The organism is Vogesella alkaliphila, from assembly GCF_014652475.1.
Classification (GTDB): Bacteria; Pseudomonadota; Gammaproteobacteria; order Burkholderiales; family Chromobacteriaceae; genus Vogesella; species Vogesella alkaliphila.
The window spans coordinates 57227-114661 of the sequence record NZ_BMYW01000006.1 but is presented as its reverse complement, the minus strand read 5'-3'; the positions used below and the strand labels follow the sequence as shown (position 1 = coordinate 114661).

The 57435-nt window shown below is 63.9% G+C and carries 52 protein-coding genes (2 of these 52 only partly in view); 27 read left to right on the top strand and 25 right to left on the bottom strand.

Annotated features, from left to right (window positions below; genetic code table 11):
• Nucleotides 1-63, bottom strand: the start of a protein-coding gene (locus tag IE100_RS10470; protein WP_189374029.1) for a class I SAM-dependent methyltransferase. Its footprint begins 549 nt before the window's first position; the window shows 63 of its 612 coding nt (coding positions 1-63); its start codon is at nt 61-63; its stop codon lies beyond the left edge, outside the window.
• Between the two features lie 121 nt (nt 64-184).
• On the opposite strand from IE100_RS10470, the gene pepP reads away from it, so the two are divergent.
• From pepP to IE100_RS10425, 9 genes are all read left to right on the top strand, one after another.
• On the top strand, nt 185-1480 hold the full coding sequence (gene pepP, locus IE100_RS10465; RefSeq protein WP_189374028.1) for a Xaa-Pro aminopeptidase: 1296 nt from the start codon (nt 185-187) through the stop codon (nt 1478-1480).
• 35 nt (nt 1481-1515) lie between these two features.
• The gene (locus tag IE100_RS10460) at nt 1516-2682 is read left to right on the top strand and encodes an FAD-dependent oxidoreductase (protein ID WP_189374027.1); all 1167 of its coding nucleotides are present in this window, start codon (nt 1516-1518) and stop codon (nt 2680-2682) included.
• Between the two features lie 54 nt (nt 2683-2736).
• Nucleotides 2737-3891 carry a UbiH/UbiF family hydroxylase gene (locus IE100_RS10455; RefSeq protein ID WP_189374026.1) on the top strand — a complete coding sequence of 385 codons (1155 nt, stop codon included), beginning with the start codon at nt 2737-2739 and terminating at the stop codon, nt 3889-3891.
• An 18-nt stretch (nt 3892-3909) separates the two neighbouring features.
• The gene (locus IE100_RS10450; RefSeq protein WP_189374025.1) at nt 3910-4662 is read left to right on the top strand and encodes a DsbC family protein; all 753 of its coding nucleotides are present in this window, start codon (nt 3910-3912) and stop codon (nt 4660-4662) included.
• 518 nt (nt 4663-5180) lie between these two features.
• Complete coding sequence (locus IE100_RS10445) at nt 5181-5579, top strand: type IV pilin protein (RefSeq protein WP_189374024.1); 399 nt, start codon at nt 5181-5183, stop codon at nt 5577-5579.
• A 1-nt stretch (nt 5580) separates the two neighbouring features.
• Entirely contained in the window at nt 5581-6141 is a 561-nt protein-coding gene (locus IE100_RS10440; RefSeq protein ID WP_189374229.1) for a GspH/FimT family pseudopilin, read from the top strand.
• A complete protein-coding gene (locus IE100_RS10435; RefSeq protein ID WP_189374023.1) occupies nt 6135-6725 on the top strand; it encodes a PilW family protein in 591 nt (196 codons plus the stop codon). The genes IE100_RS10440 and IE100_RS10435 overlap by 7 nt, the downstream gene beginning before the upstream one ends.
• A gap of 55 nt (nt 6726-6780) precedes the next feature.
• Nucleotides 6781-7836, top strand: a complete 1056-nt coding sequence (locus tag IE100_RS10430) for a hypothetical protein (protein ID WP_189374022.1) — start codon at nt 6781-6783, stop codon at nt 7834-7836.
• Nucleotides 7821-8267, top strand: a complete 447-nt coding sequence (locus IE100_RS10425) for a type IV pilus modification PilV family protein (RefSeq protein WP_189374021.1) — start codon at nt 7821-7823, stop codon at nt 8265-8267. The genes IE100_RS10430 and IE100_RS10425 overlap by 16 nt, the downstream gene beginning before the upstream one ends.
• Nucleotides 8268-8456: 189 nt before the next feature.
• Here IE100_RS10425 and IE100_RS10420 read toward each other — a convergent pair whose 3' ends face one another.
• Nucleotides 8457-9761: a nucleotide sugar dehydrogenase gene (locus IE100_RS10420; protein ID WP_189374020.1), complete on the bottom strand. Its 1305-nt coding sequence runs from the start codon at nt 9759-9761 to the stop codon at nt 8457-8459.
• 298 nt (nt 9762-10059) lie between these two features.
• Nucleotides 10060-10317, bottom strand: coding sequence for an acyl-CoA-binding protein (locus tag IE100_RS10415; RefSeq protein ID WP_189374019.1), 258 nt, complete (start codon nt 10315-10317; stop codon nt 10060-10062).
• 393 nt (nt 10318-10710) lie between these two features.
• Between IE100_RS10415 and IE100_RS10410 the strand changes: the two genes are divergently transcribed.
• A complete protein-coding gene (locus IE100_RS10410; protein ID WP_189374018.1) occupies nt 10711-11649 on the top strand; it encodes a diguanylate cyclase in 939 nt (312 codons plus the stop codon).
• 90 nt (nt 11650-11739) lie between these two features.
• On the opposite strand, the gene IE100_RS10405 is transcribed toward IE100_RS10410, so the two are convergent.
• From IE100_RS10405 to IE100_RS10350, 12 genes are all read right to left on the bottom strand, one after another.
• Nucleotides 11740-12477, bottom strand: a complete 738-nt coding sequence (locus IE100_RS10405) for a peptidylprolyl isomerase (RefSeq protein ID WP_189374017.1) — start codon at nt 12475-12477, stop codon at nt 11740-11742.
• 310 nt (nt 12478-12787) lie between these two features.
• On the bottom strand, nt 12788-13687 hold the full coding sequence (locus tag IE100_RS10400) for a histone deacetylase family protein (protein WP_189374016.1): 900 nt from the start codon (nt 13685-13687) through the stop codon (nt 12788-12790).
• Complete coding sequence (locus tag IE100_RS10395) at nt 13687-13908, bottom strand: DUF1653 domain-containing protein (RefSeq protein ID WP_189374015.1); 222 nt, start codon at nt 13906-13908, stop codon at nt 13687-13689. The genes IE100_RS10400 and IE100_RS10395 overlap by 1 nt, the downstream gene beginning before the upstream one ends.
• 67 nt (nt 13909-13975) lie before the next feature.
• The gene (locus IE100_RS10390) at nt 13976-14296 is read right to left on the bottom strand and encodes a hypothetical protein (protein WP_189374014.1); all 321 of its coding nucleotides are present in this window, start codon (nt 14294-14296) and stop codon (nt 13976-13978) included.
• Nucleotides 14297-14348: 52 nt separating this feature from the next.
• On the bottom strand, nt 14349-17798 hold the full coding sequence (gene dnaE / locus IE100_RS10385; protein WP_189374013.1) for a DNA polymerase III subunit alpha: 3450 nt from the start codon (nt 17796-17798) through the stop codon (nt 14349-14351).
• Nucleotides 17799-17896: 98 nt separating this feature from the next.
• Nucleotides 17897-18187, bottom strand: coding sequence for a hypothetical protein (locus IE100_RS10380; RefSeq protein ID WP_189374012.1), 291 nt, complete (start codon nt 18185-18187; stop codon nt 17897-17899).
• 100 nt (nt 18188-18287) lie between these two features.
• A complete protein-coding gene (locus IE100_RS10375) occupies nt 18288-19376 on the bottom strand; it encodes a TRAP transporter substrate-binding protein (protein ID WP_189374011.1) in 1089 nt (362 codons plus the stop codon).
• 128 nt (nt 19377-19504) lie between these two features.
• The gene (locus IE100_RS10370) at nt 19505-20995 is read right to left on the bottom strand and encodes a TRAP transporter large permease (RefSeq protein WP_189374010.1); all 1491 of its coding nucleotides are present in this window, start codon (nt 20993-20995) and stop codon (nt 19505-19507) included.
• Nucleotides 20992-21456 (bottom strand): TRAP transporter small permease subunit, encoded by a 465-nt coding sequence (locus IE100_RS10365; RefSeq protein WP_268245225.1) that lies wholly within the window; start codon nt 21454-21456, stop codon nt 20992-20994. The genes IE100_RS10370 and IE100_RS10365 overlap by 4 nt, the downstream gene beginning before the upstream one ends.
• Before the next feature lie 220 nt (nt 21457-21676).
• Nucleotides 21677-22249 (bottom strand): hypothetical protein, encoded by a 573-nt coding sequence (locus IE100_RS10360; RefSeq protein WP_189374008.1) that lies wholly within the window; start codon nt 22247-22249, stop codon nt 21677-21679.
• 5 nt (nt 22250-22254) lie between these two features.
• Nucleotides 22255-22764, bottom strand: coding sequence for a C40 family peptidase (locus IE100_RS10355; protein ID WP_189374007.1), 510 nt, complete (start codon nt 22762-22764; stop codon nt 22255-22257).
• Nucleotides 22761-24677, bottom strand: a complete 1917-nt coding sequence (locus IE100_RS10350; RefSeq protein WP_189374006.1) for an ATP-binding cassette domain-containing protein — start codon at nt 24675-24677, stop codon at nt 22761-22763. The genes IE100_RS10355 and IE100_RS10350 overlap by 4 nt, the downstream gene beginning before the upstream one ends.
• A gap of 144 nt (nt 24678-24821) precedes the next feature.
• On the opposite strand from IE100_RS10350, the gene IE100_RS10345 reads away from it, so the two are divergent.
• From IE100_RS10345 to IE100_RS10280, 14 genes are all read left to right on the top strand, one after another.
• Nucleotides 24822-25184 carry a hypothetical protein gene (locus tag IE100_RS10345; protein WP_189374005.1) on the top strand — a complete coding sequence of 121 codons (363 nt, stop codon included), beginning with the start codon at nt 24822-24824 and terminating at the stop codon, nt 25182-25184.
• A gap of 11 nt (nt 25185-25195) precedes the next feature.
• The gene (locus tag IE100_RS10340) at nt 25196-25645 is read left to right on the top strand and encodes a protein YgfX (protein ID WP_189374004.1); all 450 of its coding nucleotides are present in this window, start codon (nt 25196-25198) and stop codon (nt 25643-25645) included.
• 6 nt (nt 25646-25651) lie between these two features.
• Nucleotides 25652-26920 (top strand): bifunctional tetrahydrofolate synthase/dihydrofolate synthase, encoded by a 1269-nt coding sequence (folC, locus tag IE100_RS10335; RefSeq protein WP_189374003.1) that lies wholly within the window; start codon nt 25652-25654, stop codon nt 26918-26920.
• 9 nt (nt 26921-26929) lie between these two features.
• On the top strand, nt 26930-27697 hold the full coding sequence (locus IE100_RS10330) for an SPOR domain-containing protein (protein WP_189374002.1): 768 nt from the start codon (nt 26930-26932) through the stop codon (nt 27695-27697).
• Nucleotides 27694-28185: a CvpA family protein gene (locus tag IE100_RS10325; protein WP_229800328.1), complete on the top strand. Its 492-nt coding sequence runs from the start codon at nt 27694-27696 to the stop codon at nt 28183-28185. Before IE100_RS10330 ends, IE100_RS10325 begins: the two co-directional genes overlap by 4 nt.
• A gap of 72 nt (nt 28186-28257) precedes the next feature.
• A complete protein-coding gene (purF, locus tag IE100_RS10320; protein WP_189374001.1) occupies nt 28258-29802 on the top strand; it encodes an amidophosphoribosyltransferase in 1545 nt (514 codons plus the stop codon).
• Between the two features lie 89 nt (nt 29803-29891).
• Nucleotides 29892-31073, top strand: a complete 1182-nt coding sequence (locus IE100_RS10315) for an O-succinylhomoserine sulfhydrylase (RefSeq protein WP_189374000.1) — start codon at nt 29892-29894, stop codon at nt 31071-31073.
• A 192-nt stretch (nt 31074-31265) separates the two neighbouring features.
• Nucleotides 31266-31901, top strand: a complete 636-nt coding sequence (locus IE100_RS10310) for a TetR/AcrR family transcriptional regulator (protein WP_189352475.1) — start codon at nt 31266-31268, stop codon at nt 31899-31901.
• Between the two features lie 112 nt (nt 31902-32013).
• Nucleotides 32014-34389: an acyl-CoA dehydrogenase gene (locus IE100_RS10305; RefSeq protein ID WP_229800327.1), complete on the top strand. Its 2376-nt coding sequence runs from the start codon at nt 32014-32016 to the stop codon at nt 34387-34389.
• Between the two features lie 84 nt (nt 34390-34473).
• On the top strand, nt 34474-34863 hold the full coding sequence (locus IE100_RS10300; protein ID WP_189373998.1) for an acyl-CoA thioesterase: 390 nt from the start codon (nt 34474-34476) through the stop codon (nt 34861-34863).
• A 155-nt stretch (nt 34864-35018) separates the two neighbouring features.
• A complete protein-coding gene (locus IE100_RS10295) occupies nt 35019-36434 on the top strand; it encodes an OmpP1/FadL family transporter (protein WP_189373997.1) in 1416 nt (471 codons plus the stop codon).
• 198 nt (nt 36435-36632) lie between these two features.
• Nucleotides 36633-39008, top strand: coding sequence for a 3-hydroxyacyl-CoA dehydrogenase/enoyl-CoA hydratase family protein (locus tag IE100_RS10290; RefSeq protein ID WP_189373996.1), 2376 nt, complete (start codon nt 36633-36635; stop codon nt 39006-39008).
• A 67-nt stretch (nt 39009-39075) separates the two neighbouring features.
• Complete coding sequence (locus tag IE100_RS10285; protein WP_189352385.1) at nt 39076-40278, top strand: acetyl-CoA C-acyltransferase; 1203 nt, start codon at nt 39076-39078, stop codon at nt 40276-40278.
• Between the two features lie 194 nt (nt 40279-40472).
• Nucleotides 40473-43295, top strand: a complete 2823-nt coding sequence (locus IE100_RS10280; RefSeq protein ID WP_189373995.1) for a valine--tRNA ligase — start codon at nt 40473-40475, stop codon at nt 43293-43295.
• Between the two features lie 58 nt (nt 43296-43353).
• On the opposite strand, the gene IE100_RS10275 is transcribed toward IE100_RS10280, so the two are convergent.
• The 6 genes from IE100_RS10275 to IE100_RS10255 form a co-directional block, all read right to left on the bottom strand.
• Complete coding sequence (locus IE100_RS10275; protein WP_189373994.1) at nt 43354-44823, bottom strand: ATP-dependent nuclease; 1470 nt, start codon at nt 44821-44823, stop codon at nt 43354-43356.
• A gap of 660 nt (nt 44824-45483) precedes the next feature.
• Nucleotides 45484-45711 carry a hypothetical protein gene (locus IE100_RS10270; protein WP_189373993.1) on the bottom strand — a complete coding sequence of 76 codons (228 nt, stop codon included), beginning with the start codon at nt 45709-45711 and terminating at the stop codon, nt 45484-45486.
• 151 nt (nt 45712-45862) lie between these two features.
• Nucleotides 45863-46615, bottom strand: coding sequence for a slipin family protein (locus IE100_RS10265; protein WP_189373992.1), 753 nt, complete (start codon nt 46613-46615; stop codon nt 45863-45865).
• A complete protein-coding gene (locus IE100_RS10260) occupies nt 46612-47970 on the bottom strand; it encodes an NfeD family protein (protein WP_189373991.1) in 1359 nt (452 codons plus the stop codon). Before IE100_RS10260 ends, IE100_RS10265 begins: the two co-directional genes overlap by 4 nt.
• Before the next feature lie 256 nt (nt 47971-48226).
• Nucleotides 48227-48355 carry a hypothetical protein gene (locus IE100_RS16530; RefSeq protein ID WP_268245224.1) on the bottom strand — a complete coding sequence of 43 codons (129 nt, stop codon included), beginning with the start codon at nt 48353-48355 and terminating at the stop codon, nt 48227-48229.
• A 298-nt stretch (nt 48356-48653) separates the two neighbouring features.
• On the bottom strand, nt 48654-48863 hold the full coding sequence (locus IE100_RS10255) for a YMGG-like glycine zipper-containing protein (RefSeq protein ID WP_189373990.1): 210 nt from the start codon (nt 48861-48863) through the stop codon (nt 48654-48656).
• Between the two features lie 227 nt (nt 48864-49090).
• Between IE100_RS10255 and IE100_RS10250 the strand changes: the two genes are divergently transcribed.
• Nucleotides 49091-50122, top strand: a complete 1032-nt coding sequence (locus tag IE100_RS10250) for an META domain-containing protein (protein ID WP_189373989.1) — start codon at nt 49091-49093, stop codon at nt 50120-50122.
• A gap of 159 nt (nt 50123-50281) precedes the next feature.
• Here the strand turns inward: IE100_RS10250 and IE100_RS10245 are convergent, their stop codons facing one another.
• The 3 genes from IE100_RS10245 to corA all read right to left on the bottom strand — a co-directional run bounded on the left by IE100_RS10245 (nt 50282) and on the right by corA (nt 54121).
• Nucleotides 50282-50710, bottom strand: coding sequence for a ComEA family DNA-binding protein (locus IE100_RS10245; RefSeq protein ID WP_189373988.1), 429 nt, complete (start codon nt 50708-50710; stop codon nt 50282-50284).
• A gap of 134 nt (nt 50711-50844) precedes the next feature.
• Entirely contained in the window at nt 50845-53016 is a 2172-nt protein-coding gene (locus IE100_RS10240; RefSeq protein ID WP_189373987.1) for a malate synthase G, read from the bottom strand.
• A 133-nt stretch (nt 53017-53149) separates the two neighbouring features.
• Nucleotides 53150-54121 carry a magnesium/cobalt transporter CorA gene (gene corA, locus IE100_RS10235; RefSeq protein WP_189373986.1) on the bottom strand — a complete coding sequence of 324 codons (972 nt, stop codon included), beginning with the start codon at nt 54119-54121 and terminating at the stop codon, nt 53150-53152.
• Nucleotides 54122-54258: 137 nt separating this feature from the next.
• On the opposite strand from corA, the gene IE100_RS10230 reads away from it, so the two are divergent.
• On the top strand, nt 54259-56022 hold the full coding sequence (locus IE100_RS10230; RefSeq protein WP_189373985.1) for an ABC transporter transmembrane domain-containing protein: 1764 nt from the start codon (nt 54259-54261) through the stop codon (nt 56020-56022).
• 74 nt (nt 56023-56096) lie between these two features.
• Entirely contained in the window at nt 56097-57104 is a 1008-nt protein-coding gene (locus IE100_RS10225; protein ID WP_189373984.1) for a nucleoid-associated protein, read from the top strand.
• 57 nt (nt 57105-57161) lie between these two features.
• Here the strand turns inward: IE100_RS10225 and IE100_RS10220 are convergent, their stop codons facing one another.
• Nucleotides 57162-57435: the 3' portion of a helix-turn-helix transcriptional regulator gene (locus IE100_RS10220; protein WP_189373983.1), read on the bottom strand. The gene runs 359 nt beyond the window's last position; only the last 274 of its 633 coding nucleotides appear in the window; the start codon falls outside the window, past its right edge; its stop codon occupies nt 57162-57164.

Below are 57435 nucleotides of genomic sequence, written 5' to 3'. Positions count from 1 at the left end.
GTCGTCGGCGTGGTGCTGGTAGTACGCCAGCGTGCGCTGGCTGGTGCGGGGATCGGTAGGCATGGCGGGCTAACGGGGCGGAGGTGATGACCGATTGTAAGCGCTGCCGCGGCGGCGGTGGGCAGGCGTGGCGCGCCTGTTCTGCTAAACTAGCGCGATTTCCACCTTGCCGGACGTGATCGTCATGCATGTCAGCTTTCAACACCGCCGCCAGCGCCTGCTGGCGCAACTGGGCGACGCCATCGCCATCCTGCCCACCGCGCCGGAAGTGATCCGCAACGCCGATGCCCATTATCCCTACCGTGGCGACAGCCACTTCCTGTATCTGACCGGCTTTGCCGAGCCGGAAGCGGTGCTGGTGCTGGACGGCAAGGCGGGCAAGGCGCTGCTGTTCTGTCGCGACAAGAATCCGGACAGCGAGATCTGGGACGGCTTCCGCTACGGGCCTGCCGCGGCGGCGGAGGCGTTCGGCTTTGACGAGGCGTACAGCATCAGCGAGCTGGACCAGCGCCTGCCGCCGCTGCTGGCCGAGCACGCGGCGCTGTACTGGGCGGTGGGACGCGACAATGGCTGGGATGCGCGCATCGCCGGCTATCTGCAGCAGGCACGGCAGCAGGCGCGCGTCGGCAAGGACGCGCCGCAGCAGTACGGTGACCTGCTGGCGATGATCGACGAGATGCGCCTGATCAAAGACGAGCGCGAAATCGCCGTGTTACAACAGGCCGGCCGCATTTCTGCCGAGGGCCATGTCCGCGCGATGCAGGCCTGCCGCCCCGGCATGATGGAGTACCAGATCGAGGCCGAGCTGCTGTACCACTTCGTGCGCCACGGCGCGCGGCAGCCGGCGTACGAGAGCATCGTCGCCGGCGGTGCCAACGCCTGCACATTGCACTACGCGGCCAACAATGCCCGCCTCAACGACGGCGAGCTGCTGTTGATCGATGCCGGCTGCGAGTTCAACGGCTACGCTGGAGACATCACCCGCACCTTCCCGGTCAACGGCCGTTTCAGCGGCGCGCAGCGCGACGTGTACGAGGTGGTGCTGGCGGCGCAGCTGGCGGCGATTGCCGCGGTGCAGCCCGGCGCGCGGCTGGATGCTCCGGCCGACGCCGCGCTGCGGGTGCTGGTGCAGGGCATGCTGGACCTGAAACTGCTGGCCGGCAGCGTGGACGGGGCGATCGAATCCGGTGACTACCGCCGCTTCTACATGCACGGCATCGGCCACTTCATCGGCCTGGACGTGCACGATGTCGGCGCCCGCCGCCCGGGCGGGCAGTGGCGCAGTTTCCAGAGCGGCATGTGCACCACCATCGAGCCGGGGCTGTACATCCGCCCGGACGACCGCGTGCCGGTGGCGTTCCACAACATCGGCATCCGCATCGAAGACAACGTGCTGGTGACCGACGACGGCCACCAGGTGTATACCGACGACGTACCGAAGCGCATCGACGACATCGAAGCGCTGATGAAACAACATTGACTCCGAACGAGGCCGCCGCGACCGGCGGAACGAGCATGCAAGGCGTACCCGAACATAGTGAGATTGTCATCGTCGGCGGCGGACCGGTCGGCGCGCTGGCGGCATTGCGGCTGGCACAGGCCGGCCGTGACGTGACGCTGATCGAGGCGCGGGCCAAGGATGCGCCGCTGCGCGATGCGCGCGCGCTGGCGCTGTCGTGGTACAGCCGCCAGCAGCTGGCCGCCGCCGGCGCCTGGCCGGACGCGCTGCCGGCGACGGTGATCGACAGCGTGCACGTGTCGCAGCAGGGCGGTTTCGGCCGCACCGTGCTGACGCAGCAGGATCTGGGTCTGCCGCATCTGGGCGCGGTGGTGGACTACCCGGCGCTGACCGCGGCGCTGGCGACGGCGCTGGAGCAGGCCGGCGTGCGCGTGTTGTGGCAGGCGCGGGTGAGCAAGGTCGCGTCGCTGGCGCGCTACGCCAGCGTGACGCTGACGCTGAACGAACAACAGCATCTGCTGACCTGCCGGCTGCTGGTGCTGGCCGAGGGCGGCGCGCTGGCGGAATCGCTGCCCGGCATCCAGCGCCATGTGCACGATTATCAGCAAAGCGCGGTACTGGCGATGGTCGAGGCCAGCCAGCCGCACCGCAATGTCGCGTACGAGCGCTTCTCGGCGCAGGGGCCGTTCGCGCTGCTGCCGCACGGCGAGCAGATGATGCTGGTGTGGACGCGCAGCCATGAGGAAGCGGCACGACTGCACGCCGCCGACGGCAGCGTGCTGCTGGCCGAGCTGCAGCAGGCCTTCGGCGAGCGGCTGGGCCGCTTCGTCAGCGTCGGCGAACGCGCGGTGTTCCCGCTGGCGCTGCGCCAGCTCAACAGCGTGCACAGCGGCCGCGTGGTGATGATAGGCAACGCGGCGCAGACCATGCACCCGGTGGCGGCGCAGGGTTTCAACCTCGGCCTGCGCGACGCGGTGGGGCTGGCGGACGTGCTGCAAGGCGCGGCCGACCCGGGCGATGCCGCGCTGCTGCGCCGCTACGGCGCCGCGCGCCGCGTCGACAGCCACGCGGTGGTGGGGTTCACCCACGGCCTGGTGCGGCTGTTTGACGGCCAGGGCATCGCGGTGAAGGCGCTGCGCGGGCTGGGCATGAGCGCCATCGACGCGCTGCCACCGCTGCGCAAGGCATTCGCCGGTCATCTGGTATTCGGTGTCGGCGTCTGATGCGGCCAACGTTGGCCGCAAGCATCGGCCGCCGGACACAACTGAAAGAGAAACATGTCGGACAAGTTTGACGTAATCGTGGTCGGGGGCGGGCTGGTCGGTGCCGCGCTGGCGCTGGCGCTGGATAAACAGGGCAAGCGGGTGGCGCTGGTCGAAGGCCAGGCCGAACGCTTTGACGCGCTGGAAGAGGGCTGGGACGCGCGCATCTACGCGGTCAGCCCCGCCAACCGCGCCTTCCTGCAGCAGCTGGGCGCGTGGCCGGACGCCTCGCGCCTGGGCGTGATCGGCAGCATGGATGTCCGCGGCGACCAGGGCGGCCAGATCGCCTTTTCCGCCGCCGATGCCGGCGCCGAGGCGCTGGCGTGGATCGCGGAAAACCGCTGGCTGCTGGCTGCGATCTGGCAGCGGCTGCAGCAGGCCAGCGGCGTCGAATTGCTGAGCGGGGTGCGGCCGCAGGCCTTGCGCCACAGCGCGCGCGCGGCGGCCATCGTGCTCGACGACGGCCGCGAGCTGCAGGCACAGCTGATTGTCGGCGCCGACGGCGCCAACTCGTGGGTGCGGCAGCAGAGCGGCATCGCCGCCAGCATCAAGCCCTATGGTCACAGCGGCGTGGTGGCCAACTTCGCCTGCGAGCGGCCACACGGCAATATCGCGCGGCAGTGGTTCCTCGGCGACGGCATCCTCGCCTGGCTGCCGATGCCGGGCAACCGTATCTCGATGGTGTGGTCGACCAGCCAGCCGGAGCCGCTGCTGGCGCTGGATGGCGCACGGCTGGCGGCGGCGGTGGCCGCGGCCGGGGACCATGCGCTGGGCGAGCTGACGCTGCTATCGCCGGCGGCGGCCTTCCCGCTGCGCCTGATCACGCCGGACAACGTGATCGCGGAACGGGTGGCGCTGGTCGGCGATGCCGCCCATACCGTGCACCCGCTGGCCGGGCAGGGCGTCAACCTCGGCTTCCAGGACGCGGCAAGGTTGGCCGCAGTGCTGGCCGGCGCCCGCGATTGCGGCGAATGGCTGACGCTGCGCCGCTACGAACGAACGCGCAAGGAAGCGGTCAGAACCATGCAGCTGACCTGCGACGCGCTGTTCCAGCTGTTCCACGCCAAGCAGGCGCCCGGTCTTGCCTGGCTGCGCAACGCCGGCCTCAACCTGACCAACCGCCTGCCCCTGATCAAAAAACAACTGGCCCGCCACGCGGTGGGTTTTTAACCAGAAGAAAGCACAACCATGATTCTGCCTATGCGCCGTCTTGCCCTCGCCGCCCTGATGATGCCCTTGCTGGCCTGCTCCGCCTCCGCCGAGACGCCGGATCAGGTGCGCGCCGCCTTCAAGAGCAAGTTTCCGCAGCACGAGGTCAGCAGCGTGCAGCCGGCGCCGGTGGCGGGGCTGTTCGAGGTGGTGGTGAAGATGAAGCAGCAGGGGCGCGCGCAGTACAGCGTGGTGTATACCGACGCCAAGGTGGACCACCTGATCACCGGCGACCTGATCGACACCAAGACCCGCACCAGCGTGACCGAAGAACGGCTGGCAGAGCTGAACAAGGTGACCGTCGAGTGGGCCAAGCTGCCGCTGGACAAGGCGGTCAAGGAAGTGCGTGGCAAGGGTGAACGCAAGCTGGTGGTGTTCTCCGATCCGGACTGCCCGTTCTGCAAGAAACTGGAGCGCGAATCGCTGAGCCAGCTGGACAACGTGACGGTGTACACCTTCCTCTACCCGCTGGCACAGCTGCACCCGGATGCGCCGCGCAAATCGCGCCAGATCTGGTGCAGCGGTGACCGCACCGCAAGCTGGCTGGGCTTCATGCGCCAGGGCAAGGCGCTGAGCGGCAGCGACAAGTGCGCGACACCGCTGGCCGAAATCGCGGCGCTGGGCGAGCGCCTCGGCATCAGCGGCACCCCGGCGCTGGTATTCCCGAACGGCGAGCTGGTGGCCGGCGCCATTCCGCTGGCGGAGATCGAGCGTCATCTGGCGGCAAAGTAAAGCACGCCGCTAGAACGAAGACGGGAAAGCGTTTGCCGGCACGGTAATCGGCCGTGCGGCAAGGGCTTTCCCGTTTTGCTTGCGTGCCATTTATTTCAAGTGCATCAATCGTTGGGTGGCCGATTAATTCATCCCAGTTTATGCATATTAATTATCCGGATTGGTTTGTGGTTATTTGTAGCGCCAGCACCGCTGGTTTTAAATCATCGTTGACAATGGTGGCGGGACAACTAGGCTGAAAACAGCGGCGACAAGGGGCGAGGGTGCCCTTCGGGGCCACAGGCCCGTGAACGCGCTGCGGGAGAAGTGGTGCAGCGCAGGCCGGTTTTCGGTGGTAGCCGCGCATTTTTGCTGCTGTTTTGCGCTCAAGCTGGCAAAATTCATTACACTGCTGCCGTGAGCGCATTGTTTTTAAAGCTGTTTTATAGAATTTTCAATTGCTGCCATGGCCTCCCGTGGCGTGACGCTTGGCATTCAACCGGAATTGAACGCAATTTATGACGTTGATAAAAAAATCGATGGCGACAAGCAAAGGTTTTACCCTGATTGAATTGCTGCTGGTGGTGGCGGTCGTCGGCATCCTGGCGGCGATTGCGATGCCGGCCTATTCCGGCTACATCCAGAAAAGCCGGCGTACCGACGCCACGGTGGCGATTCGCGCGGTCCAGTTTGCGCAGGAGAAGTATCGCGGCAACAACACCAGCTACGGCACACTGGCCCAAATCGGCATGCCGGCGACGACCGAGAGCGGCTATTACACCATCGCCGTCAGCAGCGCCACCGCCACCGGTTATCTGGTGACGGCCACGGCGGTTTCCGGCAAATCGCAGGCCTCGGATACCGGCTGCACCGCGATCCAGCTGCAGCAGGCGGCCGGCAGCATCACCACCACGCCAAGCGCGTGCTGGAGCAAGTGACATGAAGCGTCCGGCTTGTACGGCTGCAGGTGTTGGCCGGGGCTTTACCCTGATCGAGCTGGTGGTGGCGCTGGCGATCACCGGCATCCTGCTGGTGATGGCGGTGCCGGTGCTGAATGAACAGATCGACAAGCGGCGCCTGGTGGCGGTGGCCGATGCCATCTATGGCGACATGCAATATGCGCGCTCGGAAGCCATCCGCAACAACCAGAACGTGCAGATCAGCTTCAGCGGTGGTGCCAGCTGGTGCTACGGCATGATTCTGGGCACGACGGCCTGCGACTGTTCGGTGGTGGCCAGTTCCAGCACCGGTTATTGCGCGCTGAAACGGGTGGATTACCTGGACTTCCAGAAGGTGTCGATCCCGGCGTCGGCGGGGATCAGTTTCAGCGGCAACAAGACCGGCTTCGACCCGGTGCGCGGTGTGGCGCTGGGCACCGGCCACGTGATCATGGAGTCGGCACTGGGCAAGCAGGCGCAGGTGAACCTGGCGCTGCTTGGCCGCATCAGCGTGTGCGCGCCGGCGGGCGTCGGGCTAACGGGGACCTATCCGGCATGTTGAAACCTGTTCGGCAGCACGGCTTTACCCTGATCGAGCTGATGGTGGCGCTGGTAATCGGCCTGGTGCTGATGCTGGGGCTGACCACCTTCCTGATCAACAATATCCGCAGCAATAGCGACACGCTGAAGGCGATCCGCCTGAACCAGGAAATGCGTGCCACCATGATGCTGATGAGTCGCGAGCTGCGGCGCGCCGGCTACTGGGCCAGCACCGCGTCCGCTACCAACCCGTTCCAGACCATGACCACCTCTACCGCCGGCTGCGTGCTGTACAGTTACGACCGCAACGCCACGGCATCGACCACGGTGCCCAGCGATGTGAAGTACGGCTTTTTGCGGGCCAGTGGCGCGGTCTACATGCGCAGCAGCGGCTCGAGCTACAGCTGCACCCCGGGGGCAAACAACGTCTGGGAGGCGGTGACCGATGACAACGTCACCAATATCAGCGCCTTGAGCTTTGTGCCCAGCAGCGCCTCCGGCACCATCGCCATCACCCTGGTGGGCGAGCTGAAGAATGCCAGCGAGGTGAAGCAGACGCTGACGGAAACGGTCAAGCTGGAAAATGGCCCGCTTACCTTCAACTGAGGGTTGCACGATGTGTAACACAATGATGACTCCTGCATCACCGCGGCAGCAAGGCATGGCCACGCTGACCATGTCCCTGGTGGTGCTGTTCCTTGCCAGCCTGATGGTGTTTTATACCAGTTCGGGCATGCTGTTCGAGATCAAGACCGGCAACAACCAGCTGTACCAGTCGAAGGCGATGGAAGCGGCCCGTGGTGGTGTGGAGCACTCGATGGCGTGGCTGGTGAACGGCAGCAATACCAGCAGTCTGGCGTGGACGACGGATGCCACAGGGCCTAGCGGCACCAACCAGAAAGCGACGGCGGCATCGTTCCCGTCCTCGGTGAGCAGCCAGACCATCGGCGCTTACACGGTGGCGGTATCGCTGTGGCGCAACTCCGCGACGCCGACGATACTGGAGGTGAGTGCGGCGGCGAGCGGTGATGCCAATGCCACCATCCGCCAGCGCATCCGCCTTGGCACCACTACGGTGACAACGAGCACGCCGAATACGCTGAATATTGCCAGTGTCGCGCCGATCGTGATCAGGGGACAATTGTTGGAAGTTACCGGTAATCCCGATGTTTATCCGAGTACGATTGGCGGTGTTGCCATTGCGACATCATCTACCAATTCCAGTGATATCCAGATTGGCCACTTGGATTTGAATGGTGGCACCATTAGTTATGGTGCGTTTACTGGAGATGCATGGGATTTTGTGTTTCCGAATACCACCAAGGCACAAATGAAGGCGGCGGCTGATTATCAAAAAATTTATTTTTATGATGGTACTGTCGCACCTCCTGATCCATGGCACCAGAGCTTGGGTACGGCAAGTGATCCGGTTATTTTGATTTTTGATACGGGTGCTGGCTGCCCTAAAATCAATGGGCAAGTAGTAATCTATGGGCTTGTTTATTTTGCCAATGCCTGTGTTGATAATGGCTGGGGTGGCGTCGAAATACATGGCAGCATGGTTGCGGATGGTACGATCAGAAAGTTAAATGCAAATGCGGAGTTTACCGGTTGGTCAGTTAGTAGTGGCTCGGGTGTGATTACCCTGCCGCCAACCACGACGACCAGTACTGCCCAAACCTTCGCCAAGTTGGCCGCATCATGGAGAGACTTCTGATGGCCTGTGTCGGTCAGCGGTGGCAGCCGAAGCAGGCAGGTTTCAGCCTGCTGGAGATGCTGATCACCATCATCGTGCTGGCCAGTGGCCTGCTGGCGATCGGCAGCATGTACGGCGCGATACTGAACGCCAATACCCTGTCCAAGCAGCGCAGCGAGGCGGTGGTGCTGGCGGAGAAAAAGCTGGAAGAATTAAGGGGGCAGAGTTACGCCAGCCTGGTGTCGGCAACGGATACGGTCACGGCTACCAGCTCCAGCGGCAGTAGTGCCAATTACCAGCGCAGCTGGTCGGTTACCGTCGCCAGCGGCGGGCTGGCCTATAAGGATGTCGGCGTGACGGTCACGTGGACGGACAGCAAGAACCAGTCGCAGAATATCGTGCTGTCGACCCGGATCAGCAATGTCAGTGCCACTCCGGTGACGATTCCCTAAACCGGAGACGATTCCCTGGAGTGGATATTGGTTTCTGTTTGTCGGGGAATGCGGCTTGCCGCGGGATATCCGGGATTATTGGTCATCATGAAAACAGGGCGTAACTTTGAGTTACGCCCTGTTTTTATTGCCAGCATCTTGCCGTGCTAATGCCCGGAGAAAATGCGGGCGGCGATCGGCTTGGTCGGCTTACGCCTTGACCACGTTGGCCGCAGGTTGCAGATACTTGCCGCGACTGTCCACGATCAGGTCGGCATGCTGGCTGATTAGCTGGTAGTCGAAGCGGTCGTGATCGGTGGCCAGCAGGATGCAGTCGTATGCGGCCAACGTTTCGGCGCTCAGCGGTACGCTGGACAGCTCGAAGTGGTGCTCGCGCATCTTCGGGAACACCGGTACGTGCGGGTCGCTGTAGCTGATCTCGGCGCCCAGGTCGCGCAGTTTTTCCATCAGGAATACCGACGGGCTTTCGCGCATGTCGTCGACGTTCTTCTTGTAGGCGATGCCCAGTACCAGGATCTTGCTGCCGTTGATCGCTTTCTTGCGCTGGTTCAGTGCCGCAGCGATCTTGCTGATCACGTAGTCCGGCATCGACGAGTTCACTTCGCCGGCCAGCTCGATGAAGCGGGTGTGCACGCCGTACTCGCGGGCCTTCCAGGTCAGGTAGAACGGATCGATCGGGATGCAGTGGCCGCCCAGGCCCGGGCCGGGGTAGTAGGGCACGAAGCCGAACGGCTTGGTGGCGGCGGCGCGGATCACTTCGTGGATGTCGATGCCCATCTTGTCGGCGACGATCTTCATCTCGTTGACCAGGCCGATGTTCACCGCGCGGTGGATGTTTTCCAGCAGCTTGGTCATTTCGGCGGCGCGGGTGGACGACACCGGCACCACCTTGTCGATCACCGCGCTGTACAGGGCGACACCGACTTCCTGGCAGGCCTCGGTCACGCCGCCGCACACCTTGGGAATGGTGCGGGTGGTGAAGTCGGGATTGCCCGGATCTTCACGCTCCGGCGAGAACACCAGGAAGGCATTCTCGCCAATCTTGAAACCGCGTGATTCGATGCGTGGCAGCAGTTCTTCGTCGGTGGTGCCCGGATAGGTGGTCGATTCCAGCGATACCAGATGGCCTTCGCGCAGGTAAGGCACCAGGCTGTCGATGGTGTTGAGGACGAAGGACAGGTCCGGCTCGCGGTACTTGTTCAGCGGGGTCGGCACGCACAGGATCAGCGCGTCGGCTTCCGGCGCGCGGCTGAAATCGGTGGTGGCCTCGAAACCGCGCTCGCGCGCCAGCCGGATGCTGTCGGCGCTGATGTGTTCGATGTAGCTTTTCCCTTGCTGCAGGCTGTCGACCTTGTTGTTGTCGATGTCAAAGCCGAGGACCTTGTAGCCGACTTCGGCAAAGCGCAGCATGAGCGGCAAGCCGACATAACCCAGTCCGACGATGCCGATTACGGCAGATTTGTCCTGAATGCGGGAGAGGAAGTTCTGTTTCACCAAGAGTCCAATACACAAAGCAGTACCCGTCACGGGCACTGTCTAAAGGCGGAAAAAGTTAGTGCCGAATTGTGCTACCAGCCCCTGAAAAGAACAAGCTTGGCAACGCTTTCGACGCGTATTTTCTGCGGCAGGGCGGGGTGTGGGGACGGCTTGTCCGGATTTGGCAGGTAAAACGGATTTGGACATCGGCATCATGCTGAAAAACAGGCAAGGCCGGTCACGTGTAGTCGTGACCGGCCTTGTCGGTGTTGGCCTGCTGCGGCCGCAATGCGTGGTGCGGCTCGCGCGGCGTCGATCAGGCCATCAGCGATTTAACGAGATTGATGTAGTTCTGCATCGCTTCCTCGGCGCTTTGGCCCTTCAGCTTTTCCCACGAGTCGTACTTGGCGCGGTTGATGAAATCCATCATGCCCGGGCGTTCGCCGGTGACATCACCGGCGGTGGCCTGCTTGAACAGGGAGTACAGCTGCAGCATGGTTTGGTTGTCCGGGCGTTCGGCCAGGGTGGTGACGTCTTTTTGTGCTTGTTCAAACTGGGTTTGCAGATCGGACATGTTGACTCCTTGCGAAAGTGAGCGGCATTCAGGATAGCCGGCTTGTTGATGTGTTGTTTGCCCTGCGCGGCAGCGACGTTGGGCGGCCAGGCGGCTGATAATTTACCATGAAACGATTGTTTTAAAATGGGCTGATTGCGGGTGTCGGCCTTGTTTTTCTTGCGGCCAAACAGAGTGCGAAGCAGTTTCATTCTTGTGTGGACGGGCAGGGCGTCTTTTTTTGTCGAATCTTTCCATTCATATGTAATTTTTTGTCTCAAAGTAAACAATTTGTGCTGCTTACCGGCTCAATCTCGGATTACTGTAAGTAAACGGCGCTATCGTAGCGTGGCATGATCATTGCCCGTTGCGGGGCGATCAAACACTCGTACTGTTTCTGCTAAGGGAAGATGAATGACGGATGGCTTAACGCCCCCCGCCGACCAGGTACAGCAGCTGCAAGCGCAACTGGCTGCGGCACTGGCTGAAGTTGCCCACCTCAAGGAAAAGCTGGATGCCGCGTTGGACGGCACCGGCATCTGTATCTGGCAGGGACACCCGCAAACGGGTGACCTGACCGTATTCAACTACCAGAATTTCGAGGTCGGCGACATGGCGCCGCACTTCAGTCTCTGGCTGGCCAAGCTGCATCCGCACGACAAGCAGGCGGTGCTGGACAACTACTACGCGCACCTGGCCGGCAAGACGCCGTGCTACGAGGCGGTGTACCGCACCTTTACCCCGGACGGCGGCGTGTGCTGGCTGTGGGACCGTGGCCGGGTGGTGGAGCGGGATGAGGCCGGCCGGCCACTGCGCATTCTGGGCGCCCACCGCGACATTACCCAGGAGAAGGAACACGAGGCGCAGTTGGCGATGCAGGCGCGGCTGGACCCGCTGACCGGACTGGCGAACCGTCGCGGCCTGCTCGATTTCCTGAAGAGCATTGATCGTCGCGGTGGCAGCTACGCGCTGGCGATGGTGGATGTCGATCACTTCAAGCAGTTCAACGATCTGCACGGCCACGATATCGGTGACCGGGTGCTGATCGCCATCGCGCGCAGCCTGGCGGCCCCCTTGTCCGACTACGACCTGTGCGGGCGCTGGGGCGGGGAGGAGTTCCTGCTGGTGCTCGGCAATGCCGACATGGCGGCGGCCAACGACGTCGTGGTGCAGTTGCACCAGGCAGTGCAACGCCTGACGGTCAATTCCGGCGAGCAGACGCTGTCGACCACGGTCAGCATCGGCCTGACCGTGCACCAGCCGGGTGAAAGCTTCGACGAGGTGTTGCTGCGGGCCGACCGGGCCTTGCTGAGCGCCAAGCGCAAGGGCCGCAATATGGTCTGCCGCCGCTAGCGGTGCGTGCCGGACTGGCGGCGATGAAACGGAAAACGCCCCGGTTGCGGTGACACCGTAACCGGGGCGTTGATGGCTGGATGACGCGGCTTAGTTCAGGCCTGGCATGGTGTAGCCTTCGATCTTGGCGGCGCTGACCAGCTTGGTCAGGTAATCGTGCATCGCTTGACGGCCGGCCATTTCGTTCAGGTATTGGCCCAGACGGTCCTTGATGTCTTCGAAGGCGATCTGGCCGCCTTCGTTGCGCGCGTTGACCTGGATGATGTGGTAGCCGAACTGGGTTTCCACCAGGTGCGGGGTGATCTGGCCGGCGTCGGTGCCGAATACCGCCTGTTCGAATTCCGGCACCATCTGGCCGCGGCCGAACTGGCCGAGATCGCCGCCCTGCTTGCCCGACGGGCAGGTGGAGTGCTCGCGTGCCAGATCGGCAAAGCGCGACGGGTTGGCCTGGACTTCGGCCAGCACGCCTTCCGCCTTGGCGCGGGCCAGGGTGGCGGACAGCTCGTCGCCGCTACCCAGCGGGAACAGGATGTGGCTGGCCTTGGCGCTGTCGCCTTGCTTGAACTGTTGCTGGTTGGCTTCGTAGTAGGCGATGCAGGCGGCTTCGTCGGCCGGAACGAATTGCAGTTCCTTGTCGAGCAGGGCGCCGATGGCCTGGCCTTCGTTGGCGGTGTCGAAACCGCTTTCCCGGGCCTGTTGCAGCAGCAGCTGGTGCAGTACCAGTTGCTGGATCGCGGCGTCGCGCGGGCTCGGGGTGTCGGCGTGATTTTCCAGCTCGGCTTGTACCATTGCGTCGGTAATTTCAACGCCGTTAACGATGATGGCCATGAGGTGTCCTGTCTGATGGTGGCACCGTGGTGCCGGTTTTGAAATGAGTGCAATGCAGGTGGGGCTGACGGGCGGAATCTCAATCCCGCCATGCCGATTTCCCTGCCTCCGCTTGCGGCCAACCTTGGGCCGGGTGCGTGGTGCCGGACGGCGGCCCCGTAAAAACTGCGCGCTATCTTAGCACGGCGGTGTTGTCTTGCCGTGATGCTCGCCGCGCAGGGCACGGTTTAACGCAGAGCACCTGGGCCAAGGCGCGCAGACAGTACACGTAGTATGGCAAGGAGGCGCAACACAGGATCAGGGGGGGCTCTTAGCGGTGGCCATGGCGACAGGCCAGTACCGCGCGCACGGTCTGGAGGTGGATGGCGACGGTGTCGCTGATCGGCACCGCGTAGCCGCCGGCCATCACCACCGCCAGCGGCCACTGCCGTGCCTCGCACAGGGCCAGCACCTGCGCGTCGCGTGCCTGTAGCCCGTCCATGCTGAGGCATAGCCGGCCGAGGCGGTCGCCCCGGTACGGGTCGGCGCCGGCAAGGTAGAACACGATGTCCGGCGCAAAGTTGGCCGCAAGCGCTGCCAGTGCCGGCGTCAGGGCCGCGAGATAGGCGTCGTCGCCGCAGTCGTCGGCCAGCTCGACGTCCAGCGTCGACGCACTGCGGCGGAACGGGAAGTTTTTGGCGCCGTGCAGCGACAGCGTGAACACCGAGGCGTCGCCGGCGAAGATGGCGGCGGTGCCGTTGCCCTGATGCACGTCGAGATCGATCACCGCCGCACGGCGGATGCGGCCTTCCTGTTGCAGCACGCGGATGGCGACCGCGACATCGTTGAACACGCAGAAGCCGCTGCCCTGCTGGCGGTTGGCGTGATGGGTGCCGCCGGCCAGATTGATGCCGTGGCCGTGCAGCAGCGCCGAGCGCGCCGCGGCGATGGTGGCACCGGTGGAGCGGGCGCTGCGTTCGACCAGTGCCGTGCTCCACGGCAGGCCGATCTCGCGCATGATCGCCGGGGCGACGCTGCCGTCGAACATGGCGTGGATGTAGCCGGCATCGTGGGCCAGCGCCAGCTCGGCCGGCGTCGCCGCCGGCGCGGTGGCCATGTGTCCGGCGGCGACGGCCTCGACCGCACGGGCCAGTAGCGCGTACTTCTCGGCCGGAAAGCGGTGGCCGGCGGGCAGCGGCAGCGGGAACTGGTCGGTGCGGTAGATCTGCATCAGTCGGCCTGCAGCAGGGCGAAGCGCGGCACGCTGCGGCCATCGACGGTGACCGTTTCGCAGAACATCACCAGTGGTCGTACCCACAGCCCGCCTGCGCCGTACAGCGGGCGGTACACCACCAGTTGCTCGCCGCTTTCGGAGTGGGTGGCGACGCCGATGACCTGGTACAGCTTGTCCTTGTAGTGGCGGTAGGTGCCGGGTACGACGGTGGTGGGCATGGTGGCTCCGGTGGCAAGTGGGTGACAAAGGGGGGCAAGGTTGGCCGCAAGGACTGTCGTTGCCACTTTAGTCCGGCAGGTGGCAGCTGCGCCCCTGCTCCAGGTGTTTGACCGCGCTGACGACCAGGTAGTCCCGGCCCTGGCGCGCATCGTACCTGGCAAACAGCGCGAGATAGGTCGGTCGCTGCGGGGCGAGTCCGGCGCCAAGCAAGGTGGGGATCACCGGCTGGCGGTTGTCTGCCGCATCGACCAGCAGGTAGCGGGTCTTGGCAGCGTCGCAGCGGGTGAGCACCAGTTGCGTGCCGTGGCGGGTGACGGTGCCGATGAACAGCTCGTTGCCCAGTGCCGGCAGGCTGCACAGCAGCAACAGGGTGGCAATACGCAGCATGGCATGCTCCTTGGTGACGGCGTGCGGCCAACGTTGGCCGCACGCGCCGTGCTTACCAGAGGACCTTGACGGTCTGTTCGCCCAGCCAGTCCTGCAGCGTCAGCAGCAGGCCGTCGTCGAGGCGCACGCCCCACTCCGGCGGCAGCATCAGGTCGCCGCGCGCCTGGCCGTTGTTGTAACTGATGCGTACCGGGCAGCCGGCGTCCTCGCTGCGGTACGGCGTCAGGATGTTGCGCAGGGTGGTGACGTCGTGGCGCTGGTCCATCTGCACCGCCAGGCTGCGCGCGTAGCGGCTGCGCGCCTCGCCCAGCTCGTACACGTTGTCGGCGATGATGCGCAGGCCGCCGGAGAACTTGTCCTCGCTGACCTTGCCCTCCACCACCAGCACCACGTCGTCCTTCAGCCGGGTGCGGTTGGCGTCCACCGCCTCGGCAAACAGGCTGACCTCGATCTTGGCGGTGCCGTCGTCCAGCTGCACGAAGGCCATCTTGCCGCGGTTGCCGACCTTGGTGCGGATGCCGGTGACGAAGCCGGCCAAGAGCTGTGGTTCGCGCTTGGGGCTGAGACGGTTCAGCGGCGTCTTGATGAAGCCGCGCACCTCTTTTTCGTAGGCGGTGAACGGGTGACCGGACAGGTAGTAGCCGATGGCGATCTTTTCTTCCGCCAGCTGCACCGCCGGCGTCCACGGCTTGCAGTCCACCATCTCCACCGGCGGGGCGATGTCGTCGTCGAACATGTCGAACAGCCCGCCCTGGTTGACGTTGGCCGCAGCCTGGTCGGCGGCGGTCATCGCCAGGCCGACGTTGGCGAACAGCCTGGCGCGGTTGGGGTCGATGCTATCGAAGGCGCCGGCGCGGATCAGCGACTCGATCACCCGCTTGTTGACCAGTTTCTTGTCGGTGCGCTGGCAGAAGTCGAACAGGCTGGTAAACGGCCCGCTGGCGTTGCGCACCGCGACGATGTGATCGACCGCCGATTCGCCGGTGCCCTTGACCGCGCCCAGCGCGTAGCGGATGTGCTTGCGGTCGACCGGTACGAAGCGGTAGAAGCTGTGGTTGACGTCGGGCGGCAGGAATTTGAGCCCGTTCTTGCCGTCGATACTGTCGTCGTAAAAGATCTTCAGCTGGTCGGTGTTGTCCAGTTCCGACGACATGGTGGCGGCCATGAAGGCGGCGGTGTGGTGCGCCTTCAGCCACGCGGTCTGGTACGACACCACCGCGTAGGCGGCGGTGTGCGACTTGTTGAAGCCGTACTCGGCGAACTTGGCCATCAGGTCGAACAGCATTTCCGCGAGCTTCGGATCGTAGCCCTTGAGCTTGGCACCCTCGGCGATCTTGCCGCGGTGTTCCGCCATCTCTTCCGGCTTCTTCTTGCCCATCGCGCGGCGCAGCATGTCGGCGCCACCCAGGGTGTAGCCGCCGATGATCTGCGAGATCTGCATCACCTGTTCCTGGTACACGATCACGCCGTAGGTCGGATCGAGACAGGCCTGCAGGTCGGGGTGGTAGTAGTCGACCTCCTGCTTGCCGGCCTTGCGCAGGATGAAGTCGTCCACCATGCCGGAGCCGAGCGGGCCGGGGCGGTACAGCGCCAGCACCGCAATGATGTCTTCGAAACGGTCGGGCTTCAGCTTTTCCAGCAGCCGCTTCATGCCGTCCGATTCCAGCTGGAACACGCCGGTGGTGTTGGCCTGTTGCAGCACCTTGTAGGCGGCCGGGTCGGTGAACTCCAGCAGGTTGATGTCGGTGGTGAAGCTCGGGTCCAGTGCCTTGATGTAGCGCACCGCCAGGTCGATGATCGTCAGGTTGCGCAGGCCGAGGAAGTCGAACTTCACCAGCCCGATCTGCTCCACGTCGTCCTTGTCGTACATCGACACCGGTACGGTGTCGTCGCCGGCCGCCTGGTACAGCGGGCAGAAGTCGGTCAGCTTGCCCGGCGCGATCAATACGCCGCCGGCGTGCATGCCGATGTTGCGGGTCATGCCTTCCAGCTTCTTCGCCAGTTCCCACAGCTCGCGCAGTTCTTCCTCGTTCTCCAGCCGCTGCTTCAGCACTGGCTCCATCTCCACCGCGTCGTCCAGCGAATACTGCTTGCCCGGCGCCGCCGGGATCAGCTTGGACACGCCGTCGCAGAACATGTAGGGCAGGTCCAGCACGCGGCCAACGTCGCGCACCACCGCCTTGGCCGCCATGGTGCCGAAGGTGGCGATCTGCGACACGGCCTCGGCGCCGTAGGCCTGGCGCACGTACTCGATCACGCGGTAGCGGTTGTCCTGGCAGAAGTCGATGTCGAAGTCGGGCATCGACACCCGTTCCGGGTTCAGGAAGCGCTCGAACAGCAGGGCGTAGGCCAGCGGGTCGATGTCGGTGATGCCGAGGCTGTAGGCGACCAGCGAGCCGGCACCGGAGCCGCGGCCCGGTCCCACCGGGCAGCCGTTGTTCTTGGCCCAGATGATGAAGTCGGCCACGATCAGGAAGTAGCCGGGGAAGCCCATGTCGATGATGGTCTTGCACTCGATTTCCAGGCGGGCGTCGTACTCCGGGCGCCGGGCGGCGCGGACTTCCGGATCGGGGAACAGTTTTTCCAGCCGTTTTTCCAGCCCTTCGCGCGACAGGTGTACCAGATAGTCGTCCAGCGTCATGCCTTCCGGCGTCGGGAAGTCCGGCAGGTAGTTCTTGCCCAGCTGTACGTTGATGTTGCAGCGGCGGGCGATCTCGACGCTGTTCGCCAGCGCCTCCGGAATGTCGGCAAAGCGTGCCAGCATCTCGTCGGTGGACAGGAAGTACTGGCACTCGGCAAAGCTCTTCGGCCGCCGCTTGTCGGACAGGGTGTAACCCTCGGCGATGCACACCCGCGCCTCGTGCGCCTTGAAGTCGTCCGGGTCCATGAACTGGATCGGATGGGTGGCGACCACCGGTAACCCGGTCTCGCCGGCCAGCCACAGCGTGGACTGCACGATGTTCTCGACCTGCTGGTTGTCCAGGCGCTGCAATTCAAGGTAGAAGCCGCCGGGGAACAGGCGCGCCCAGTACTCGGCGCGGGCGCGGGCCTCGTCGGGGTTGCCGTTGCTGAACGACACGCCGATGTCGCCCAGATGGGCGCCGGACAGGCACAGCAGGTTGCTGTTGTCGCCTTGCTCCAGCCATTCGCGCTTGATCTCGGCGCGACCGCGGTACTGGTTGCCGGTGTAGGCGGCGGCCAGCAGCTCGGACAGGCGGCCGTAGCCGGCGCGGTTTTTCACCATCAGCATCAAGCGGAACGGCTTGTCTCGATCGTCCTCGTTTTCCAGCCAGATGTCGCAGGATACGATGGGCTTGATGCCCTTGTTGCGGCAGGTCTTGTAAAACTTGACCATGCCGAAGATGTTCATCAGGTCCGACATGCCCAGTGCCGGCATGCCATCCTTGACGGCGCGTTTGACCGCGTCATCAAGGCGCACGATGCCGTCGCTGATGGAGAATTCGGAATGGAGGCGGAGGTGGACGAAGCGCGGTGAGTTCATCGCGCCATTGTAGCGGGGCAGGGCACGGGCGTCATGCCCTGATGCCGGCGCGTGGCGCACCGTTTTGCGTCATCCGGTACGGTGCGCCGAGTGGCGGTTCACGGCCGCAGCTGCGGCGGATCGTCGGGGTAGGCGTCGGGGTCCACCCGAGGTGGCTGGAAGCCGTTGATCTGGCGGGCGGATTTTTCCAGCAGCAGCACGATGCTGGTGTTGAGCGCACCAAAACCCCAGGCGATCAGGAAAAAGACCGAGTAGGCCGACAGCTTGTCGGCGAACAGCTGCGCGCCGTGCAGCGTCAGCTCCTGCGGGTCGAAGATAGAGAAGAACAGGGCGGTGGCGAGCGCGGCGATGATGAAGGACGGCCAGAACAGCAGGATGGCTTGACGCATGATGGTGTGACCCCGGTGGTTGCCTCATTTCAGCCTAGCGGCCGCCACCGCAAAAAGCAAAAACCGCGCATGACGCGCGGTTTTTGCGGTAGCTGGCGCCTTACTTGACGCGGTTGGCGTACATGAAGTTTTCCATCTTGCTTTCGGCAAGGTTGGACCAGCCGTGCTGCAGGGTGCGGAATTTCTTCCACTCGGTGTAGATCTTGCGGAAGTCCGGGTTCTTGGCGGCCTCCTGCTCGTACAGTTCGAAGGCGGCCTTTTGGGCGGCCTTCATCACGTCGGCCGGATACTGGTGCAGCTTGGTGCCTTTCTGCAGCAGGCTGACCAGTGCCACCGGGTTCTTGGCGTCATACTCGGCCTGCATGCTGAGGTTGGCTTCGGCCGCGGCTGCTTCGAAGGCGGCCTTGTACTCGGCCGGCAGCTTGTCCCATTCTTTCTTGGAAACGTAGAAGGAGATGTTGGGACCCGGTTCCCAGAAGCCCGGGTAGTAGTAGTGCTGGGCCACCTTGTAGAAGCCGAGCTTCTCGTCGTCGTAGGGGCCGACCCACTCGGTCGCGTCGATGGTGCCTTTTTCCAGCGCCGGGTAGATGTCGCCACCGGCCAGGGTCTGCGGTACCGCGCCCAGCTTGGCCATGATCTCGCCGCCGAAGCCCGGGATGCGCATCTTCAGGCCCTTGAGGTCGGCCAGCGACTTCACTTCCTTGCGGAACCAGCCGCCCATCTGGGTGCCGGTGTTGCCGCCCGGGAAGTTGACGATGTTGTACTTGGCGTAGAATTCGCGCAGCAACTTCAGGCCGCCGCCGTAGTACAGCCAGGCGTTCTGCTGGCGCGAGGTCAGGCCGAACGGCATGGTGGTGTCGAAGGCGAAGGTCTTGTTCTTGCCGACATAGTAGTAGCCGCAGGTGTGGCCGCATTCGACGGTGCCGTTCTGCACCGCATCCAGCACCTGGGTGCCGGGCACGATCTCGCCGCCCGGGAAGGCGCGGATCTGGAACTTGCCGCCGGTCAGCTCGGCCACGCGCTTGGACAGCTGCTCGGCGCCGCCGTAGATGGTATCCAGGCTTTTCGGGAAGCTGGATGCCAGGCGCCAGCGAATGGTCGGGCCTTCGGCGGCCAGTACCGGTGCCGATACGCCGGCGCCTACCAGGCCGGCCGCGCCGGCTTTCTTCAGAAACGAACGTCTTTCCACCGTGATCTCCTTTGTGTTGTGCTTGCTGTGTGTCCCGGGCGATACATGCCGCCAGAGGATGTTGTGTAGTGCGCTTACGGTTTGGCGAGCGAGACATATTGCCATCGGCATGATGCCTCGCTTGCCGCTTATTGGCCAGTCAGTTCCTTGAGCAGCGCATCCGATTGCTGGCTGTCGCCGTCGGCGGCGGAGGCGTCGCCGGCCGGGATCTCGATGCCCTGCGGCAGGTCGCTGCTCGGTGCTGCCTCCATCTGTTGCATGATCGACGCCGCATCGTCGGCGTTGGTCTTCACCTCGGCGTGCAGCGAGCCGGTGACCAGCCCCGGGAAGGCGATCAGGGTGCCGACCATGATCAGCTGCATCACCACGTAGGGCACCGCGCCCCAGTAGATCTGCGTGCTCTTCACTTCCTTCGGTGCCACGCTGCGCAGGTAGAACAGCGCGAAGCCAAACGGCGGGTGCATGAACGAGGTCTGCATGTTCACCGCCAGGATGACGCCAAACCACACCAGGTTGATGTCCAGGCTCTGAGCCACCGGCGCCAGCAACGGCACCAGGATGAAGGCGATCTCGAAGAAGTCGAGGAAGAAGGCCAGGAAGAACACCATGATGTTGACGGCAATCAGGAAGCCGGTGGCGCCGCCGGGCAGGCTGGTGAGCAGGTGCTCGACCCACTTGTCGCCGTCAACGCCGAGGAAGGCGATGCGGAACACGCGGGCGCCGATCAGGATGAACACCACGAAGGTGGACAGCTTGACGGTGGAGTCCATCGCCTGCTTCAGCAGCGACATGTCCAGACGGCGGTTCATCATCGCCAGGATGATGGCGCCGACCGCGCCCATGGCGCCGCCCTCGGTCGGGGTGGCAATGCCGAGGAAGATGGTGCCCAGCACCAGGAAAATCAGCAGCAGCGGCGGAATCATCACCAGCACCACGCGCTTGCCCAGTGCCGCGCCACGCAGGGTGCGGGCCTCCGGTGGCAGCGCCGGTACCCACTGCGGTTTCACCATCGACACCATGAAGATGAACACGGCGTAGAACGCGCACAGCAGCAGGCCGGGCAGCATGGCGCCGGCGTACATGTCGCCGACCGAGGTGCCCAGCTGGTCGGCCAGCACGATCAGCACCAGCGACGGCGGGATGATCTGCGCCAGCGTGCCGGAGGCGGCGATGACGCCGGTGGCGATGCGGGTGTCGTAGCCGTAGCGCAGCATGATCGGCAGCGAGATCAGCCCCATCGATATCACCGAGGCGGCCACCACGCCGGTGGTGGCGGCTAGTAGTGCGCCGACGAAGATCACCGCGTAGGCGATGCCGCCGCGCATGGTGCCGAACAGCTGGCCGATGGTGTCCAGCATGTCCTCCGCCAGGCCGGAGCGCTCTAGGATCAGCCCCATGAAGGTGAAGAACGGGATCGCCAGCAGCGTGTCGTTGCGCATGATGTCGTAGACCTGATTGGGCAGAGCCTGCAACAGCTCGGGGCGCAACAGATCGAAGTGGATGCCGATCCAGCTGAACAGCAGACCGACGGCGGACAGGGCAAAGGCAACCGGGTAGCCGATCAGCAGGAAGAAGATCAGCGATACGAACATGATCGGGGCCATCAGATCGAGACTCATACCGGCTCCTTGTGCGGATCGTTGGACTTGATGGCCGGATTCGGAATCAGGCCCTGCAGGAAGGCAACGCGCTTGATCAGCTCGGACAGACCCTGCGCCATCAGCAGCGCAAAACCGGTCGGGATCAGCAGGAAGACCGGCCAGCGCACCAGGCCGCCGGCGTCGGACGACATCTCGCCGCTATGCCAGGCGTCGAGGAACATCGGCCAGCCGAAGCTGATCAGCAGGTAGCAGACCGGCATCAGGAACAGCAGGGTGCCGACAATGTCGACGATGGCCTGTCCGCGCGCGGACAGCTTGCCGACCAGCAGGTCGATGCGGATGTGTTCGTTCTTTTGCAGGGTGTAGGCGGCTGCCAGCAGGAAGATGGCAGAAAACAGGTACCACTGGATTTCCAGCAAGCCGTTCGAACTGATGTTGAACAGTTTGCGCACCACAGCGTTACCCGCGCTGATAAGCACGACCACCAGGACAAGCCAAGACGCAGCCTGACCGATGCGTGCGTTGATCGCGTCGATAAGACGTGACAAGGCAAGCAGCAATTGCACTGTTATCTCCTAATGTGTTGTGAGGCTCTATGGCCTTGTTTTTTGCGACGCTCTCCAACGCCGCCACCGTCTAGCGGTGTGTGCCTATAAGAGCATAGTCATTTGCCCTTGCAAAGCGGCATGACATAGGGGATTACCCTTGCTTGTGCCAGCCCAGGGTCAGGCGCAGGTGGCCGGGCGGGGTGGTGATGGACTTCAGTTGCAGGTGGCGGGCGAGGGATTTGCCGGGGAATGACTGTTCCTGCCAGCGGGCAAACGGTGGCAGTTGGTCGAGATGGACAACGATGTGTTGCGGCTGGATGTCGAGGAAAGCCAGCTCTGCGGCCAACCTTTGCAGCAGAGGGCTGCCGAGGCCGGCGTCCAGCGCCGTCAGCAGCAGGGTGCCGAGCGCGCGCCGGATCAGGCCGCTGTCGTGCGGCGTGCCCTGCAGCCGGTAGTGGATCAGCAGGGTACGCTTGGGCCAGTCGAGCTCGCCGAAGTGGAAGAATAATTGCAGGCGGGCGCGCAGCGGCTGTTGTATATCCAGTTCCAGCACGCTTTCCTCCGGCTGCAACTGCAGGGCGACTACCCGCAGTTGTGGGCCGTCGAGCTGCCGTTGCAGGCTGCTCAACAGCAGTGCCGCCGGCAGCGAGGCGCCGTCGCGGTGCAGTTTCGGGCGCAGCGACTGCCACTGCTGCCAGCGTTGCCGCCAGGGCGCGGTGCTCATGAGGTTCAGCCGAACAGGGTGCGCGCACCCTCGAAGCGGCTGGCGAAGTAGCGGTTGTCCAGCCGGTCGACGCGGATCACGCTGTTGCTGCGCGGCGCGTGCACGAACTTGCCGTCGCCGATATAGAGCCCCATGTGCGAGAACGGCCGGTTCATGGTGTTGAAGAACACCAGGTCGCCGACCTGCAGCTGGTGGTTGGCGATCGGCCGCGCCAGCGCCGCGATCTGCGCCGCATTGTGCGGCAGCCTGATGCCGGCGGCGTGCTGGTAGATGTAGGCCACCATGCCGCTGCAGTCGAGGCCGGCCTCCGGGTTGCTGCCGCCGAACTGGTAGTCGATGTCGAGCAGGCTCAGGGTGTAGAGCAGGATTTCGCGACTGACGCCGTCGGCCTTGAGCGCCGACAGGTTGGCCGCTGCCGGCGGGCGCGGTTTGGGCTTGACCGCGGTTTTCGAGGGAGCGCTGGCGCAGCCCGCCAGCAGGACGAGTAGCAAGAGGGCGGGCCAGCGGCGGGTCATGACTGTTTGCTCTCCAGGGTTTCCCAGCGTTCGAGTTTTTCCAGCAGCAGCAGTTCGATCTCCTCAATGCGCGCCTGCCACTGGCGCGCGTCCTGCGGCGCGTCACGGTACACGTTCGGGTCCAGCAGCTTCTGGTTCAGCTCGGCCTGTTCGCCTTCCAGCGTCGCGATTTCCGCCGGCAGCCGTTCCAGCTCGCGCTTTTCATTAAAGCTCAGTTTTTGCGTGCGGTTGCTGCGGTCGCGCTCGCTCTTGGCGGCTTCGACGTTGGCCGCAGCCTCCTTGCGCGGTGCCTCCTGCTTCAGCGCCGCCATGCGCGCCTTGGTGTCGAGCCAGTCCTGGTAGCCGCCCGGATACTCTTCCAGCCTGCCGTTGCCCTCGAAGGCGATCACCTGCGTCACCACGTTGTCGAGGAAGGCGCGGTCGTGGCTGACCAGGAACACGGTACCGCTGTACTGTTCGATCAGTTCTTCCAGCAGCTCCAGCGTGTCGATGTCGAGGTCGTTGGTCGGTTCGTCCAGCACCAGCACGTTGGCCGGGCGGGTGAACAAGCGGGCCAGCAGCAGGCGGTTGCGCTCGCCGCCGGACAGCGACTTCACCGGGCTGCGCGCGCGCTGCGGCGAGAACAGGAAGTCTTCCAGATAGCTCATCACGTGCTTCTTCTGGCCACCGATTTCGACGAAGTCGTTGCCCTGGCTGATGATGTCGGCGACGCTGGTGTCCTCGTCCAGCTGGGTGCGGAACTGGTCGAAGTAGGCGACTTCCAGCTTGGTGCCGCGCTTGATGCTGCCGCTGTCGGCTTCCAGCTCGCCCAGGATCAGCTTCAGCAGGGTGGTCTTGCCGGCACCGTTGGGGCCGATCAGCCCGATCTTGTCGCCGCGCAGGATGCGGGTGGTGAAGTCCTTGATCAGTTGCTTGCCGTCAAAGCCCTTGCTGACGTGCTCCAGTTCGGCCACCAGCTTGCCGGAGCGTTCGCCGGCGTCGAGCTGGAAGTTGACCTGGCCGACGCGTTCGCGACGGGCGGCGCGTTCGCGGCGGATCTGTTCCAGACGGCGCACGCGGCCTTCGTTGCGGGTGCGGCGCGCCTCGATGCCCTTGCGGATCCACACCTCTTCCTGGGCGTGGAACTTGTCGAACAGGCGGTTCTGTTCTTCTTCGATCGCCAGTTCTTCCGCCTTGCGCACCTGGTAGGCGCTGAAGCTGCCGGGATAGCTGCGCAGGATGCCGCGATCCAGCTCGATGATGCGGGTGGCGACGTTGTCGAGGAAGCGGCGGTCGTGGGTGATCAAGAGCACGCTGCCGCTGAAGCTCTTCATCAGCCCTTCCAGCCACTCGATGGCGCTCATGTCCAGGTGGTTGGTCGGTTCGTCCAGCAGCAGCACGTCCGGGCGCGAGGCCAGCGCGCGCGCCAGCGCCACGCGTTTCTTCCAGCCACCGGACAGGTCGCTGACCAGCGTGTCCGGGTCGAGGCCGAGGTGTGACAGCGTGGTGCTGATCAGCGCGTCGAACTGCCAGCCGTCCCGCGCCTCCAGCTCCTGCTGGATGTGGGTCATGCGCGCCATCACCTGTTCATGGTTGGCCGCCGGGTCGGACAGCTGCTGGGTGATGTGGTGGTAGTCGGTGAGTAGCTGCTGCAGCTCGCCCAGCCCCTCGGCCACCGCCTCGAACACGGTGTGGCCCTCGCTGAACAGTGGCTCCTGCGGTACGTTGGCGACCTTGAGGTCACCCTGCTGGTTGATGCGGCCGTCGTCGAGCTTGATGCTGCCGGCAATCGCCTTCAGCAGCGACGACTTGCCGGCGCCGTTGCGGCCGATCAGGCCGACGACTTCGCCGGGTTCCAGCGAGAAATCCACTTTGTCGAGCAGGGCGTGGTGACCAAAGGCGAGGCAGGCTTTTTCTACGGTAATCAGGGCCATGATGGTATGCGGGAGGCTGTCTTCTTATTGCAATGGGGCGGATTGTAGCATGTGGCTGCATCGCCCTTCGCCTCGGGGGCGGTCGCTGTTACAATGCGCGCCAACCGAAGACCTGCGCTGCAGGTCAATGCGAAAGGATTTGCCATGTACTTTGTTGATCGCTCCGTCGCCGTTATCAAGCCCAAGGCCCCGTTTCTGGCGTGGCTGAATGCCGTACCGGACAACGACATGATCGAATTGTCGCTGGACGCGCTGCGTGCCGACTGCACGGTGATCCTTTTGCCCGAATTCGACGAGCCGGAAGAGGCGATCAGCCACATCGACGAGATGTTCGACAAGCTGTTCCGCATCGAGCTGTCGTCGTGGTACGAGGATGAGTCGCTGTGGCCGCAGGACCGCTCGCTGAAAACCTTCTGGGAGTGGTTCGACGTCGAGGTGCACTCCACGCTGCTGGACACCGTCGACGCCGACATCATGAATTCCCCGGTCGACGTCGACGAAGACTGACCGCCGCCGCGATGCACGCTAGCCGCGTCAGCCCCATTGCCGCCACGCTGGCGCCGTCACGCATCGCCGTCGTACTGGTGAGCGTGGCGCTGCTCATGCTGCTGGCGGCACTGTCCTTTCTGGAGCGCGACCTCGCGCTGCTGGTGTCGCTGGCGGCCGCGGGCTTTGCCTGGCAGGTGCTGCGCCAGAGCGGCATGTTGCGGCCAACCTTTGACGGCTTTGCCGTCGACATGCGCGGCGTGCTGCAGCTGCAGCAGGGCGGCCGGGCCTGTCGCGTCAGCCTGCTGCCGGCCAGTGTCGCGTTGCCGCTGCTGGTGGTGCTGTGCGTGAGCGACGACAACGGCCGCCGCCACAAACTGCTGGTCTGGCCGGACGCGGTGCCAACCGACACCCACCGCGCGTTGCGCGTCTATGTGCGCTGGTGCCGCGGTGCCGGCAACCCTGAAACCGAACGGATGTAATCAAGCATGGCAAGTTTTGACACCCTGAACGACTGGCTCTCCCACCTGGAATCGATCCATCCCGCCACCATCGACATGGGCCTGGCACGGGTCAGCGCGGTGCGCGACGCGATGGGCTTGCGGCCAACGTTCCCGGTGGTGCTGGTCGGCGGCACCAACGGCAAGGGCTCGGTCTGCGCCATGCTGTCCACCATACTGGAGCGCGCCGGCTTCAAGGTCGGCACCTACTCCTCGCCGCACATTCTGCGCTACAACGAGCGCGTCGCCATCAACATGCAGCCGGTCAGCGACGAGCGCATCGTGCAGAGCTTTGCCGCCATCGAGGCGGCGCGGGGCGACACCACGCTGACCTATTTCGAGTTCGGTACCCTGGCGGCGATGCACACCTTCATCGACGAGCAGGTCGATGTCGCGGTGCTGGAAGTCGGCCTCGGCGGCCGTCTCGACGCGGTCAACATCTTCGAACCGGAGGTGTCGGTGGTGGTCAGCGTCGATCTCGACCACCAGAGTTATCTTGGCGACACCCGCGAGCTGGTCGGCTTCGAGAAGGCGGGCATCTTCCGCCCCGGCAAGCTGGCGATCTGTGCCGACCCCAATCCGCCGCAAAGCCTGCTGCAGCATGCGGCCAACCTTGGCGCCGATCTCAAGCTGGTGGGCAAGGATTTCGGCATCACCCGTCTCGACCACCAGTGGTCGTTCCACATGGGCGAGGTGCACCGCCACGCCTTGCCGGTGCCGGCGCTGCGCGGCGAGTACCAGATGATCAACGCCGCGGCGGCACTGGCGGCGCTGGAAGGATTGCGTCCGCTGCTGCCGGTCGGCATCGGCGCCATCAAGCGCGGCCTGCTGGAGGTAGACTGGCCGGGTCGTTTCCAGGTGCTGCCAGGGCGGCCGCTGACCATACTCGACGTCGGCCACAATCCGCACGCCGCCCGCGCGCTGGCCGACAGCCTGAAACGCATGGCCTACGCGCAGAACCGCTTTGCCGTGTTCTCGATGCTGTCCGACAAGGACCTGCCGGCGGTGGTGGCGGCGCTGAAGGACGAGTTCGACGAGTGGTTCGTCGGTGGTCTGGATATGCCGCGTGGCCAAACTGCCGCGGCATTGACAAGCCAGCTGCATGCGCAGGGCGTGGCCAAGGTGAAACCGTTCGCCAGCGTCGCCGAGGCGTGGCACGCGGCTTTATCGGCGGCAGGGGAGAATGATAGAATCGTGGTCTTCGGATCCTTCCATACCGTCGCCGAAGTGATGGCCGCGAAATCCACTCACGCCTGAGGACGCCAGATGTCTCTTTCTGCACACGATGAACTGCTGATGCTGCGCAAACGGGCGCGTCGCCGCCTGGTCGGCGCCATCGTGCTGGTGCTGGTGGCCACTACCGTGTTGTGGAATGTGCTGGACGCGCTGCCGGAGCAGGAAATGAAGCCGGAACAGGTCGAGATCTCCGGCCTGCCGGCCTCGGCCCCGACGCAGGCCTCTGTCGCGCCGCCGCCCGTGGCGGCCTCGGCGCCGCAGGAAACCGACATCCTCGCCACGCTGCCGCCGGAAGACAGCGTGCTGGCACCGTTGCCCGCCGCCGAAGCCAGCCGCCCGCAGGTCGTGGCGCCAGTCGTAGCGCCTGCCGCTCAGGCTGCGGTGGCACCGCCTGTGGAGCCGAAACCGGTCGTGCCCAAGCCGGTCGAGCCGAAACCGACCGAGCCGAAACCGACCGACAAGAAGCCTGAGCCTGTCGTCGCACAGAAGAAGCCGGCACCGGATCCGGCCGCGATTCTGGAAGGGCGCGAGGCGGAAGCGCCGCGCGCAGCCGCTAGCTCGGCGACGGCCGAAAAATACCAGGTGCAGTTGGCCGCGCTGTCCGATGCGGACAAGATCAGCGCGCTGAAGCAGCGCCTGTCCGCCGTCGGCGTTGCCGCCCGTTTCAGCAAGGTGCAGACCAGCAAGGGCGAGGTGACACGGGTGCGTGTCGGTCCGTTCGGCAGCCGTGCCGAAGCCGATGCCGCGTTGCGTAAACTGGAGAGGGCCGGCGTGTCGGGGATTATCGTCACCAAATGATGCTGACGGCTCTTGACTGGCTGATTCTTGCCATCATCTTTGGTTCCATGGCTGTGGCGCTGTTCCGCGGCCTGGCCGCCGAACTGCTGTCGCTGTGTTCGTGGCTGCTGGCGTTCTGGGTGGCGCGCAGTTTCGCCCCCGATCTGGCCGGCTTCATGCCGGTAGGTGGCCAGGGCCTGCAGCTGATCGCCGCCTTCGTCGTGCTGTTGTTGCTGACGTGGCTGGCAACCGCGCTGTTTCGTGTCACCCTGACCGCGCTGATCGATGCGATCGGTCTGGGGGGCGTCAACCGTTTTCTTGGCGTCGTGTTCGGCCTGGCCCGTGGCCTGCTGCTGGTCACGGTGCTGGTGATGCTGGGAGGGATGAGTACCATGCCGCAACAGGGTTTTTGGCACGACGCCTTGCTGGTGCAGCCTTTCGAAGCGGTGGCGATGGCCGCCCGACCGTGGCTGCCGGATACGCTGGCGCAGGCGGTGCACTTTTTTTAGCAGTACCAAGAGGGGTGACGGCGCGATCCGCTGTCACCCCTTGTTTTTACTCGTGTAGTCTGGGGATGAGCTATGTGTGGAATTTTGGGGGTGGTGGGTCAGTCACCCGTAAACCAGCTGTTGTATGACGGTTTGCAATTGTTGCAGCACCGTGGTCAGGACGCAGCCGGGATTGTTACGGCCAATGGCAAGACCTTTCACATGCACAAGGGCAGCGGCCTGGTGCGGGACGTGTTCCGTACCCGCAACATGCGCTCGCTGTTCGGTAATGCAGGCATTGGTCATGTGCGCTACCCCACAGCCGGCTCGGCATCCAGCCTGGCCGAGGCGCAGCCGTTCTATGTCAACTCGCCGTTCGGTATCGTGCTGGCGCACAACGGCAACCTGACCAATACCGACGAGCTGAAGCAGGACATGTACCGCAATGACCTGCGCCATATCAACACCAACTCCGACTCGGAAGTGCTGCTCAACGTGTTCGCGCACGAGATCGCCGCCCGTGTCGAGAACGCCACGCTGACCGCGGATGCGGTGTTCGGCGCGGTGGAGGCGGTGCACCGCCGCGTGAAGGGCGCCTACGCCGTGGTGGCGATGATCGCCGGTTACGGTCTGGTGGCGTTCCGCGATCCGCACGGCATCCGCCCGATGGTGATGGGCGCGACCGAGGTCGACGGCAAGGCCGAGTACATGTTCGCCTCCGAGTCGGTGGCGCTGGATTGTTCCGGCTTCAAGGTGCTGCGCGACGTGCAGCCGGGCGAGTGCGTGTACGTCACCTTCGACGGCGACATGCAGGCGCGCGTCTGTGCCGAGAATACCCAGCTGGCACCGTGCCTGTTCGAGTACGTGTACTTTGCGCGGCCGGATTCGGTGATCGACGGCGTGTCGGTCTACCAGTCGCGTCTGGTGATGGGCGAGATGCTGGCCGAGAAGATCCGTCGCCAGTACGCCGACATCGACATCGACGTGGTGATCCCGATTCCGGATTCCAGCCGCCAGAGCGCGATGCAGCTGGCCAGCGCGCTGGGCCTGCCGTACCGCGAGGGCTTCATCAAGAACCGCTACATCGGCCGTACCTTCATCATGCCGGGTCAGGCGGTGCGCAAGAAGTCGGTACGCCAGAAGCTGAACCCGGTGCCGCTGGAGTTCGCCGGCCGCAACGTGCTGCTGGTGGACGATTCCATCGTGCGCGGCACCACCTCCAAGGAAATCGTGCAGATGGCGCGCGATTCAGGCGCCAAGAAGGTGTACTTCGCCTCGGCAGCGCCGGCGGTACGCTTCCCCAACGTGTACGGCATCGACATGCCGACCCGTGCCGAGCTGCTGGCTACCGGTCGCAACGACACGCAGATCGCCGACGAAATCGGCGCCGATGCGGTGATCTACCAGGAGCTGGAGGCGCTGGAGCACGCGGTGCAGAGCATCAACCGCGAGCTGAACGTGTTCGAGGCGTCCTGCTTCAGCGGCTGCTACATCACCGGCGACATCAACGAGGCCTATCTCGATGCCATCGAGGCGGCACGCAAGAAGGGCAAGGCGGCCAGCGAGCAGAAAGAGGAAGACAGCAGCAACCAGATGGTCGACCTCAACCTGAATGTTGCCGAACAAAACCTGATCTGAATTTCTATATAACGACAAGGGTTGGCTGTTGCGGCCAACCCTTGTTATTGTTGAAAGTCTTTCAGCCATACGCCGTACGAGAGCCCACCATGTCGCGCGAAGACACCTGTCCCCCCTTGCACCCCGAGACGCTGGCCATCCGCGCCGGCCGCGAAACCAGCGAATACCGCGAACACAGCCAGAGCCTGCACCTGACCTCCAGCTTTACCTTTGATACGGCCGCACAAGCCGCCGCCATGTTCATGGGCGAGATCGAAGGCTACACCTACTCCCGTTTTACCAATCCGACCGTCAGCGCTTTCCAGCAAAGGTTGGCCGCAATGGAAGGCGGCGCGCGCGCGATTGCCACCGCCAGCGGCATGGCCGCGATCCAGGCCACCATGCTGACCCTGCTCAAGGCCGGTGACCACGTGGTGTCGTCGCAGAGCCTGTTCGGCTCCACCATCAACCTGTTCAACGGCATTCTCGGCAAGTTCAATATCGAGACGAGCTACGTCGACGCCGCCGACCCGGTCGCGTGGCGGGCGGCGGTGAAGCCCAATACCAAGCTGTTCTTCCTGGAAACGCCGTCCAACCCGCTGACCGAGCTGGCCGACATCGCCGCCGTTGCCGACATCGCACACGAAGCCGGCGCCTTGCTGGTGGTCGACAACTGCTTCTGTTCGCCGGCGCTGCAGCAGCCGCTGCAACTGGGCGCCGACCTGGTGGTGCACTCCGCCACCAAGTATCTCGACGGCCACGGCCGGGTGCTGGGCGGGGCGGTGGTCGGCAACGACAAGCTGATCGAACAGATCTACCTGCACGTGCGTACCGCCGGTCCGACCCTGGCCGCATTCAATGCCTGGGTGCTGCTGTCCGGTCTGGAAACGCTGCACCTGCGCATGGAAAAGCACTCCGCCAACGCACTCGAACTGGCACGCTGGCTGGAGCAGCAGCCGTCGGTGGCGCGCGTGTTCTACCCGGGGCTGGAAAGCCATCCGCAATTCGCGCTGGCGCAAAAGCAGCAGCGCAGCGGCGGGGCGGTGGTGTCGTTCGAAGTCAAGGGCGGCCGCGAGGCTGCCTGGCGTGTGGTGGACGCGGTGCAGGTCATTTCGCGCACCGCCAACCTCGGCGACGTCAAGACCACGCTGACCCATCCAGCGTCGACCACCCACGCCCGCATCACGCCGGAGGCGCGCGCGCGCGCCGGCATCAGCGAGGGGCTGTTGCGGGTTGCCGTCGGCCTGGAGCACGTCGACGATCTGAAGGCGGATCTTGCTAGAGGCTTGTAATAAAAAACGTTTGTTTCAATCGAACGGCAGTCTAGACTAAGGACTGCCGTTTTACTTGTGTTTACCGCGGGAGGCTTCAGGAATGCATTTCTTGACAGGCATCAATTTAAAACGTAAGTTTCAAACGCTTGTTCTAAAATCATGATGGACAAGGCGACGCAATTACTCAATCCGATGAAAGTGCAAGACGACATGGAAGTGAACAAACCCGACACCGCAACTCGGATTCTCGATGTTGCCGAGCGGCTGTTTGTCGAGCACGGCTTCGAGGCCACCTCACTTCGCATGATCACACAGCAGGCCGAAGTCAACCTGGCCGCTGTGAACTACCACTTCGGTTCAAAGGATGCGCTGTTCGAATCGGTGTTCATGCGCAGGATCGGCCCGTTTGTGGCCGCCTGTCTGGCCGAACTCGACGCGCTGGAACAATCCGGACAAGCCCTGACCGCCGAGGCGCTGGTACTGACCTTCATCAAGCCCTGCCTGATGTTGTCCAAAGACCCGACCAAGGGCGGGGCGCTGTTTGTCCGCTTGATGTCGCGCACGCTGGTGGAAAACCACCGCCTGCTGCGCGAGGCACTGAACCAGCAGTACAGCGTGTTTGTACAGCGCTATAGCAGTGCCTTCCAGGCAGCTTTGCCGCAGTTTGAAACCGAAGACATTGCCTGGCGCATGCATTTTGCCTTTGGCGTGATGTTCAACGCCTTCGCCGGTAATGATGTGCTGAAGATCTTCGTCCGCAGTCAGGTGGTCTCCGCCCGTGACCCGGACATGGTCGTCAAGCACCTGGTGCCTTTCGTCGTAGCGGGGTTGACGGCGCCCGTCTGATTGACTCCACGAGGTCAACACGAGGGTAACCATAATGTCTTCTGCTATTGTTCTGATCCTGCTGCTCGGGGCGCTCGCGTATTTTCGCGCTCCCGTTCTGGCGTGGACTGTCGTGATCGCAGGCTGGCTTGCCAGCCTGCAGCCAGTCTGGGGCTGCCAGGTCCCGCTTGCGGTGTGGGTGCTGTTTGCCGTCATCGCGCTGGTGCTGAATCTGGTACCGCTGCGCCGCGCGGTGTTCACCGGCCCGGTGTTCTCCGTCTTCAAGAAAATCACCCCGGCGATGTCCCAGACCGAGCAGGAAGCGATCAACGCCGGTACCGTGTGGTGGGATCGCGACCTGTTTTCCGGCAAGCCGGACTGGAACCGCCTGCTGTCCTTCCCGGACCCGAAGCTGACTGCCGAAGAGCAGGCGTTTCTGGATGGCCCGACCGAACAGCTGTGCAAGCTGATCGACGACTGGAAGATCACCCACGAGCTGAAAGACCTGCCTGAGGATGTGTGGCAGTTCATCAAGGACAACGGCTTCCTGGGCATGATCGTCAAGAAGAAGTACGGCGGTCTGGAGTTCTCCAACTACGCGCACGCCAAGGTGGTCACCAAGATTGCCACCCGCGGCGGCACCGCCGCGGTATCGGTGATGGTGCCGAACTCTCTCGGCCCGGGCGAACTACTGCAGCACTACGGCACCGAGGCGCAGAAGGACTACTACCTGCCACGCCTGGCCAAGGGCGTGGAAGTGCCGTGCTTCGCGCTGACCAGTCCCTACGCCGGTTCCGATGCCGGAGCCATTCCCGACTACGGCATCGTCTGCCGCGGCAGCTACACCGATCCGCGCAGCGGCCAACGTTTTGACGACGTGCTCGGCCTGCGCGTGAGCTGGGAAAAGCGCTGGATCACGCTGGCACCTGTGGCCACCATTCTCGGCCTCGCATTCAAGATGTACGACCCGGATCACCTGCTGGGCGACAAGGAAGATATTGGCATCACTTGCGCACTGGTACCGACCGAGCACGAAGGCGTCTGCATCGGTCGCCGTCACTTCCCCGGAGGTGCCGCATTCATGAACGGCCCGACCTGGGGCAAGAACGTGTTCATTCCGCTGGAGTGGATCATCGGCGGTCGCGACTACGCCGGTCAGGGCTGGCGCATGCTGGTGGAATGCCTGTCGGTTGGGCGCTGCATCTCGCTGCCGGCGATGTCGGTCGCCTCCGGCAAGGTGGCGTCCTACACCACCGGCGCCTACGCCCGCATCCGTGACCAGTTCGGCCTGTCCATCGGCAAGTTCGAGGGCGTGGACGAGGCGATGGCGCGCATCGGCGGCTTTACCTACCAGATGGAAGCGTCCCAGGATCTGGCACTGACCGGCCTGGATATCGGCGAAAAGCCGTCGGTGCTGTCCGCAGTGCTGAAGTATCACAACACCGAGCGCATGCGCAAAACGCTGAACGACGCGATGGACATCCACGGCGGCAAGGCGGTGGTGCTGGGGCCGCGCAACTATCTGGCGCGTGCCTATCAGGCGATCCCGATCGCGATCACGGTGGAAGGCGCCAACATCCTGACCCGTTCGATGATCATCTACGGCCAGGGCGCCATCCGTTGCCATCCCTTCGTGCTGCGCGAGATGAAGGCGGCGATGAGCAACGACGCCGCCGAGTTCGACAAGGCCATCACCGGCCACATCAACTTCGTGATCAGCAACGTGTTCCGCTCGCTGTGGATGGGCCTGACCGGCGCCAGGCTGGTCGGCAGCCCGAAAGGTGGCGAAGTGGCCGCCTACTACAAGCAGCTGACGCGTTTCTCCAGCGCCTTTGCGCTGCTGTCCGACATGGCGATGTTCAGCCTGGGCGGCTCGCTGAAATTCCGCGAGAAGCTGTCGGCGCGCCTGGGTGACATGCTGTCCAACCTCTACATCGCCTCGGCCTGCCTGAAGCGCTTCGAGCGCGATGGTGCGCCGAAGGAAGACCTGCCGGTGCTGCAGTGGGCGGTGGAGAATGCGCTGTACGACCTGCAGCAGGCGATGGACGGCTTCCTCGCCAACCTGCCAAGCCGCACGTTGGCCGCAATCCTGCGCAAGGTGATCTTCCCGTGGGGGCTGACGCTGAAGCCGGCTAGCGACCACACCGGCACCAAGGTGGCGCGGCTGCTGATGGAACTGGGTCCGACGCGCGAGCGCCTGACCCGCGGCATCTTTGCACCGAGCGACGAATCCGATCCGGTCGGCGTGCTGGAGCCGGCGCTGAGGGCGATGCTGGAAACCGAACCGCTGGAGCAGAAGTTGCGCAAACTGGGGCGTGATGGCAAGTTCAAGACTGTCGCCGCGCGTGAGCGGCTGGCGGAAGCATTGCAGTCCGGCCAGATTACGCAGCAGGAATTCGACGCCGTGACGCGCGCACGCAAGCTGAAGCGCGACGTGATCATGGTCGATGATTTCGACATGAAACTTGAGCAGCATGATGACAAATTGCTGCAGCGGCTGATCTTCTGATCGGCTAAACAATAAGGAGTCGGGCGGCCACGCCCGTCTCTGTCGATGGCACTCTGTCGACAGAGCGCCATCGAGAGAGACAACATGACCCCATCCCCACAGCAACACCCCGAAGTCTGCCGCGAGCCGGTGCTGCGCCTGCGCGCCGAGCCACGCAGCACCAATGCCCACGGCCGCGTCCACGCTGGCTGGCTGATGTTCCAGATCGATACCGCCGGCGCCATCTGCGCCGAAAGGCTGGCCAAGGGGCCGGTGACGACGGTCGCGGTCAATGCCTTCCAGCTGACCAGTCCCATCCATGTCGGTGACGTGGTGTCACTGTATGCCGAGTGTTTCCGGCTCGGGCAGAAGTCGGTCACGCTGAAGGTGACGGTGGAGGCGGAACGCCTTGGCGGCGAAGTGGTGCCGATTACCGAGGTGATTGCCACCTACGTCGCCATCGATGCCGAAGGCAAATCCAGAATCATTTCCTGAGTGCATTTGCTGTGTTGTTTCATTGAAACGATTGTTTGGAACGAATGCTCGAAAAAGCTGGATAACAGCTTCGTCTCTAGGTAGTATCGGGCCAGATCGTCAATCAAACAGGCGTTCGGAACAGCATGAATAACAATGCACAGAGGGAATAACACATGAAACTGAAACACATCAGCTTGTCCGTCATGATGATGGGTGCAACCAGCCTTGCCATGGCTTCCGGTTACCACTTCGGTACCCAGTCGGTCAGCGCCCAATCCACCGCCAATGCCAGCGCCGCCGAAGCCGCCAACGCCTCGACCATCTTCTACAACGCTGCCGGCATGACCAAGCTGGAGGGGACCAATTTTTCCGGTGCATTGAACCTGGTGGCGCCGAGCGTTGAATACAGCGGGGCAACCGGTAACTACACCTCGCCAGCAGCCCCCGGTGCCGTGCGCCCGATCGCCGGCCCGATCGCAGGCCAAAGCAGCGGCAAGATCACCGATGACCTGATCGCCGTACCGCAGCTGTACCTGACCCACCAACTGAACGAAAAAGTCACCGTGGGCCTGGGCATCTACGTGCCGTTCGCCTCGGAAACCGAATACCAGCGTGACTCGGTGCTGCGTTACAACCTGAATGCCACCTCGCTCAAGACCATGGATATCAATCCGACCGTGGCGCTGAAACTGAACGAACAGCACTCGGTAGCGGTCGGTGTGGTTGCCCAGCACGCGGAAGCGACGCTGCGCCAGTATGCCAACCACGGCGCTGCAGTTCCTGGTGGCTTGGGTGGAGGTAACGGCACGTTTGACGGCTATGCGGAAGTTGATGGTGACGATTGGGGCTTTGGCTATAACCTGGCATGGCTGTGGGATGTCAATGACAGTACCCGCGTCGGTGTGAACTATCGTTCCAAAATCGAGCATGACCTCAAGGGCTCGGCCAAGTGGACTCGCTCTACCGATGCGCTCGCCGGTGGCCCGGGGAATGCGGTTGCGGTCTTGGTCAAGGGCCTGTTCCCCGATTCTGAGGATGCGAGTGTAAAGATTACGACGCCGGAGTCCTTGTCCCTGCACGCAATGCACAAGCTGGACCGCAAGGTCACCGTGTTTGGCGACCTGACCTGGACCAAGCACTCGCGCTTCGATACCGCGCAATTGAAATACGCGACGCCCAAAGTGTCTTTGCCTGCGGTGAATCAGGGCGACACCACCTATCTGAATCCACAGTGGAAAGACACCTACAAGATCTCGCTGGGGGGCGCGTACCAGTACTCCGAGCCGCTGCAGCTGCGTGCCGGTATTGCCTACGACAAGTCGCCGGTGCCGGATGACAACCACCGTCTGGCCACCATCCCGGACAACGACCGTTACTGGTTCTCGCTGGGTGGCAAGTACGACCTGAACAAGCAGTCGTCCATCGATTTTGCTTACAGCTACATCCATATCAAGGATGCCAAGGCCAATGTCGATAGTCGTTGCACTACGCTGGGTCAGACCACTTGCGTTTCCAGCCAGACTGTGGGCACTGCCAACTACAAATCCAGCGCCCAGATCCTGGGTGTGCAGTACAACCACCGTTTCTAAGCCGCGAGGCTTTGCGGCCAACGTTTGACGTTGGCTGCAACAGGCACGGCGACCCTGTTGCCGTGTTTTTTTCGGGAAGTGCTGAACCATTATTCAGATACTGTGATTCAGCCTATCTTTCCCGTTGGATGGCTTACCCGGAATCTATAATCCGTGAAGCCGCAACCATGTTTGTTCGTTAAGACAACCGAGGAAACCATGTCTCAGACCAAGTTTATCGTACGCAAGGTCGCCGTTCTCGGCGCCGGCGTGATGGGGGCGCAGATCGCCGCCCATCTGGTTAATGCCAAGGTGCCGACCGTGCTGTTCGACCTGCCGGCAAAAGACGGCAACAAGAACGGCATCGCACTGAAAGCCATCGACGGCCTGAAAAAGCTCAAGCCGTCGCCACTGTCCAACAAGGATGCGGTCAACTACATCCAGCCGGCCAACTACGAAGAGCACCTGCACCTGCTGAAGGGCTGCGATCTGGTGATCGAGGCTATCGCCGAGCGCATGGACTGGAAAACCGACCTCTACGCCAAGGTGGCGCCACATCTGGGCGAGCGCACCATCTTCGCGACCAACACCTCCGGGCTGTCGATCAACCAACTGGCCGCCGGCGTGCCGGCCGAGCTGGCGCCACGCTTCTGCGGCGTGCACTTCTTCAACCCGCCGCGCTACATGCACCTGGTCGAGATCATCCCGTGCACGGGCTCCGACGCCGGCATGCTGGACAACCTGGAGCGCTTCCTGGTGACCACGCTGGGCAAGGGCGTGATCCGGGCCAAGGACACCCCGAACTTCGTCGCCAACCGCATCGGCGTGTTCTCGATGCTGGCGACCATCGCCAATGCCGACAAATTCGGCATCCGCTTCGACGTGGTCGACGACCTGACCGGCCCGCGCCTCGGCCGTCCGAAGTCCGCCACCTTCCGCACCGCCGACGTGGTCGGCCTGGACACCTTCGCCCACGTGGTGAAAACCATGGACGACACGCTGCCGAACGACCCGTGGCACGCCTACTTCAAGTCGCCGCAGTGGCTGCAGCAGCTGATCGCCGACGGTAGCCTGGGTGCCAAGACCAAGCGCGGCATCTACAAGAAGGAAGGCAAGCAGATGTTTGTCTTCGACGTCGCCAAGGGCGAGTACGTGGGCGCCGGCGAGAAGGGCGACGACGCGGTCAAGGCCATCCTCAAGATCGAGAACCCGGCAGAGAAGTTCAAGCAGCTGCGCGCCAGCAGCCATCCGCAGGCACAGTTCCTGTGGGCCTGCTTCCGTGACGTGTTCCACTACATTTCCTACCACCTCGGCGACATCGCCAACTGCGCGCGCGATGTCGACTTCGCCATCCGCTGGGGCTTCGGTTGGTCGGTCGGCCCGTTCGAGACCTGGCAGGCTGCCGGCTGGCAGCAGGTCGCTGGCTGGATCGATGAAGACATCAAGGCCGGCAAAACGTTGGCCGCAGCCGCGCTGCCGGCCTGGGCGCTGGAAGCCGATCGTGCCGGCGTGCACTTTGCCGATGGCTCCTTCGACGCCACCGCCGGCAAACTGGTCGGCCGCTCCACGCTGGACGTGTACCAGCGCCAGCTGGCCCCGGCCAAGGTGCTGGGCGAAACCGCTGGCCTGCTGGGCGAGACCGTGTTCGAGAACGAGGGTGTGCGCGCCTTCACCACCGGTGACGACGTGCTGGTGGTGTCGTTCAAGTCCAAGGCCCACGCCATCGGCCCGGACGTGATCGACGGCGTCAACACCGCTATCGACATCGCCGAAGCCCGCTTCAAGGGCCTGGTGATCTGGCAGACCGAAGAGCCGTTCTCGGTTGGCGCCGACCTGCAGTCGATGCTGCCGGCATTCATGATGGGCGACTGGGACGCGATCGACACCATGGTGCGCCGCTTCCAGACCACCTCGATGCGCCTGCGCTACAGCCACATCCCGACCGTCGCCGCGACGCAGGGCTATGTGTTCGGTGGTGGCTGCGAGTTCGCGATGCACTGCGACAAGGTCGTCGCCGCGCTGGAATCCTACGTCGGTCTGGTCGAGGTCGGTGTCGGCCTGCTGCCGGGCGGCGGCGGTTGCAAGGAGTTCGCGCTGCGTGCGGCGCAGAACGCGCAGGGCGACGTGCTGGCGGCGCTGAAGGACTACTTCATGGCCATCGCCACCGCCAAGGTCGCCACCAGCGGCCACGAGGCACAGGAAATCGGCTTCTTCCGCCACAGCGACAGCGTGGTGTTCAACGCCTACGAGCTGCTGTACGTCGCCAAGCAGCAGGCGCTGGCGCTGTACGAGTCCGGCTACCGTCCGCCAATGGCGGGTGGCACGTTTGCCGTCGCCGGCCGTGCCGGTGCCGCCTCGATCAAGGGCCAGCTGGTCAACATGCTGGAAGGCCACTTCATCAGCCAGCACGACTTCACCATCGCCGCGCTGATCGCCGACGTGATGACCGGTGGCGACGTGGAGCAGGGCACGCTGGTCAACGAGCAGTGGATTCTGGATCTGGAACGCAAGGCGTTCATGACCCTGCTCAAGTCCAGCAAGACCCAGGACCGTATCGCCAACATGCTCACTACCGGCAAGCCGCTGCGTAACTGATACCGCCGAACAGCGGCCGGAGGGTGGCGTGTGCGCTGCCGCTCCGGCCTGAAGGAGATTGCAAAAAATGGTTAAACAAGTACAGGAAGCTTACATCGTCGCCGTGACCCGCACGCCGGTAGGCAAGGCGCCGCGCGGCATGATGCGCAACGTGCGTCCGGACGACATGCTGGCGCACGTGATCAGCGGCGCGCTGGCACAGGTGCCGACGCTGGACCCGAAACTGATTTCCGACTGCGTGGTCGGCTGCGCCTTCCCCGAGGCGGAGCAGGGTCTGAACATGGCGCGTATCGGCGTGCTGCTGGCCGGGCTGCCGAACACCGTCAGCGGCATCACCATCAACCGCTACTGCTCCTCCGGCATCAACGCGGTGCAGATGGCCGCCGACCGCATCCGCCTGGGCGAGGCCGACGTGGTGATTGCCGCCGGTTCCGAATCGATGTCCATGGTGCCGATGATGGGCAACAAGGTGTCGCTGAACCCGGCGATCTTCGCCAAGGACGAGAACTACGCCATCGCCTACGGCATGGGCCTGACCGCCGAGAAGGTGGCGCAGCAGTGGAATGTGTCGCGTGAAGACCAGGACGCGTTCGCGGTCGAATCGCACCGCCGCGCCATCGCCGCCATCGACGGCGGCAAGTTCAAGAGCGAGATCACGCCGCTGGAAGTGACCTACCGCACGCCGAACCTGGAAACCGGTGAAGTGGTCAGCACCACCCGCGTGCTGGACACCGACGAAGGCCCGCGCCGCGAGACCACGCTGGAAGGCCTCGCCAAGCTGAAGACGGTGTTCGATGCCAAGGGCAGCGTCACCGCCGGCAACTCGTCGCAGATGTCCGACGGCGCCGGTGCCGTGATCCTGGTGTCCGAGAAGATCCTGAAGCAGTTCAACCTGACGCCGCTGGCGCGCTACGTGACCTTCGCGGTGAAGGGCGTACCGCCGGAAATCATGGGTATCGGCCCGAAGGAAGCGATTCCGGAAGCCTGCCGCAACGCCGGCATCACCCAGGAGCAGCTGAAGTGGATCGAGCTGAACGAAGCCTTCGCCGCGCAGGGTCTGGCGGTGGCGCGTGACCTGGAGCTGGACCTGAACCTGGTCAACCCGCACGGCGGCGCCATCGCGCTGGGCCACCCGCTGGGTGCCACCGGCGCCATCCGTACCGCCACGCTGGTGCACGGCATGCGCAATGCCGGCATGCAGGGCTACGGCATGGTGACCATGTGCATCGGTACCGGCATGGGTGCCGCCGGCATCATCGAAGTGCTGTAAGCCGGTATTGCGGCCAACGTTGGCCGCAATACGCCGCGAATGCCCCGCTTTCAGGCGGGGCATTTTTCATGGTGCGCGCGGGTGGCTGTCGCCTACGTTGCCCCGGCCACCGCAACGGATGCTGACGACGCTGTAGCCGATTCGGTTTATAATCGACGACATTTTTCTGCATCGATAAAGACCGAATTCACACCATGACCACTGAACTTGCCAAAAGCTACGAGCCGGGCGACATCGAACGTCGCTGGTACGATCAATGGGAACAGTCCGGCTACTTCAAGCCGCACATGGACACCAGCAAACCCGCCTTCTGCATCCAGCTGCCGCCGCCCAACGTGACCGGCACCCTGCACATGGGCCACGCCTTCAACCAGACCATCATGGATGGCCTGACGCGCTACTACCGCATGAAGGGCGACAACACGGTGTGGATTCCGGGCACCGACCACGCCGGTATCGCCACCCAGATCGTGGTCGAGCGCCAGCTGGCCGAGCAGGGCATCAACCGCCACGACCTCGGCCGCGACGCGTTCACCAGCAAGGTGTGGGAGTGGAAAGAACAGTCCGGCGGCACCATCACCAGCCAGATGCGCCGCGTCGGCTGCTCGGTGGACTGGGACCGCGAATACTTCACCATGGACGACACCCGCGCGGGTGTGGTGACCGAGGTGTTCGTGCGCCTGTTCGAACAGGGCCTGATCTACCGCGGCAAGCGCCTGTCCAACTGGGACCCGAAACTGGGCACCGCCATCTCCGACCTCGAAGTGGTCTCCGAGGAAGAAGACGGCTTCATGTGGCACATCAAGTACCCGGTAGTCGGTAGCGACGAATTCGTGACCGTCGCCACCACCCGCCCGGAAACCCTGCTCGGCGACGTGGCCGTGGCCATCAACCCGACAGACGAGCGCTACCAGCACCTGCTGGGCAAGATGCTGGAGCTGCCGCTCACCGGCCGCCAGATCCCGGTGATCGCCGACGACTACGTCGATGCCGCCTTCGGCACCGGCTTCGTCAAGATCACCCCGGCGCACGACTTCAACGACTACCAGGTCGGCAAGCGCCACGACACCCAGCTGATCAACGTGATGTCGCTGCAGGCCACCATCCTCGCCAAGGCGCAGATCTTCGGCTTCGACGGCACTGCGCAGGGCACCATCGACCTGCCGGCCGCCTACGCCGGCCTGCCCACCGCCGACGCACGCAAGGCGATGCTGGCCGACCTCACCGCCCAGGGCCTGTTGCTGGAAGCCAAGCCGCACAAGCTGATGGTGCCGCGTGGCGACCGTACCGGCTCGGTGATCGAGCCGCTGCTCACCGACCAGTGGTTCGTGGCGATGAGCAAGGTCGGCGACGGAGATGCCACCGGCAAATCCATCGCCCAGAAAGCCATCGACGCCGTCGAATCCGGCGAAGTGCGCTTCATCCCGGAAAACTGGGTCAACACCTACAACCAGTGGATGAACAACATCCAGGACTGGTGCATCAGCCGCCAGCTGTGGTGGGGCCACCAGATCCCGGCCTGGTACGACGAAGACGGCAACATCTACGTTGGCCGCACCGAAGCCGAGGCGCAGGCCAAGGCACCGGGCAAGACGCTGCGTCGCGAGCAGGACGTGCTCGACACCTGGTTCAGCTCCGCGCTGGTGCCGTTCTCCACCATGGGCTGGCCGGAAGACACCCCGGAACTGCGCGCCTTCGTCCCGTCGCAGGTACTGGTCACCGGTTACGAGATCATCTTCTTCTGGGTGGCGCGCATGATCATGATGACCACCCACTTCACCGGCAAGGTGCCGTTCAAGGACGTGTACATCCACGGCATGGTGCGTGACCACGAAGGCAAGAAGATGTCGAAGTCGGAAGGCAACGTCATCGACCCGGTGGACCTGATCGACGGCATCGCGCTGGCGCCGCTGGTCGACAAGCGCACCACCGGCCTGCGCCGCCCGGAAAAGGCACCGCAGATCGCCAAGGCCACCGAGAAGCTGTTCCCGGACGGCATCCCGGCCTACGGTACCGATGCGCTGCGCTTCACCATGGCCAGCTACGCCACGCTGGGCCGCTCGGTCAACTTCGACTTCAAGCGCGCCGAAGGCTACCGCAACTTCTGCAACAAGCTGTGGAACGCCACCCGCTTCGTGATGATGAACGTGGAAGGCAAGGACTGCGGCCAGGATGAAAGCCTGCCGCTGGAATTCAGCTTCGTCGACAAGTGGATCATCGGCCGCCTGCAACAGGCCGAGCTGGACGTCACCGAAGCGCTGGAAACCTACCGCTTCGACCTCGCCGCGCAGACCGTGTACGAGTTCATCTGGAACGAATACTGCGACTGGTACGTCGAGCTGGCCAAGGTGCAGCTGCAGACCGGCAACGAGGCGCAGCAACGCGCCACCCGCCGCACCATCGTGCGCGTGCTGGAAGTCGCCCTGCGTCTGACCCATCCGCTGATGCCGTTCATCACCGAAGAGCTGTGGCAGACCGTCGCCCCGCTGGCTAACGCCAAGCACACCGACTCCATCATGGTCGCCGCCTGGCCGGTGGCCGTGCCAGAGAAGATCGATGCCGCCGCCAACGCGCGCATGGACGCGTTCAAGGACCTGGTCAACGCGGTGCGCAACCTGCGCGGTGAAATGGGCATCGGCCCGGCGGTGAAGGCCCCGCTGTTCATCGAAACCGCCGACGCCTCCATCGTCGAGTTCATCCCCTACCTGAAGCTGCTGGCCCGCCTGACCGAAGGCAGCATCGTGGCCAAGCTGCCGGAAGACGACTCCCCGGTGGCCATCAGCGGCGACGCCCGCCTGATGCTGAAGGTGGAAGTGGACAAGGCGGCGGAAACCGCGCGCCTGAGCAAGGAGATGGGCAAGGTCGAGGCGGAGCTGGCCAAGCTGACCGCCAAGCTGGAGAAGCCGGGTTATACCGACAAGGCGCCGGCGCATCTGGTGGAGCGGGATCGCGCTCAGCTGGCTGAGCTGAATGACAAGCTGGAGAAGGTGAAGGGGCAGTTGGCCAAATTGGCTTGATAGTCCTTTGTCATTCTTGATAAAACCCCCGTCATCGAAAGGTGGCGGGGGTTTTAATTTATTGCTGCAATGAAATGAAGTTTATTATTTCATCCCAAAATAATTGGTTGTTTTCGTTGAATATGTCGATGAGTCCAGATTGAATGTATATTGATGATGTGAAGTCCAGTTTTTTACTCAGTTCGCTAAATATAATGTGATGATCGCATGAGGAATTCTGTATGCTCTCAATTGCGGATAGTATTCTTTGTTCGCTGAATTTGGAGAGTAGGCAGCGCTGTTTTATTAGTGAAATGAGCTCAATTCTATTTTCGTAAATGTAGTTAAAAACAATAGATTCTGGATAGCCATCACCAATGAACTTTGCGTGTTTCGGAAGGGGGGTGTCTGTAGCTGGGTCATAAATGTCGCCATCAACTAGTGCGACGGACGGAATTTTTAACAAGGGATTGTCATTGTGAAATTGACTAACCTTGAGTAAGTTTGGATATCCGCCTGCTGGAAATACTTTAGTTGTTTCGGCTAGCCCATTGCCATATCGACCCAAAGCATTTTCTACCCATTCTTTGACAAATTCATCTTCTACATAGATTGCTCGATTTGCTTCAACAGTTCCAGTGATTGCTCGTAGACTCTCTATGTTTAGTTTGCCATTCCAAGTTTTTTTGTTAATTGTTGCCCATACTGCTTCTGCTGGCAATTCGTTTACTGCATCTTGGGAGTGTGTGGTAAATATTATTTGTAGTCGCTTTCTTTTTGCAGCATTTTGAAGGTATTGGACAAAGAGTCTGACTGCAACCGGATGCAGGCCATTTTCTAGTTCTTCAATTAAAATGAGTGCATTGTCGGGCGATGATTCAATTCTATCAATTGTTTCAATTATTGAAGCTTCTCCAGCCCCAAAATGGAATTGAGAATAGCCAATTTGATTGTGAGTGCTTCCGAGGTACATTTTAATATTGGGGTTGTCTTTTCTGCGGACAACACGATAATGTTTAATGTCTTTGTCTAAAACTGCAGTAGAATATTTTGTTGTGTTTGAATTTAGGCCAATTATTTCGTAGTCATCGCTATTTCCGGCCAAGAAATTTTTGAATCTGGCAATTTCGCCAGCAGGTACTGTTCTCTGGATTTCAATGTATTCAACGTGTCTTGATCTGAATTGGTCGCGTCGCCATTGTGATTGGGCGAATCTTGCTGTTCTTGTAAAGGTTTTATCGGTGTAAATAGACTTGTCTACAAGTTCTATTTCTATACTCCATTCACTCATGCTTTCATCGCCAAGAAATGCTTTTGGAAAAAATTGGCGGGGTTTTACGTTTTTATATGAGAGGGCTGCTGACCCTAGAATTGTAGATTTGCCACCACCATTCGTGCCAATTAAGGCAGTTACCGGTGTTTTGAATTCAATTTTCTCGTCATTAAATCCCCGGACATTTCTTAGATGAATTTTTTTGATAAATTGGTTGTAATTGTTTTGCCTAACTTTGTTAATTTCTTGTTGGATTTCGCTTGGTGAAAGTTTCATTATGTTTAATCCATGCTGGTTGATAATTTTTAATTATACGGCATTTATGTCAAAGTGTTATGATTTTTTGATGGGTCCGATAGGTTGGGTCGAGTGCAATGAAGCACAACGTTTACTGCGCAAGACCAAGGTTGGCCGCAAGCAGTAAAGCTTTGCGGCCAACCTTGTTTTGGTCTGGGGTATCCGCTGCGCGGATGTTGTTATCTGCCGCTTTCCGCGCGGCGGCGGCTTACTTTCTTTTGCTTCGCCAAAAAGAAAGTAAGCAAAGAAAAGGCGACCCGAAGGGGCAAGAATTCCCGTGCAAACTGCCGCCATCCCGGCGCCGCCCATACGCTGCGCTCAAAAGAGGGCGGCTTGTTTCCGGGCTGGCGGCAGTTTGCACGGCTTGCCCCAACGGGATGGGCGCGACGGTTCGGTTTTGGCTGACGGTTGACGGTGCCGATGGTTGTAACGCGTAGCCCGGATAAGCCGCAGGCGCATCCGGGGTTGGAGCTCGGGTAAAGGTGCTGGCAATGGTGGAGGCGGGTTCCCGGATGCGGCTTCGCCTTATCCGGGCTACGGTGTTGGGTCGCCTACCATGCCGTTGATGCTCAAACGTTGGCCGCAAGCCGTTTCCGGTTTGCGGCCAACGTTGTTTTGCGATTGATCACATCGCTATGCTCAGGCCAGCAGGCGGCAGTGCCATTGTTGCAGGTCGGCGGGGATGCCGAGGTCGCGCGGGTTGCCGAAGGGGGGCCACGGGCTGTGGCCTTCGGCCAGGGCCTTGGCGGCTTCTTCCGGGGTCGGGTAGGCGGCGAGCGCCTCGCCCTCGTGCATGATGTGGTAGCGGCCATCGAGCGGCACGATCTCGAACGGGCCGTAGCGGGTGTCGTAGGTCCAGCATTTCATGATGATGCCCTCCTTGCTTTTAATGGTAGTCGACGGGGCCTGGCTGTTTGCCGCCAAATGCCGCGCGGCCGACACGAATCAGGGCTGGGCAAAAAGCTTGGCCGCAAGCTTGCCTCGCTTGCGGCCAAGCTTTTCACTCCCGCGCCGCATCTCACGCCGGCGGTGCCTTGCCGCCGCGCAGCGCCTGCAGGATGTCCATCGGGAACACGATGGTGGAGCTCTTGTCGCCGGCGATCTGCGTCAGCGTCTGCATGTAGCGCAGCTGCATCGCTTCCGGCTGCTGCGCCAGCATGCGCGCGGCTTCCAGCAGTTTTTCCGAGGCCTGCAGCTCGCCTTCGGCGTGGATGATCTTGGCGCGCCGTTCGCGTTCGGCCTCGGCCTGGCGGGCGATGGCGCGGATCATCGATTCGTTGAGGTCGACGTGCTTGATCTCGACATTGGACACCTTGATGCCCCAGCCGTCGGTCTGCGCGTCGAGCGCCTTCTGGATGTCCAGGTTCAGCCGTTCGCGCTCGGCCAGCATCTCGTCCAGCTCGTGCTTGCCCAGCACCGAGCGCAGCGTGGTCTGCGCCAGCTGGCTGGTGGCCTCCAGAAAGTTGGCGACCTGGATGATGGCGCGTTCCGGATCGACCACGCGGAAGTAGAGCACCGCGTTGACCTTCACCGACACGTTGTCGTGCGAGATCACGTCCTGCGTCGGCACGTCCATCACCACGGTACGCAGGTCGACGCGCACCATCTGCTGCACGCCGGGGATGACCAGGATCAGCCCCGGCCCCTTCACCCGCCAGAAGCGGCCGAGCATGAACACCACGCCGCGCTGGTATTCGCGCAGGATACGGAACGACGACGCCACCAGCAGCAGTGCCAGCAGCAACAGCCCACTACCCATTCCCAAGATCATGGTGATCCTCCTTTGTCGGTGTCGTCGCTTGGCGCCACCTCCAGCAGCAGCCCTTGCCGCGCGGTGACCCGCACCGGCTGGCCGCGTTTCAGCGGCGTCGCGCTATGCACGCGCCAGCATTCGCCGCGGATGCTGGCCCAGCCTTCGCCGTCCAGATCGTCCAGCATCTCGCCGCGGCTGCCGATCAGCGCCACCTCGCCGCCGACCTGCGGCCGGCGCCGGGCCTTGAGCGCCATGCCGCTGACCAGGAACACGAACAGGCCGGAGGTGGCGGCCAGTGCCAGGATCAGCCCCAGCGGCACGCCGAGGCCAGGCTGTTCGGTATCGACCAGCATCACCCCGCCGATGACGAAGGCGACGATGCCGCCCAGCCCCAGCGTGCCGAAGCTGGGCAGGAAGGCCTCGGCGATCATGCAGCCCAGCCCCAGCAGCATCAGCGCCAGCCCGGCGTAGTTGACCGGCAGCATCTGCAGCGCGTACAGCCCCAGCAGCAGGCAGGTGGCGCCGACCACGCCGGGCAGCACGAAGCCGGGGTTGGAGAATTCGAACAGCAGGCCGTAGATGCCCAGGAGCATCAGGATCATCGCCACGCTGGGGTCGGCGATCACGCCGAGGAAGCGGCTGCGCCAGTCCGGCGACAGGGTGATGACCGCGGCGCCGGCGGTGTGCAGCACCCGGGCGCCGCCGGCCATCGGCACGCTGCGGCCGTCCAGCCGCTGCAGCAGGTCGGGGATGTCGCGCGCGGTCAGGTCCACCACCCGCAGCGCCAGCGCGTCGCCGGCCGACAGGCTGACGGCCTCGCGTACCGCGCGCTCGGCCCAGGCCTCGTTGCGGCCGCGCAGCTGCGCCAGGCCACGGATGTAGGCGGCGGCGTCGTTCACCTGCTTGCGGCTCAGCGCGTCCTGGTTGCTGGTGGCCGGGGCGCTGCTGTCGGGCTTGCCGGCCTTGTCCGGCGGGCCGGTCATGCCGATCTGCACCGGGGTGGCGGCGCCGAGGTTGGTGCCGGGGGCCATCGCGGCGATGTGGCTGGCGTACAGGATGTAGGTGCCGGCGCTGGCGGCGCGGGCGCCGCTGGGGGCGACGAAGCTGGCGACCGGCACCGGCGAGGCGAGGATGGCCTTGATGATCTGCCGCATCGAGGTGTCCAGCCCGCCGGGGGTGTCCATCTGCAGCACGGCCAGCTGTGCGCCCTCGCGCTGCGCGTGCGCCAGGCTGCGGCCAACGTGGTCGGCGCTGGCCGGGCCGATGGCACCGCTGAGCGGGATGACGACGACCGGTGCCGGCGTGGCCGCCGCCGTCAGGCTCGGCAGCAGGACTAGCCAGATCACGGCGATGAACTGCCACAGCTTGCTCATTGCGAAACTCCGCGCCATCAGGGCGCTGCTTTCAGTCTAGACCATGATGTCGTGCGCCATGCGCGGGCGCGCCTGTGGTCGGGTGGGTGCCGGAGCTGGGTGGCGGTTTGGCGGCTGCGCCAGTCTGCTGTCGGCGAGGAGCCGGTATTGATGACGGGGTGGGGTGTGCGTCTTGCCTGCGGCTGCCTGGCGCGGTGATCGTGACCAGGCAGCGTAAGGGCGCGTTACTGGTGGACGGGGTAGAAGCGGGCAGGGTTCAGTGCGGGGGTAGCAGAGGAGGCTGGTCGCCAGCGTGTTTCTTCAGCTGCTTGGCGGCGCGTTTCTCCTTCGGCGTGTGCTGTGCCTGCTTTTTCGCTTCCTTGGTGCTGTGTCGGATCTTGCCCATGATGCTGCTCCTTGGCGAAGTCGCGGCGGGAGGTCGCGACTCATATCGCAGTATAGTCGCTGATCGCCGGCTGGCCATGTGCCGATGCGGCTCGGTGGTGTACCGGATCGATCGCTAACGGGCTGTTCTGTAACGGTTTATTTCGGGTGTCTTTGTGGGCTACTGCCGGTGCTGCGGGGGGGCTCGTCTCTGCGGCCAACGTTGGCCGCAACAAGCAAAACCGCCGTCACTGCAGCGTGACGGCGGTGGGGTGGCCAGGCGCACTGCGCGCCCGGCCGTCGCGTGAGGGCGCGGGGGCTTACTTGACGGCGCCACTGCCGATGACGCCGCCGACGGCCGCGCCGCCGATGGTGCCGAGGGTGTCGCCGCCGGTCAGCACCGAGCCGGCCACGCCGCCGATGGCGGCACCGATGGCGGCGTTTTTCTGGTTGTGGGTCATGCCGGCGCAGCCGGTCAGTGCCGCGATGGCGGCCAGCAGGGTCAGCGAACGGGTCAGGGTGGATTTCATTATGTGCTCCTTGGATGGGCTGGTGGGTGATGGACCAGCTGATGCTGTTCACCGGCTTTAGAAGGGCAGACCGGCGGGCAAGTTCCGCGCCGCTGGCGAATGGCGGCGCAGTGCGCTGCTGCCGGCTGCCTGTGCGTGCTGGCCAGCGTGGCGGAACGCTCCGGCGCAGGGGCGGTCCTAGCGAGTTCCTTATCATCTGCTTTCCGTTCCGGAACAAGGAGTCAGCGTTGCCGAAATCCCTCCTCATGCGCGGCCTGCTGCTGTTGCTGCCGTTCACGCCGCTGCCGGCGCTGGCGCAGTCGCTGCCCGACTATCCGGCCACCTATCGCGGCGAGCTGCCGTGTGCCGACTGCGCCGGCGTCAGCTGGCAGCTGGATCTGTGGGACGAGCGCCATTACACCCTGCGCCAGGTTTATCACGGCAAGCCGCAGCCGCTGCAGCACGACCAGATGGGCATCTGGCGCATGGAGGACGGCCGGCTGCATCTCAGCGCCGCCAACGAGGCGCCGCTGCTGTTTGCGGTGCGCAACAAGCGGCTGACCAAGCTCGACAACGACGGCCGCCTGATCGTGTCGCGCCTCAACTACTCGCTGCGCCGCGCGCGCCAGTTTGCGCCGATCGAGCCGCGGCTGCAGCTGAGCGGCCTGTACCAGTACATGGCCGATGCCGGCACCATCGATCTGTGCGAGCTGGGCATGCGCCTGCCGGTGGCGGCGGAGGGCGACAACGCCGCGCTGGAGCGCGCCTATCTGGCCGCGCGGCAGCGGCCGGGCGAGCGCTTGCTGGTGCGGATGGAGGCGACGCTGGCGCCACGCCACGACGAGGGCGGTTACCGGCTGAGCGTGATTCCGCAGCGCTTTGACAGCATCAGCCAGCGCCAGCGCTGCGATGGCGCCACCGTGCCGGACACCACCCTGCAACGGCTGCAGCAGGAGCGCTGGTACTTGCGCACGCTGGCGGGCAAGCCGATCGCCCCCAATGTGGCGCGGCCGTATTTCGAGCTGGATGCCGCCACGCAGCGGGTGAGCGGCGTGGCCGGCTGCAACCGCTTCGGCGGCAGCTACCGCCTGTCGCCGGCCAAGCTGCGCTTCCGCCAGCTGGCCAGCACGCGGCAGGCCTGCCAGCCGCAACGCGAGATCGAGCCGGCCTTTCTTGCGGCACTGGCGTCGGCGCGGCGCTGGCAATGGCAGGGCGGCGACTTGCTGTTGCTGGACGAGCACGGCCAGCAGCTGGCGAGCCTGATGCCGCTGCTGCGCTAGCCGCCCTGCCTGTTCGTGCCGCGCCGGGCAATCCATGCTGGGGTCGGCAAGGTTGGCCGCAGCGTTGCGGCCAAGCTCGGGCAGCCGCAAGAAAAACGCGCCATCCCCGGATGGCGCGTTGTCGTTGGTGGATGCTGCGTCGCGGGGGATCGGCCCGGCTCAGTTGCCCTTGCCCTTGCCGCCACCGTTGCCGCCGCCACCGCCGTTGCCGTGGCCACCGCGCTGGCTGTTGCCGCTCTTGCCCTGGCTGGCGCCCTTGCTGGCGAGGTCAACGGTGCTGTTCTTGCTGGCCGGGATGGCCGCCCGCACGCCGGGGATGGCTGGGGCGGTGCCGGAACGGGTGGTGACCGGCTCGCCGTTGATGGTCAGCGACGCACGCACGCGGTTGAGGTCGCCCTGGGTGATGCCCTTGATTGCCAGTAGGTCACGGCTGCTGGTGAAGGTGGTGGTCAGCTGCGCGTCGACGATGCGCTGGGCATCGGCGGTGCTGAAGCCGGCGGCGACCAGCTCGTCGTAGCTGGCCACGTTGACTTCCAGCGCCATGGCCGGCGTGGCCAGCAGGCCAAGAAGGATGATCAGTTGCTTCATGGTGCCCTCCTGAATAAGCGACAGTGCAGTATAGTCCGCGCCGCCGCGGGCGCCGGCCTTGTTGCGCCGCGTGTCCGGCATGAAAAAACGCGCCATCGGCGATGGCGCGTTGGCGGGGCGGCTGGCGGCGGCGCTTACTGTGCCTTGGCCTGTGCCTTGGCTACCTGGCGCCAGGCGTGCAGCAGCGGCTCGGTGTAGCCGGACGGCTGCGCGCAGCCCTTGAACACCAGGTCGCAGGCGGCCTTGAAGGCAACCGACTTGTCGAAATTACCGGCCATGTTCTGGTACAGCGGGTCGCCGGCATTCTGCTGGTCCACGACTGCGGCCATGCGCTTGAGTGTTTCCATCACTTGCGCTTCGCTGGTAATGCCGTGGCGCAGCCAGTTGGCGATGTGCTGGCTGGAGATGCGCAGCGTGGCGCGGTCTTCCATCAGGCCGACGTTGTGGATGTCCGGCACCTTGGAGCAGCCGACGCCCTGGTCGATCCAGCGCACCACGTAGCCGAGGATGCCCTGCGCGTTGTTGTCCAGCTCTTGCTGAATCTCGGCGGCGGTCCACTGCGGGTTGGCCGCCACCGGGATGGTCAGCAGGTCGTCCAGCACGTCGATTTCCTGGCCTTCCAGACCCTTCTGCACGTCCTGCACGTTGACCTGGTGGTAGTGCAGCGCGTGCAGCACGGCGGCGGTCGGCGACGGCACCCAGGCGGTGTTGGCGCCGGCTTTCGGGTGGCCGATCTTCTGCTTCAGCATCTCGGCCATCAGGTCCGGCATCGCCCACATGCCCTTGCCGATCTGCGCGTGGCCGCGCAGGCCGCAAGCGAGGCCGACCTGCACGTTGCTGCGCTCGTAGGCGGCGATCCACTTGCTGGTCTTCATGTCGCCCTTGCGGATCATCGGGCCGGCTTCCATCGCGGTGTGCATCTCGTCACCGGTACGGTCGAGGAAGCCGGTGTTGATGAAGGCGACGCGGTGGCGGGCGGCGGCGATGCAGGCTTTCAGGTTGATGCTAGTGCGGCGTTCCTCGTCCATGATGCCCAGCTTCACGGTGTACTGCGGCAGGCCGAGCAGGCTTTCCACCGCGCCGAACAGCTCGTTGGCGAACGCCACCTCGTCCGGGCCGTGCATCTTCGGTTTCACGATGTAGATGGAGCCGGCGCGCGAGTTGCCGCGGCGCTGACGGTCATGCAGCGCGATCAGGGTGGTGATCACCGCGTCCATGATGCCTTCCGGAATCTCGCGGCCGTCGCCGTCGAGGATGGCCGGGTTGCTCATCAGGTGGCCGACGTTGCGGATGAACATCAGGCTGCGGCCGTGCAGCGACAGCGCGCTGCCGTCGGCGGCGGTGTACTGGCGGTCGGGGTTCATGCGGCGGGTGAAGGTGCTGCCGCCCTTGCTGACTTCCTCGACCAGGTCGCCCTTCATCAGGCCCAGCCAGTTGCGGTACACCAGCACCTTGTCGTCGGCATCGACGGCGGCGACGGAATCCTCGCAGTCCATGATGGTGCTGATCGCCGCCTCCATCACGATGTCCTTCACGCCGGCAGCGTCCTGCGCGCCGATGGCGCTCTGCTTGTCGATCTGGATCTCGAAGTGCAGGCCGTTCTGCTTCAGCAGGATGGCGCTCGGCGCGGCGGCGTCGCCGTTGAAGCCGATGAACTGCGCCGGCTGCTTCAGGCCGCTGACGCTGCCGTTGTCCAGTGTGACCTGCAGCTGGCCGGCCACCACGGTGTAGGCGGTGGCAGCGTGGTGCGAGCCGTTCTCCAGCGCGGCCGCCTGGTCGAGGAAGTCGCGACCGAAGGCGATCACCTTGCCGCCGCGCACCGCGTTGTAGCCGCCGGCACGGCTGGCGCCGCCGTCTTCGCTGATGGCGTCGGTGCCGTACAGCGCGTCGTACAGGCTGCCCCAGCGAGCGTTGGCCGCGTTCAGCGCGTAGCGCGCGTTCATCACCGGCACCACCAGCTGCGGGCCGGCCTGTTCCGCGATCTCGCTGTCGATGTTGCTGGTGCTGATCTGTGCGTCGGCCGGAACCGGTTTCAGGTAGCCGATGCCGGCGAGGAAGGCCTTGTAGGCGGCCATGTCGGCGATCGGGCCGGGGTGGGCGCGGTGCCAGGCGTCGATCTCGCTCTGCAGGCGGTCGCGCTCGGCCAGCAGCGCGCGGTTCTTCGGCGCCAGCGTGCGCACCAGCGCATCGAACCCCTGCCAGAAGGCGGCGGCATCGACGCCGGTGCCGGGCAGCGCTTCCTGCTCGATGAAGTGGTAAAGGTTGGCCGCAACTTGCAGGCGGTGGCTCTGGATGCGCGTAGTCATGAAGTTTCTCTCTTTGTCGTCGTGCGTCGGTGGAAGACGCTTTGTTTTGGCGGATGAGTCGAGTGTACTGATGTCACGATGAGGGTAAAAGCGCCAATAATCGATAACATCTTTTACTTTTAGTTGCATAATGCTACAGCCAGCCGGCGCGCCGGAAGCGGCGCCACAGCAGCACATCCAGCAGCACCATGCTCAGCAGTGACAACGGGTAGCCCAGCGGCGCGCGCAGCTCCGGCATGTGGTCGAAGTTCATGCCGTAGATGCCGGCGATCATGGTCGGCACCGCGAACAGCGCGGCGTAGGCGGCCAGCTTCTTGCTGATGCTGCTTTCGTCCAGCGAGATCATCGCGATGTTGACCTGGATGGCGGTGGCCAGCAGGTCGCGCTGCGATTCCACGGTGTGCAGGATGCGCGACAGGTGGTCGTCCACGTCACGGAAATACTCCGGCAGCTGGTGGCAGGGTGGCGGCACGCGCCCGCCGTACAGGCGCGCGGTGGCCTCGTGCAGCGGCGCGGCGGCGTGGTGGACGCTGATCAGCTTGCGCTTGAGCGCGTACAGCGCCGCGATATTGCGCCGCGCCGAGCTGCCCTTGAGGAACAGCCGGCCTTCGATGCGGTCCAGCTCGTCTTCCAGCCGGTGGATCACGCTCAGGTAGCGGTCGACCACCGCGTCCATCAGCGCGTACAGCACGAAACCGCTGCCGTGCGCCAGCAGGTGCGGCTCGCGCTCGCAGCGCGCACGCACGTCCTGGAAGCCCTTGCGCGTCTGGTTGCGGATAGACAGCAGGAAGTTGCGGCCAACGAACAGGTCGACCTCGCCGACGTGGATGCCGTCCTCGCCGTCCGGCTCCAGTGTCTTCATCACCAGGAACAGGGTGTCGCCGTACTCCTCCAGCTTCGGGCGCTGGTGACCGTGCAGCGCGTCCTCCACCGCCAGCGGGTGCAGCGCGAACAGGTGGCCGAAATGGCTGATTTCGTCCGGGGTCGGGTCTTGCAGCGCGACCCACACCAGGCAGTCCGGCTTGGCCAGGTGTTCGGGAATGGCGTCTATCGCGATGTCGCCGAGTTTTTGGCCTTGATGGTAGGCAACGCAGTTGATCAGCATGACGGGCCTTGTGGTGACCGGTGCCGCAGGCAGGGCCGGCGGCGCCGGGTGGGAATGGCAATTGCGGTGCGGCTCTTGAAAAAAGCGTACCGTTGCGGCACTTGTTACGCATCGTATGCTAATTGTGGAGTGCTGCCGTGGCTAGCCCGGGTTTATTGCAACGTCTTACCCCGCTGTCCGGCCTGTGGCCGTTCCTGCGGCCGTATCGGGCCCGCGCGCTGCTGGCCGCGCTGGCGCTGCTGGTGGCCGCCGGTGCCACGCTGCTGCTGCCGGTGGCGTTCCGCTACCTGATCGACCACGCCTTCGTGCAGCGCGAGGCGGTCGACGGCTACTTTCTGGCGCTGTTGGCGCTGGCGCTGGTCCTGGCGCTGTTCACCGCGCTGCGTTTCTATCTGGTGTCGTGGCTGGGCGAGCGCGTCACCGCTGACGTGCGCAGCGCGGTGTACCGCCACGTGATCCGCATGAGCCCGGAATACTTCGAGACGCTGCAGACCGGCGAGGTGCTGTCGCGGCTGACCACCGACACCACGCTGGTGCAGACCGTGATCGGCACCAGCCTGTCGATGGGCTTGCGCAACCTGCTGCTGATGCTTGGCGGGCTGGTGATGCTGGCGGTGACCAGCCCCAGCCTGACCGGCTACATCCTGGTGACGCTGCTGCTGGTGATCCTGCCCATCCTGGTCTTTGGCCGCCGCGTGCGCACGCTGTCGCGCGCCAGCCAGGACCGCATCGCCGATTCCAGCGCCATGGCCGGCGAGACGCTGAACGCGGTGCAGACGGTGCAGGCCTTCGCGCAGGAGGCGCGCGAAACCGTGCGCTTCGACGGCTCGGTGGCGCTCGGCTTCGACACCGCGCTGGCGCGCATCCGCGCCCGCTCGCAGCTGACGGCGGTGGTGATCATGCTGGTGTTCGGCGCGGTGGTGTTCGTGCTGTGGCTGGGCGCGCGCGCGGTGCTGGCCGGCGAGATGTCCAGCGGCCTGCTGGCGCAGTTCATCCTCTACGCGGTGGTAACCGCCGGCGCCATCGGCGCGGTGGCCGAGGTGTGGGGCGACCTGCAGCGCGCCGCCGGCGCCACCGAGCGGCTGATGGCGCTGCTGGCACTGCGCTCACCGGTCCAGCCGCCGGCGCAGCCGCTGCCCTTGCCGGCCAGCGGCGACGGCCTGCAACTGCACGAGGTCGGCTTTGCCTACCCGTCGCGACTCGGACAGCCGTCGCTGTCCGGCATCAGCCTCGCCATCCGCCCCGGCGAACAGCTGGCGCTGGTCGGGCCGTCCGGCGCCGGCAAGACCACGCTGTTCCAGCTGCTGCTGCGCTTTTACGATCCGCAAGTTGGCCGCATCACGCTCAACGGCGTCGATGTCGCGCGGCTGGACCCGCAGGCGCTGCGCCGTCACATCGGCATCGTGCTGCAGGACACGGTGATTTTCGGCGCCAGCGCGCTGGAGAATATCCGCTACGGACGGCCGGAGGCGACGGACGAGGAAGTGTTCGCCGCCGCCCGCGCCGCCGCCGCGCACGAATTCATCGAGCGCCTGCCGGAGGGCTATCACAGCTATCTGGGCGAGCGTGGCGTGCGCCTGTCCGGCGGCCAGCGCCAGCGCATCGCCATCGCGCGCGCCATCCTGAAAAACCCGCCCATCCTGCTGCTGGACGAGGCCACCAGCGCGCTGGACGCCGAATCGGAACAGCTGGTGCAGCAGGCGCTGGAACGTGCCGCCGCCGGGCGTACCACCATCGTCATAGCCCACCGCCTGGCCACGGTGAAGCAGGCCGACCGCATCGTGGTGCTGGAGCAGGGCCGCATCGTGGCGGAGGGCAAGCACGCCGAGCTGCTGCAGCGCTCGCCGCTGTACGCCAGGCTGGCCGCATTGCAGTTCGGGCTGGCCGAGGTGGCTGCCTGAGCTGCGGCCAACCTTGTTGCGACGGGCAAGGGCGGCGATAATCGCGCCTTGATTGAATGAGGACAGATCCGAGCATGCTGATTAGCGAATCCAGGGTAGAGCGTTTGGTGGTACACCGTGTCGGCAATCCGGCGCGCGGCGAGCCGTTGCAGCTGTCGCACAAGGCCATCGGCGTGGACGAGGCGGTGTCGGCGCTGATTCTGGACGGCTACCTGAAGGGCATCGTCTCCGACAAGAAGAAGTACCAGTTCTTCCACGAGACCGATCTCAACCTCAACGAGCTGTACCACTACACGCGGCAGTTTTTCCGCGGCGACGCCGATCTGCTGGAGGTGTCGCAGCGCATCGCCAAGCACCTGTTCGCGCGCTCACAGCACCCGAACATCGCCGCCGGCGACCTGCTGGTGATCCTGTTCTCCGGCCTGGGTGAGGCGGACAGCCCGCAGCGCGCGCTGGGCGTGTTCAAGGCGGAAATCCAGGAAGATTTCCTCACCATCGTCGAAAGCGGCGAGGTGTTCGACATCAGCCACGCCAGCGGCATCAACCCGCGCCTGATCGACAAGGGCGCGCTGATCCTGGAAAACGGCCCGCTGCTGTACGCGGTCGACCGCCAGGGCCACGAGGCCAAGTTCTGGCTCGACGACTTCCTGCAGGCGATGCGGGTGCCGGATACCAGCAGCAGCAGCAAGCTGGTGGCCGAGGTGATGGAGCAGATTTCGGAAGAGATCGAAGACCCGCTGGCGCAGGTGCGCTTCAAGGACGAGGTGATGACGCTGTGCAAGACGGTGCCGGAGGTGTCGCCGCGGCAGATGGGCAGCATGGCGGAGCGCTACGTCGAGCCGGAGCAGATCGGGCGCCTGTTCGACAGCGCCGCCGAGAACTACGGTTTTGCGCTGGAGAGCGACGTGCGGCTGCCGGCGCAAGGCATGGCGCGGCGGCTGGAAAAGACCTGGAGCAAGGTCGGCGTCGGCCACGGCATCAGCCTGCTGCTGCCGTCCGACCTCAGCCTGCAGAATGTGCAGACGGTGAAGGGCGACGACGGCGAGCTGCAGATTACGCTGTGCCTGCTGCAAAAACAGTAAGGCGCTGGCCCGCACGGGCCGCAGCGATGCGGCCAACCTTTTGCGTTTGACGGGCGCCTATTTCAGCGTCTGCAGGTATTTGTACACCGTGGCGCGGCCGAGGCCGAGCACGTTGGCGATGTAGTGAGTGGCGCTTTTGCCGTTGAAGGCGCCCTCGGCGTACAGCGCTTCGACCAGTTCCTTGCGGTGCTGGCGCGACAGGGTGTTCAGCGCCAGCTGCCGCTCCTGCAGCCAGCGGTGCATGAAGGTGTTGATGCGCTCCTGCCAGTCGTCGCGGAACAGCTCCGCCGGCTGTTCCACCAGGCCGGCGCCCTTCAGCAGCATGCCCAGC

Coding starts and splice junctions, on each gene's coding strand:
- IE100_RS10405 (WP_189374017.1), bottom strand. CDS start 12,477: ATGGCCATCATCGTTAACGGCGTTGAAATTACCGACGCAATGGTACAA.
- IE100_RS10260 (WP_189373991.1), bottom strand. CDS start 47,970: ATGAGCAAGCTGTGGCAGTTCATCGCCGTGATCTGGCTAGTCCTGCTG.
- IE100_RS10290 (WP_189373996.1), top strand. CDS start 36,633: ATGTCTCAGACCAAGTTTATCGTACGCAAGGTCGCCGTTCTCGGCGCC.
- IE100_RS10300 (WP_189373998.1), top strand. CDS start 34,474: ATGACCCCATCCCCACAGCAACACCCCGAAGTCTGCCGCGAGCCGGTG.
- IE100_RS10360 (WP_189374008.1), bottom strand. CDS start 22,249: ATGAGCACCGCGCCCTGGCGGCAACGCTGGCAGCAGTGGCAGTCGCTG.
- IE100_RS10455 (WP_189374026.1), top strand. CDS start 2,737: ATGTCGGACAAGTTTGACGTAATCGTGGTCGGGGGCGGGCTGGTCGGT.
- IE100_RS10445 (WP_189374024.1), top strand. CDS start 5,181: ATGGCGACAAGCAAAGGTTTTACCCTGATTGAATTGCTGCTGGTGGTG.
- IE100_RS10370 (WP_189374010.1), bottom strand. CDS start 20,995: ATGAGTCTCGATCTGATGGCCCCGATCATGTTCGTATCGCTGATCTTC.
- corA (WP_189373986.1), bottom strand. CDS start 54,121: ATGCTGATCAACTGCGTTGCCTACCATCAAGGCCAAAAACTCGGCGAC.
- IE100_RS10425 (WP_189374021.1), top strand. CDS start 7,821: ATGGAGAGACTTCTGATGGCCTGTGTCGGTCAGCGGTGGCAGCCGAAG.
- IE100_RS10225 (WP_189373984.1), top strand. CDS start 56,097: ATGCTGATTAGCGAATCCAGGGTAGAGCGTTTGGTGGTACACCGTGTC.
- IE100_RS10340 (WP_189374004.1), top strand. CDS start 25,196: ATGCACGCTAGCCGCGTCAGCCCCATTGCCGCCACGCTGGCGCCGTCA.
- IE100_RS10240 (WP_189373987.1), bottom strand. CDS start 53,016: ATGACTACGCGCATCCAGAGCCACCGCCTGCAAGTTGCGGCCAACCTT.
- IE100_RS10400 (WP_189374016.1), bottom strand. CDS start 13,687: ATGCAGATCTACCGCACCGACCAGTTCCCGCTGCCGCTGCCCGCCGGC.
- IE100_RS10350 (WP_189374006.1), bottom strand. CDS start 24,677: ATGGCCCTGATTACCGTAGAAAAAGCCTGCCTCGCCTTTGGTCACCAC.
- IE100_RS10270 (WP_189373993.1), bottom strand. CDS start 45,711: ATGAAATGCTGGACCTACGACACCCGCTACGGCCCGTTCGAGATCGTG.
- IE100_RS10395 (WP_189374015.1), bottom strand. CDS start 13,908: ATGCCCACCACCGTCGTACCCGGCACCTACCGCCACTACAAGGACAAG.
- IE100_RS10460 (WP_189374027.1), top strand. CDS start 1,516: ATGCAAGGCGTACCCGAACATAGTGAGATTGTCATCGTCGGCGGCGGA.
- IE100_RS10430 (WP_189374022.1), top strand. CDS start 6,781: ATGGCCACGCTGACCATGTCCCTGGTGGTGCTGTTCCTTGCCAGCCTG.
- IE100_RS10255 (WP_189373990.1), bottom strand. CDS start 48,863: ATGAAATCCACCCTGACCCGTTCGCTGACCCTGCTGGCCGCCATCGCG.
- IE100_RS10280 (WP_189373995.1), top strand. CDS start 40,473: ATGACCACTGAACTTGCCAAAAGCTACGAGCCGGGCGACATCGAACGT.
- IE100_RS10380 (WP_189374012.1), bottom strand. CDS start 18,187: ATGCGTCAAGCCATCCTGCTGTTCTGGCCGTCCTTCATCATCGCCGCG.
- IE100_RS10355 (WP_189374007.1), bottom strand. CDS start 22,764: ATGACCCGCCGCTGGCCCGCCCTCTTGCTACTCGTCCTGCTGGCGGGC.
- IE100_RS16530 (WP_268245224.1), bottom strand. CDS start 48,355: ATGGGCAAGATCCGACACAGCACCAAGGAAGCGAAAAAGCAGGCACAG.
- IE100_RS10450 (WP_189374025.1), top strand. CDS start 3,910: ATGATTCTGCCTATGCGCCGTCTTGCCCTCGCCGCCCTGATGATGCCC.
- IE100_RS10325 (WP_229800328.1), top strand. CDS start 27,694: ATGATGCTGACGGCTCTTGACTGGCTGATTCTTGCCATCATCTTTGGT.
- IE100_RS10330 (WP_189374002.1), top strand. CDS start 26,930: ATGTCTCTTTCTGCACACGATGAACTGCTGATGCTGCGCAAACGGGCG.
- IE100_RS10245 (WP_189373988.1), bottom strand. CDS start 50,710: ATGAAGCAACTGATCATCCTTCTTGGCCTGCTGGCCACGCCGGCCATG.
- IE100_RS10310 (WP_189352475.1), top strand. CDS start 31,266: ATGGAAGTGAACAAACCCGACACCGCAACTCGGATTCTCGATGTTGCC.
- IE100_RS10285 (WP_189352385.1), top strand. CDS start 39,076: ATGGTTAAACAAGTACAGGAAGCTTACATCGTCGCCGTGACCCGCACG.
- IE100_RS10435 (WP_189374023.1), top strand. CDS start 6,135: ATGTTGAAACCTGTTCGGCAGCACGGCTTTACCCTGATCGAGCTGATG.
- IE100_RS10295 (WP_189373997.1), top strand. CDS start 35,019: ATGAAACTGAAACACATCAGCTTGTCCGTCATGATGATGGGTGCAACC.
- purF (WP_189374001.1), top strand. CDS start 28,258: ATGTGTGGAATTTTGGGGGTGGTGGGTCAGTCACCCGTAAACCAGCTG.
- IE100_RS10390 (WP_189374014.1), bottom strand. CDS start 14,296: ATGCTGCGTATTGCCACCCTGTTGCTGCTGTGCAGCCTGCCGGCACTG.
- IE100_RS10275 (WP_189373994.1), bottom strand. CDS start 44,823: ATGAAACTTTCACCAAGCGAAATCCAACAAGAAATTAACAAAGTTAGG.
- folC (WP_189374003.1), top strand. CDS start 25,652: ATGGCAAGTTTTGACACCCTGAACGACTGGCTCTCCCACCTGGAATCG.
- IE100_RS10440 (WP_189374229.1), top strand. CDS start 5,581: ATGAAGCGTCCGGCTTGTACGGCTGCAGGTGTTGGCCGGGGCTTTACC.
- IE100_RS10265 (WP_189373992.1), bottom strand. CDS start 46,615: ATGATCTTGGGAATGGGTAGTGGGCTGTTGCTGCTGGCACTGCTGCTG.
- IE100_RS10415 (WP_189374019.1), bottom strand. CDS start 10,317: ATGTCCGATCTGCAAACCCAGTTTGAACAAGCACAAAAAGACGTCACC.
- IE100_RS10410 (WP_189374018.1), top strand. CDS start 10,711: ATGACGGATGGCTTAACGCCCCCCGCCGACCAGGTACAGCAGCTGCAA.
- pepP (WP_189374028.1), top strand. CDS start 185: ATGCATGTCAGCTTTCAACACCGCCGCCAGCGCCTGCTGGCGCAACTG.
- dnaE (WP_189374013.1), bottom strand. CDS start 17,798: ATGAACTCACCGCGCTTCGTCCACCTCCGCCTCCATTCCGAATTCTCC.
- IE100_RS10315 (WP_189374000.1), top strand. CDS start 29,892: ATGTCGCGCGAAGACACCTGTCCCCCCTTGCACCCCGAGACGCTGGCC.
- IE100_RS10345 (WP_189374005.1), top strand. CDS start 24,822: ATGTACTTTGTTGATCGCTCCGTCGCCGTTATCAAGCCCAAGGCCCCG.